At 33.4% G+C, this 57,671-nt stretch carries 45 protein-coding genes; 11 read left to right on the plus strand and 34 right to left on the minus strand.

Features of this window, described 5'->3' with window-relative positions; all coding sequences use genetic code 11:
* Positions 1 to 211: 211 nt before the first annotated feature.
* A complete protein-coding gene (locus L0669_RS04010) occupies positions 212 to 835 on the plus strand; it encodes an outer membrane beta-barrel protein (RefSeq protein WP_173970594.1) in 624 nt (207 codons plus the stop codon).
* A gap of 130 nt (positions 836 to 965) precedes the next feature.
* The gene (locus L0669_RS04015; protein WP_263761489.1) at positions 966 to 1,922 is read left to right on the plus strand and encodes a helix-turn-helix transcriptional regulator; all 957 of its coding nucleotides are present in this window, start codon (positions 966 to 968) and stop codon (positions 1,920 to 1,922) included.
* 48 nt (positions 1,923 to 1,970) lie between these two features.
* Here L0669_RS04015 and L0669_RS04020 read toward each other — a convergent pair whose 3' ends face one another.
* Together L0669_RS04020 and L0669_RS04025 are read right to left on the minus strand one after the other, a co-directional pair.
* On the minus strand, positions 1,971 to 2,471 hold the full coding sequence (locus L0669_RS04020) for a DinB family protein (RefSeq protein ID WP_263761491.1): 501 nt from the start codon (positions 2,469 to 2,471) through the stop codon (positions 1,971 to 1,973).
* A 57-nt stretch (positions 2,472 to 2,528) separates the two neighbouring features.
* Positions 2,529 to 3,014, minus strand: a complete 486-nt coding sequence (locus L0669_RS04025) for a DinB family protein (RefSeq protein ID WP_173970591.1) — start codon at positions 3,012 to 3,014, stop codon at positions 2,529 to 2,531.
* A 331-nt stretch (positions 3,015 to 3,345) separates the two neighbouring features.
* Here L0669_RS04025 and thiL point away from each other — a divergent pair, with 331 nt between their 5' ends.
* Positions 3,346 to 4,392: a thiamine-phosphate kinase gene (gene thiL / locus L0669_RS04030; protein ID WP_263761493.1), complete on the plus strand. Its 1,047-nt coding sequence runs from the start codon at positions 3,346 to 3,348 to the stop codon at positions 4,390 to 4,392.
* A 122-nt stretch (positions 4,393 to 4,514) separates the two neighbouring features.
* Here the strand turns inward: thiL and L0669_RS04035 are convergent, their stop codons facing one another.
* The 5 genes from L0669_RS04035 to L0669_RS04055 all read right to left on the minus strand — a co-directional run bounded on the left by L0669_RS04035 (position 4,515) and on the right by L0669_RS04055 (position 10,391).
* Positions 4,515 to 5,213 carry a response regulator gene (locus L0669_RS04035; protein ID WP_173970589.1) on the minus strand — a complete coding sequence of 233 codons (699 nt, stop codon included), beginning with the start codon at positions 5,211 to 5,213 and terminating at the stop codon, positions 4,515 to 4,517.
* Positions 5,210 to 7,261 carry a tetratricopeptide repeat-containing sensor histidine kinase gene (locus L0669_RS04040; RefSeq protein WP_263761495.1) on the minus strand — a complete coding sequence of 684 codons (2,052 nt, stop codon included), beginning with the start codon at positions 7,259 to 7,261 and terminating at the stop codon, positions 5,210 to 5,212. The genes L0669_RS04035 and L0669_RS04040 overlap by 4 nt, the downstream gene beginning before the upstream one ends.
* Before the next feature lie 98 nt (positions 7,262 to 7,359).
* On the minus strand, positions 7,360 to 7,599 hold the full coding sequence (locus tag L0669_RS04045; RefSeq protein ID WP_173970587.1) for a hypothetical protein: 240 nt from the start codon (positions 7,597 to 7,599) through the stop codon (positions 7,360 to 7,362).
* Between the two features lie 174 nt (positions 7,600 to 7,773).
* Positions 7,774 to 8,607, minus strand: coding sequence for a LytR/AlgR family response regulator transcription factor (locus L0669_RS04050; protein ID WP_263761497.1), 834 nt, complete (start codon positions 8,605 to 8,607; stop codon positions 7,774 to 7,776).
* Positions 8,608 to 8,852: 245 nt separating this feature from the next.
* Positions 8,853 to 10,391 (minus strand): glycine--tRNA ligase, encoded by a 1,539-nt coding sequence (locus L0669_RS04055; RefSeq protein WP_173970586.1) that lies wholly within the window; start codon positions 10,389 to 10,391, stop codon positions 8,853 to 8,855.
* A gap of 98 nt (positions 10,392 to 10,489) precedes the next feature.
* Here L0669_RS04055 and L0669_RS04060 point away from each other — a divergent pair, with 98 nt between their 5' ends.
* Positions 10,490 to 11,173, plus strand: a complete 684-nt coding sequence (locus L0669_RS04060; RefSeq protein ID WP_263761498.1) for a ComF family protein — start codon at positions 10,490 to 10,492, stop codon at positions 11,171 to 11,173.
* An 88-nt stretch (positions 11,174 to 11,261) separates the two neighbouring features.
* Here L0669_RS04060 and L0669_RS04065 read toward each other — a convergent pair whose 3' ends face one another.
* Complete coding sequence (locus L0669_RS04065) at positions 11,262 to 13,958, minus strand: zinc-dependent metalloprotease (protein WP_263761500.1); 2,697 nt, start codon at positions 13,956 to 13,958, stop codon at positions 11,262 to 11,264.
* Positions 13,959 to 14,154: 196 nt separating this feature from the next.
* On the opposite strand from L0669_RS04065, the gene L0669_RS04070 reads away from it, so the two are divergent.
* The 4 genes from L0669_RS04070 to L0669_RS04085 all read left to right on the plus strand — a co-directional run bounded on the left by L0669_RS04070 (position 14,155) and on the right by L0669_RS04085 (position 18,147).
* A complete protein-coding gene (locus L0669_RS04070) occupies positions 14,155 to 15,084 on the plus strand; it encodes a bifunctional riboflavin kinase/FAD synthetase (protein ID WP_263761502.1) in 930 nt (309 codons plus the stop codon).
* A gap of 401 nt (positions 15,085 to 15,485) precedes the next feature.
* Entirely contained in the window at positions 15,486 to 15,923 is a 438-nt protein-coding gene (locus L0669_RS04075; protein WP_173970582.1) for a hypothetical protein, read from the plus strand.
* Between the two features lie 172 nt (positions 15,924 to 16,095).
* Positions 16,096 to 17,184 (plus strand): biotin synthase BioB, encoded by a 1,089-nt coding sequence (gene bioB, locus L0669_RS04080; protein ID WP_173970581.1) that lies wholly within the window; start codon positions 16,096 to 16,098, stop codon positions 17,182 to 17,184.
* An 81-nt stretch (positions 17,185 to 17,265) separates the two neighbouring features.
* Entirely contained in the window at positions 17,266 to 18,147 is an 882-nt protein-coding gene (locus L0669_RS04085; RefSeq protein ID WP_263761504.1) for a cupin-like domain-containing protein, read from the plus strand.
* 44 nt (positions 18,148 to 18,191) lie between these two features.
* Here L0669_RS04085 and L0669_RS04090 read toward each other — a convergent pair whose 3' ends face one another.
* Complete coding sequence (locus L0669_RS04090) at positions 18,192 to 22,016, minus strand: T9SS sorting signal type C domain-containing protein (RefSeq protein WP_263761506.1); 3,825 nt, start codon at positions 22,014 to 22,016, stop codon at positions 18,192 to 18,194.
* 196 nt (positions 22,017 to 22,212) lie between these two features.
* Positions 22,213 to 26,715: a T9SS sorting signal type C domain-containing protein gene (locus L0669_RS04095; protein ID WP_263761508.1), complete on the minus strand. Its 4,503-nt coding sequence runs from the start codon at positions 26,713 to 26,715 to the stop codon at positions 22,213 to 22,215.
* Between the two features lie 297 nt (positions 26,716 to 27,012).
* On the opposite strand from L0669_RS04095, the gene L0669_RS04100 reads away from it, so the two are divergent.
* From L0669_RS04100 to L0669_RS04110, 3 genes are all read left to right on the plus strand, one after another.
* The gene (locus L0669_RS04100; RefSeq protein WP_263761510.1) at positions 27,013 to 27,486 is read left to right on the plus strand and encodes a regulatory protein RecX; all 474 of its coding nucleotides are present in this window, start codon (positions 27,013 to 27,015) and stop codon (positions 27,484 to 27,486) included.
* Between the two features lie 360 nt (positions 27,487 to 27,846).
* Positions 27,847 to 32,073 (plus strand): Ig-like domain-containing protein, encoded by a 4,227-nt coding sequence (locus L0669_RS04105; protein WP_263761512.1) that lies wholly within the window; start codon positions 27,847 to 27,849, stop codon positions 32,071 to 32,073.
* A 170-nt stretch (positions 32,074 to 32,243) separates the two neighbouring features.
* Positions 32,244 to 35,366 (plus strand): DUF7507 domain-containing protein, encoded by a 3,123-nt coding sequence (locus L0669_RS04110; protein ID WP_263761514.1) that lies wholly within the window; start codon positions 32,244 to 32,246, stop codon positions 35,364 to 35,366.
* Positions 35,367 to 35,448: 82 nt separating this feature from the next.
* Here L0669_RS04110 and L0669_RS04115 read toward each other — a convergent pair whose 3' ends face one another.
* The 24 genes from L0669_RS04115 to L0669_RS23660 all read right to left on the minus strand — a co-directional run bounded on the left by L0669_RS04115 (position 35,449) and on the right by L0669_RS23660 (position 57,114).
* Positions 35,449 to 36,618 carry a beta-ketoacyl synthase N-terminal-like domain-containing protein gene (locus L0669_RS04115; RefSeq protein ID WP_263761516.1) on the minus strand — a complete coding sequence of 390 codons (1,170 nt, stop codon included), beginning with the start codon at positions 36,616 to 36,618 and terminating at the stop codon, positions 35,449 to 35,451.
* A 128-nt stretch (positions 36,619 to 36,746) separates the two neighbouring features.
* On the minus strand, positions 36,747 to 38,018 hold the full coding sequence (gene bioA, locus L0669_RS04120) for an adenosylmethionine--8-amino-7-oxononanoate transaminase (protein ID WP_263761518.1): 1,272 nt from the start codon (positions 38,016 to 38,018) through the stop codon (positions 36,747 to 36,749).
* A 36-nt stretch (positions 38,019 to 38,054) separates the two neighbouring features.
* Positions 38,055 to 38,672 (minus strand): dethiobiotin synthase, encoded by a 618-nt coding sequence (gene bioD / locus L0669_RS04125; protein WP_263761520.1) that lies wholly within the window; start codon positions 38,670 to 38,672, stop codon positions 38,055 to 38,057.
* Positions 38,673 to 38,851: 179 nt separating this feature from the next.
* The gene (locus L0669_RS04130; RefSeq protein WP_263761522.1) at positions 38,852 to 39,466 is read right to left on the minus strand and encodes a hypothetical protein; all 615 of its coding nucleotides are present in this window, start codon (positions 39,464 to 39,466) and stop codon (positions 38,852 to 38,854) included.
* Positions 39,456 to 39,959 carry an RNA polymerase sigma factor gene (locus L0669_RS04135; protein ID WP_173969366.1) on the minus strand — a complete coding sequence of 168 codons (504 nt, stop codon included), beginning with the start codon at positions 39,957 to 39,959 and terminating at the stop codon, positions 39,456 to 39,458. Before L0669_RS04135 ends, L0669_RS04130 begins: the two co-directional genes overlap by 11 nt.
* A 7-nt stretch (positions 39,960 to 39,966) precedes the next feature.
* Positions 39,967 to 40,188 (minus strand): TraB/GumN family protein, encoded by a 222-nt coding sequence (locus tag L0669_RS04140; RefSeq protein WP_263761523.1) that lies wholly within the window; start codon positions 40,186 to 40,188, stop codon positions 39,967 to 39,969.
* A 56-nt stretch (positions 40,189 to 40,244) separates the two neighbouring features.
* Positions 40,245 to 40,442, minus strand: coding sequence for a hypothetical protein (locus L0669_RS04145; protein WP_263761525.1), 198 nt, complete (start codon positions 40,440 to 40,442; stop codon positions 40,245 to 40,247).
* 396 nt (positions 40,443 to 40,838) lie between these two features.
* Positions 40,839 to 41,240 carry a GxxExxY protein gene (locus tag L0669_RS04150; protein WP_263761527.1) on the minus strand — a complete coding sequence of 134 codons (402 nt, stop codon included), beginning with the start codon at positions 41,238 to 41,240 and terminating at the stop codon, positions 40,839 to 40,841.
* A 41-nt stretch (positions 41,241 to 41,281) separates the two neighbouring features.
* Complete coding sequence (locus L0669_RS04155; RefSeq protein WP_263761529.1) at positions 41,282 to 42,418, minus strand: aminotransferase class I/II-fold pyridoxal phosphate-dependent enzyme; 1,137 nt, start codon at positions 42,416 to 42,418, stop codon at positions 41,282 to 41,284.
* 78 nt (positions 42,419 to 42,496) lie between these two features.
* Complete coding sequence (locus tag L0669_RS04160; RefSeq protein ID WP_263761531.1) at positions 42,497 to 43,135, minus strand: NAD(P)-dependent oxidoreductase; 639 nt, start codon at positions 43,133 to 43,135, stop codon at positions 42,497 to 42,499.
* 240 nt (positions 43,136 to 43,375) lie between these two features.
* On the minus strand, positions 43,376 to 43,648 hold the full coding sequence (locus L0669_RS04165) for a hypothetical protein (RefSeq protein WP_263761533.1): 273 nt from the start codon (positions 43,646 to 43,648) through the stop codon (positions 43,376 to 43,378).
* A gap of 26 nt (positions 43,649 to 43,674) precedes the next feature.
* Positions 43,675 to 43,959, minus strand: coding sequence for a hypothetical protein (locus L0669_RS04170; protein ID WP_263761535.1), 285 nt, complete (start codon positions 43,957 to 43,959; stop codon positions 43,675 to 43,677).
* A 255-nt stretch (positions 43,960 to 44,214) separates the two neighbouring features.
* Positions 44,215 to 44,496, minus strand: a complete 282-nt coding sequence (locus L0669_RS04175) for a F0F1 ATP synthase subunit delta/epsilon (protein WP_263761536.1) — start codon at positions 44,494 to 44,496, stop codon at positions 44,215 to 44,217.
* Positions 44,497 to 44,566: 70 nt separating this feature from the next.
* Positions 44,567 to 46,078 carry a F0F1 ATP synthase subunit beta gene (gene atpD / locus L0669_RS04180; RefSeq protein ID WP_047777068.1) on the minus strand — a complete coding sequence of 504 codons (1,512 nt, stop codon included), beginning with the start codon at positions 46,076 to 46,078 and terminating at the stop codon, positions 44,567 to 44,569.
* A gap of 230 nt (positions 46,079 to 46,308) precedes the next feature.
* Entirely contained in the window at positions 46,309 to 47,874 is a 1,566-nt protein-coding gene (locus L0669_RS04185; protein ID WP_263761538.1) for a G-D-S-L family lipolytic protein, read from the minus strand.
* A gap of 88 nt (positions 47,875 to 47,962) precedes the next feature.
* Complete coding sequence (locus L0669_RS04190) at positions 47,963 to 50,779, minus strand: TonB-dependent receptor (protein ID WP_263761540.1); 2,817 nt, start codon at positions 50,777 to 50,779, stop codon at positions 47,963 to 47,965.
* Positions 50,780 to 51,081: 302 nt separating this feature from the next.
* The gene (locus tag L0669_RS04195) at positions 51,082 to 51,720 is read right to left on the minus strand and encodes a tail fiber protein (protein WP_263761542.1); all 639 of its coding nucleotides are present in this window, start codon (positions 51,718 to 51,720) and stop codon (positions 51,082 to 51,084) included.
* Between the two features lie 105 nt (positions 51,721 to 51,825).
* Positions 51,826 to 52,014 (minus strand): hypothetical protein, encoded by a 189-nt coding sequence (locus L0669_RS04200; protein WP_263761544.1) that lies wholly within the window; start codon positions 52,012 to 52,014, stop codon positions 51,826 to 51,828.
* Positions 52,014 to 53,054 carry a hypothetical protein gene (locus tag L0669_RS04205; RefSeq protein WP_263761546.1) on the minus strand — a complete coding sequence of 347 codons (1,041 nt, stop codon included), beginning with the start codon at positions 53,052 to 53,054 and terminating at the stop codon, positions 52,014 to 52,016. The genes L0669_RS04200 and L0669_RS04205 overlap by 1 nt, the downstream gene beginning before the upstream one ends.
* An 8-nt stretch (positions 53,055 to 53,062) precedes the next feature.
* Entirely contained in the window at positions 53,063 to 54,157 is a 1,095-nt protein-coding gene (locus L0669_RS04210) for a hypothetical protein (RefSeq protein ID WP_263761548.1), read from the minus strand.
* Positions 54,158 to 54,166: 9 nt separating this feature from the next.
* A complete protein-coding gene (locus L0669_RS04215) occupies positions 54,167 to 55,132 on the minus strand; it encodes a hypothetical protein (protein WP_263761550.1) in 966 nt (321 codons plus the stop codon).
* Between the two features lies 1 nt (position 55,133).
* A complete protein-coding gene (locus L0669_RS04220; RefSeq protein WP_263761552.1) occupies positions 55,134 to 56,057 on the minus strand; it encodes a hypothetical protein in 924 nt (307 codons plus the stop codon).
* Positions 56,058 to 56,060: 3 nt separating this feature from the next.
* The gene (locus L0669_RS04225) at positions 56,061 to 56,801 is read right to left on the minus strand and encodes a hypothetical protein (RefSeq protein WP_263761554.1); all 741 of its coding nucleotides are present in this window, start codon (positions 56,799 to 56,801) and stop codon (positions 56,061 to 56,063) included.
* Positions 56,802 to 56,985: 184 nt separating this feature from the next.
* Positions 56,986 to 57,114, minus strand: coding sequence for a hypothetical protein (locus L0669_RS23660; protein WP_302773894.1), 129 nt, complete (start codon positions 57,112 to 57,114; stop codon positions 56,986 to 56,988).
* Positions 57,115 to 57,671: the final 557 nt, after the last annotated feature.

The following is a 57,671-nucleotide window of genomic DNA, read 5'->3' on the forward strand; positions in this document are numbered from 1 at the left end:
TTTTTTGTTTTTTTAACAGTTCGAACCTCAACAAATCCATTGTTTTATACTTAAAAACTTAAATTTTCATCCTCAATTAAACAAGTAAATACTTATAAAAAAGTAGGATTATTAACTCAATAACTTCATTTTTAATGCTATTGATTGCAATTCTAAAAGTTTTAAAACGAAAAACATAATTTTAATCTTACAACTTTTAAAAGCAATTATTATGAAAACTAAATTTTTTGTTATTTTATCAATGTTAACTTTCTCATTTGCGAATGCGCAACAACAAGAGGTTGATAGTGAAATGAACTCGGCAAAAGGAGTAACTTTTGAAAAAGGCGATATGTTTCTGGAAGGTTCTATAAAAATTAGCACAGGTGGAACTACAGATTATTACGGATTTAGTCCAAAATTTGGGTATTTACTAAATGACAAATTTGCCGTGGGAGCAAAATTAAATTATTCCAGTGAAAAAGTAGAAACTACAATTCCTGAAACAAAAACCAATGTATTCGGAGTTGGTGCTTTTGCGAGATACTACTTTTTAGAATTAGACAAAAAACGTTTTAAGGCTTTTGCTGAAGCCGGTTTAGGGTTTGGACAAAATAAGACTAAAATTCAAGGAATCGAAGACGACACTGATAACAGTATTACAGCTGATATTACTGTTGGTTTAAACTATTTTGTTACTAAAAACATCGCGGTAACTTTTACATTAGCGAATGTGTTAGCGTATAATAGTGTTTCTCCTGAAAATGGTGCATCATCAGATACTTTTAATTTAAATATTAATTTATTTGAAAACATTTTCGATCAGCCACAATTTGGTCTTTTGTACAGATTCTAGGTTGATGCAAATTTTCTAGGTTGATGCAAATTCAATCTTTAAAAAAGCTGTTCCAAATTGGGACAGCTTTTTTGTTTCTCTAAACTTCGAACCTTTGTATCTTTGAACTTTGTATCTATAAAAGAAAAAAATGGACGAAGCCCCAAAACGATTTGACCGTATTATTGCTATTCTGATTCAGTTACAATCTAAAAAAATTGTAAAAGCGCAGGAATTAGCAGATCGTTTTGAAGTGAGTTTAAGAACCATATATCGCGATATTCGAACTCTCGAAGCATCAGGAGTTCCTATTTACAGCGAGGCTGGAGTTGGATATGCTTTGATGGAAGGTTATAGATTACCTCCCGTAATGTTTACTCGCGAAGAGGTAAGCAGTTTTATTGCTGCCGAAAAATTAATGCAGAAATTTACAGATCCTGCTTTGGGATCTCATTATGCATCGGCAATGTATAAATTGAAATCGGTTTTAAGAAGCACGGATAAGGACTGGCTTTCGAACATCGAATCACGAATTTTAATGCAAAATCAGGAAGCACTTTTTCATGATAATTCGCCTAATACTTTGGCTGTTTTGTTTGAAAGTATTTCAGAAAAAAAACAAATTCTTTTATTCTACAAAACTCTTGAAGCCGAAGAACCTACTACAAGAAATATCGAACCTGTTGGCGTTTTTCACGATCATAACAATTGGTACTTTCTGGGATATTGTCATTTGCGAAAAGATTACAGACAATTTAGAACAGACAGAATTCAGGGCATTCAAAAAACCGACTGCGATTTTACAATAGAACACGATTCATTAGAAACCTATTTAAATAAAAATGAAACAATCCCAACGATTAAGGTTCGAATTTTAGTCGATAAAAAAATCATGCGCTATTTAGATTTCGAAAAAAAATACCACGGTTATGTTTCAGAAAAAGAAATAGACGGACAAGTAGAAATGACCTTTATGTGTCGGGATATTCAAAGCGGTTTTGCACGTTGGTTTATGATGTTTGGAGATTATGCCACAATTCAGGAACCTGAAAGTCTTAAAACAAGAGTATTAGAATTAATTGAAGCCTATAAAGAACGATTATTATAAAAAAAACTCCCCAAGATAAATCATACGTTTGTCTTGGGGAGTTTTATTTTATTGTTGATTTTTTACAACATTATAAAAATTATAATCTGTGTTTGAAGCGTCGGTTATACCGATATTTCTTCCAATGGTTACAATTTGTCCTCGATGGTAAGTGCCATGATTGACAACTTGCAATAGATAATCAGAAATTGGTAACTCACATTGAAACCAGGGATTCTCGATTTTAACCGATTTATACAATTGTTCGTCTGATAATGATGAAATAAACTCCGCTAATTTTGCAGACGTATTTAACAAACCTTCAAATATTTCCTTTTTATCTAAATCAGTGGTTTCATTTCTTTCAGGCAAAGCGGTTTCGGTTATTATAGAAAACCAATATTGCTCTGTTTCCCAAATATGATTCAATGTTTTAATAATGCTCGAGTAACTCGAAGGAACATCTTTGTGCAACAATTCATCAGATTTTGTCGTTAGCCAATTTACAAATTGTTGATTTACCCATAAATTGTAGGCTGCATAATTTGCCATTATTTTCTTTAAACTCATGATGCTTGATTTAAATTATAATAGATGATTTGGTTCATTAAAAACGCCTAGATTATATTACTGTCTTTCCCAGAAAAATGGAGGTTCGATTCCTAAAGCTCTTAGATATACATATCCTTGTCCGCGGTGGTGCACTTCATTATCAATGAAATACAATATATTCTGAATCACCGGAAATTCGTACTGACCAAAAAGATTGAAGTTTTCATTAAAATCTTCGATAGATAATTTCTCCCAATACTTATTTATTTCTGCGGTTGCTTCATCCCATTTTTCAAGATATTGTGCTTTAAAGATCAATTTTTCTGATGCTTCTTCGCTAAATGCTTTCACTTCTTTAGTTACAATTCCTTTTAATCCCGGAACCGCAATAGCCAAAAGTTCGTCGGCCATTTTTGAAAAAGTTCTCATTCCTCCTATCGAAAATTCAAAGAAATCTTTTTCAGGAAATAATTCAATCACACGACGGGTAAGTGCGCGGTGACCTTGCCAGTGTTTCAACAAATCTTCAGGAGTAATTACTTGTGCAGCTAATGTTTTCATAATTTTAAAGTTTAATTATTTTTAATACTCCAAAATTATCGAGGGCCGGTGACAACAGTTTGTCAGCAGGAAAAAAAATATTTAAAATTATTTTTTTTCCTGCCGTAGAGGCGCACAGCAGTGCGTCTCGCATCCAGTCAATTTAATTCCAGATCAAAATTAATCGGGGATTTTAAAACTTGTCGGGTTTAACGTAATGCGAATAAAATGGGGTTACGTTGCGTGAGACGCACTGCTGTGCGCTTCTTCACATACATATCTACTATATAACATTAAGTTCGATAAAACCTTTGTACCTTTGCGCCTTAGAAACTTTGGAACTTAAAAAGAAATGATCGAAGATAAAAATCCGCAACGTACCAGTATAGCGCAATTAGGTGAATTTGGCTTAATTGAACATTTAACCAAAAATTTTGATGTTACTCAGGAATCTACTTTAAAAAGTATAGGCGATGATGCCGCGGTTCTTGATTTTAAAGATAAAAAAGTAGTCGTTTCTACTGATTTACTGATCGAAGGTGTGCATTTTGATTTGGCTTATATGCCTTTAAAACATTTAGGATATAAATCAGTTGTGGTAAATATTTCTGATATCTGTGCCATGAATGCGAGACCAACGCAAATAACGGTTTCTGTGGCCGTTTCTAATCGTTTCCCACTAGAAGCCTTAGAAGAATTATTTGAAGGGATTACACACGCTGCAAAAGAATATAAGGTTGATGTTATTGGTGGAGACACTACCTCATCGCAAAAAGGATTAATCATTAGCATTACTGCTATTGGTGAAGCAAATGAAGATGAAATTGTATACAGAAATGGTGCGCAAAAAACCGATTTACTTGTTGTAACAGGAGATGTTGGTGCTGCTTATATGGGATTACAGGTTTTAGAACGCGAAAAACAGGTTTTTCAGGTCAACCCAAACAGCCAGCCTGATCTTGATATGTACAGTTATTTAATCGAGCGTCAGTTAAAACCTGAAGCACGAAAAGATGTTCGTACTTTATTGCACGCTCTTGAAATCAAGCCAACTTCGATGATCGATATTTCTGACGGATTATCATCTGAAATTATTCATTTATGCAAACAATCAAAAGTGGGTTGTAATTTATACGAAGATAAACTTCCGTTAGATCCTCAGTTTATTTCGACTTGCGAAGAGTTTAATATCGACAGTACAACGGTTGCTATTAATGGTGGTGAGGATTATGAATTGCTTTTTACTATTGATATCAATGATTTTGATAAGATAAAAGGAAATCCGAATTTCTCTATTATTGGTCACATGGCAGACGAAAGCGAAGGAATAAATCTGGTGACACGCGCAAATACTCAAATCCCGCTAAAAGCACGCGGATGGGATGCTTTGAGCGAGTAAAATCAGTATTCAGTCGCGGTATTCAGTATTCAGTCTCAATTTATATCCTAACAGATTTTCAAATCTGTTAGGATTTTTTTATTTGTTTGAATCTAAAATCTACATTCTTAAATCTAAAATTTTTAAAAAAGCCCTTTGCTCTTGGCTTCTTTCAGTAAATCTTCATCTAAGCCCGATTTTACTTTAAGTAATTCCTTAAGACTCAATTTACGCTTTTCGATTGCATTAATCGAAATCGGAATGTATTGCGGCATATCTTCAACAAGGGTTCCTTTTGATAAATGAAATAAAATTTGTTTGTCGAACTCATCAATTTCAATAGAATTATGAGGCGACTGATTGATTATTTTCTGAACAGACTGACTGTAGTATTTATCATTTTTCATCACTTTATCGAATGCAAAAAGCAATTCATCAAAAGTAAGATCGTTTTTAATCACTAAACCATTGGGTTTAATGGTTCTGATAATGGTTTTAATTTTTAGCAACTCCGTATACATCGTTAATAAAATAACTTTGCAGTTTGGCATTTTCTTCAGAATTAGCTTTGCGAGATCTTCGCCAGAAAAAATATCTTTTTCTTCGTAAGCCGGCATACTAATATCTAAGAATGCTACATCAAAATGTGGTGTTTTTTCATCTTCGATTAAATCATATCCTGATTTGCAATCGTGGGCCTGCGAAATTAAAAATTCGTATTGGTTAGGATGGTAACGTGTTATCGCATTTTTATATCCTTCGATAATAAAAGGGTGGTCATCGACAATTAATATATTTTTTTTAATTAATTGAGGATCTGAGGCGTTTGAATCAGTTGTCATTTATTTTGTAGGTTAATTTTCTGATCGATAGGGATTTTAATTATAAGAAGAGTTCCTTCTCCTTTGGCAGATTTTAAAGTTACTATGCCTTTGCATTCTGCGGCTCTATATTGAATATTATGCAAACCTATACCATCTTTTGCTCTTTTGGCATTAAAACCAACTCCATCATCAGAGATAGACAAAACCATATGATTTATTTCACTCTTAAACGCTACTTTAATAGTGTTTGCATTTGCATATTTATTACAATTCTGGAGCGCCTCCTGAACAATTCTGTACAAATTAATTTTAACTGCATTACTGACCAATTCCCATTTGATATTAGAATCAAAAGAAGTGATTAATTCTGCATCATAAGTGTTTTGTTGATCTTCGAACAATTTGTTTAAAATCGCGATAAAATTATTAATTAATTCGGATTTCTCTCTATTTAGATCATGCGAAATTTCACGAATATCCTGTTCGATATTTTTAAGTTCTGATAGGTATTTTTTTCTTTTAGGAGCTGCCTCTGCTTCATCGACCTTATCTAAGCTATCCAGACTTATCCTGACCCCAAACATTCGGCCCAGTACTCCATCATGCAAATCCTGGGCTACTTTTTTCTTCTCTTTAATACGTGTGAGTTCGATATCGTTTTGCTGCGAAATCATCAAATTATAAATATCTTCGTTTGCTATTTGTTGCTGTTGCTTAAAAAGTAATTCTCTGTTTCTGGCTTGTTGTGTTTTATAAACATAAAAAAACAAACCTATCAGAGTACAGATACTAAAAACGTAGATTAAGGTTTTATTTTTCTCCTGCAAGCTTGAATTCTGATCTTTTATTTCGTTGGTTTCATACTCGATACGAGAGAATTTTTCTCCCATTTTTCGTTCTGATTTTACCATCTTATCATTTAACTTAATATATTCTTCAGAATATACTGAAGCATTTTTAGGATCGACCAAAGCAATTTGTTTTAGTGCTTCTAGTGTATTGATGAATTTATTTGACTTGCGGGACAAAGTCAATGCCTGTCTTGAAAACTGAAATGCTTTGAAAGTATCTTTTTGGAACGCAAAATATTCTGAAAGGTGAATTTTACTCGAAACAACTCCCGAAGCAATATCAAGACTATCTCTAATTTTTAAAGATCTGTAAAACAAATCCGGTAATTGATCTTTTTCTTTTAATTTGAATTTCGAATAAGCCAGGTTATCTAAAAGAATTGCATACAAACTGGCTCTGTCTTCGAAAAGATTTTCTTGTGCCAATCCTTTTTCAAAAAAAAACTTTGCCTGTTTATAATTACCCATATTCATATAGATAAAGCCAATATTATTAAGCGAAGCTGCTTTGTACTGATAAAATAATTGTATTGATTTATCTTCTAAAATAGATAAAGCTTTATTTTGAAATTCTAATGCCTTGGTATACTCTTCTCGTTCGTTATAAAGTATCCCTAAAAGATTGTAGCTTTCATAATAGAGATCGTTTACTTTTTGCTGCTTTTTTAAACTGCGCAAGGCCTTAAAAACCCCTATTTCACTTTCAAAAAAATCACCCTCGTTATATTGAAGGCTTGCTTTATTTAAAAACGTTTTGGCTAAATTATATTGATCATTTATTTTTAGATAGAGTTTTTCGGCTTTAAAGTAATTCATAAAGGCACTATCAGAAATGGATTGTGATTCGTAATAATCACCCAAATACATATAAGCTCTGGCCATGTGTACTGAATCCTGGGATTTTTCGGACCTTTCCAGAATTAATTTAGTAGTTTGAAGGTAAGATTTCCAATCGCTCATATTATAGTAACGATTGGCAACTTTAAAAAGATTTGCTTTATTAATTGAATCATCTTTCTGGTTTAAGATGATAGCTAAAGCTTTCTGACAATAATTTTGTTTGATTTGTAAAGGCAAATTATTTTCGTTTGCTAACGAAAGATAGGTAGGAAGACTATCTGCGGAGGAAATTGCATTTTTATCTAACGATGTTTTCTTGGTACATGCCAATAAAACAAAGAATAAAATTAATATTACTTTACATTTCTTTTTCAATTTGCGTCTTTGAGTTTCGCCAAAAATACTAAAACTATAGACACAAAAAAAGGCTGTTAAAAATTAACAGCCTAATATAAATTTATTAAAATTGTAGCTTAATCTACTTTTTTATCTGTTCCGATAGATTGATTCACACTAGCAAAATTTAATTGTCTTGTAGTGTAAGATGCTTGCTGTTGATCACCTTTCTTTTGTTTACCTGTAGCACCTCCATCAATAGGTACAATCTTAATAGAGTCTGAAGCTGTTAAAAAATTTGTAGTTTCAGGTGTAGCGAATGATGTTGCTACCATTACTAAAGAAAATAATCCGAATGTTAAAGCTGCTTTTTTCATAATTTGAGGTATTAAATGTTGATTTTTTTTGTTTTGGAGAATCATCGCTTTGTGCGAATCATGGTGTAAAACTAATACCGGATTCAAAAAAAATTTATACAAAAAAACAGGTTTATGGTAGATCATACCCAATTGATAGTCAATGGGTACCAAATTTATGTAAACGCCTAATTTTTAGACTTCTAAGTAATTTCCTATAGAAAAATCAGCGATAATTAAATCGACATTGGATTTGTATGTTTTAGAAAAAGGGATCTTTTTAATCGAATTTTTGATGTAACAAACTGAGCTTCCGTTATGAATTCTCGCTATGTAATTTTTGTTAATGATATAACTATTATGAATTCGAATAAAAGGATGCGATAAAATAGCCTCAAAATGCTTTAAAGTTTTAAAAGCAGTAATCATTTCTCCAGATTTCAAATAAATATCTGTCGAGTTATTATCAGCCTGAAAATAACAAATATCTACGGCATCCAGATAACGATAATCACCATACGATTTAATGCACAAAATAAGTGGTTGCTCTATATTTTGTGTTTTTGGTGTTAATGGAAACATGGGAGTACTGTTTTCTCTTATAATCTCGACAGTATTTGTTTCCTGAATTGCCTTTTCGAGTTTTAAAATTGACTTTAATACATCGATTGGCTGAGTTGGTTTTAATATATAATCAAAAACCCCATATTGAATGGCCTCAAAAGCCAGTTCCTTTTTTGCCGTGGTAACAATTATCTTAGGTAAAAGAGATAAAAATCTGTAAAGCTCGTTTATAAAGCCAAGCGACAGATTACTGGATATTTCTACAGGATCAATTTCTAAGAAAATAATGGATGGCTTATGTTCGAGCACCAAATGCAAACCGTCCTGATAATTGGTAGCCGAAGCCAGAAAAGTTAATTCTGAAAAACCTTCGGCAATCGTTCTGGTTTTCAAAATACTTTCAGTATCATCGTCAATAATAATATACGAATACTTTTTCAATATCAGTTTTTGTTGATTTTTCATGAATCCCCGACAACTATCCTTCTAGTTTCATCAATACTTTCGAAAAATTTATTTTTAGTGTTTTATCCGCAATTAAAAATACGAATTTGAATTATTTTAGTATTTCATTGTTAATACATTACAAACAAATGTTAACACATAAGGATGAAATGCAAAAAAGTCCGATGAAATGCGTTTGTAAAATTAAAAAAATCCCAAATTCCGATATGGAATTTGGGATTTTTTATAGTGTCGTTTTAAGAAAATTACATTTTCATCAACCAGTTTTTCGTAGAAACTTCGTTCTCGATAATATCTTTCAATTCAGAAATTTTAACGCGATCTTGTTTCATTGTATCTCTATGACGAATTGTTACTGTTTCGTCTTCGATTGTTTGGTGGTCTACTGTAATACAAAACGGAGTTCCAAGAGCATCTTGTCTTCTGTAACGACGTCCTACAGCATCTTTTTCATCATAAGCTACTGTGAAATCCCATTTTAAATCTTCGATGATTTTTCTGGCGATATCTGGTAAACCGTCTTTTTTAACCAATGGTAAAATAGCTGCTTTTGTTGGCGCTAAAACCGAAGGTAATTTAAGAACTGTTCTTGTAGAACCATCTTCAAGAGTTTCTTCTTGTAATGATGTTGCAAAAACAGCCAGGAACATACGATCTAAACCAACTGAAGTTTCTACTACATATGGCACATAGTTTTCGTTCAGTTCAGGATCAAAATACTGTAATTTTCTACCTGAATATTGTTCATGTGCTTTTAAGTCGAAATCTGTTCTTGAATGAATACCTTCTAATTCTTTGAATCCAAAAGGAAAATTAAACTCAATATCAGCTGCAGCATTTGCATAGTGCGCTAATTTTTCGTGATCGTGAAAACGGTAATTCTCTTTTCCTAATCCTAAAGATAAGTGCCAGTTTAAACGTGTTTCTTTCCAATGGTGGTACCATTTCATTTCTTCACCCGGACGAACGAAAAATTGCATTTCCATTTGTTCAAATTCACGCATACGGAAAATGAATTGTCTTGCAACAATTTCATTTCTGAACGCTTTACCGGTTTGAGCAATTCCAAAAGGAACTTTCATACGACCTGATTTCTGAACATTCAGGAAGTTTACGAAAATACCCTGAGCTGTTTCCGGACGTAAATATAAATCCATTGCAGACTCTGCAGAAGCTCCAAGTTTAGTTCCGAACATTAAGTTGAATTGCTTTACATCTGTCCAGTTTTTTGAACCGGTTTCAGGATCAGCAATTTCTAGTTCTTCGATTAAAGCTTTTACATCCTGAAGATCATCCGTCATACCTTTTGCAAGCCTTGCCAGAATTTCTTTTCTCTTTGAAAGATATTCTACAACGCGTGCATTTGTTGTAACAAATTCTTCTTCATTAAAAGCATCACCAAAACGAGCTCTTGCTTTTTCAATTTCTTTTTGAGCTTTCTGATTGATTTTTTCAGCGTATTCTTCTACTAAAACATCAGCTCTATATCTTTTTTTCGAATCTTTATTGTCAATTAACGGATCATTGAAAGCATCCACGTGGCCTGAAGCTTTCCAGGTTGTTGGATGCATCAATATTGCAGCATCAAGGCCCACAATATTCTCATTCATCTGAACCATTGATTTCCACCAATATTCACGGATATTCTTTTTTAACTCGACACCATTTTGTGCATAATCATACACTGCACTCAATCCATCGTATACTTCGCTTGACGGAAAAATAAATCCGTACTCTTTTGCGTGCGAAACCACATTCTTAAATATATCTTCTTGTTTTGCCATAGTGATGCAAAAATATAAAAAGTACGTTTAAAAAAAAGAAAAATTATAAAGATTGAGACATTGATTTCGTTATTTTTGTAGCTAAATTCTTTCTATTTGTGTTTAATTATATTATTGACCTGTTTTTTCCTAAAGTTTGTGCAGGTTGTCACACGATTTTGATTACTAACGAAACTGTTTTATGCACCAATTGTCGTCATGAAATGCCTCTTACACAATATCATTTAGATCCAAAAAACGAAGCGGTCAAAAAATTCTACGGCAAGATTAATATCGAACATGCATCGGCACTTTTGTACTTTAATAAGAAAGGCATTGTTCAGGAACTTATTCATAACCTAAAATACAAAGGCCACGAAGAGATTGGAACTGTTTTAGGAAACTGGTATGTTGAAGATTTGAAAGAATTGAGTATTGAAACTCCTTTTGATGTTGTTATTCCTGTCCCGTTGCATCCTAAAAAATTCAGGGAACGTGGCTACAATCAGGTTACAACTTTTGGAAAAACTTTAGCCAAAGGATTAAATATTGCTTATAATGATACTGTTTTATACAGAAAGAAATATTCGAAAACACAATCAAAAAAGAATCTCCTGGGAAGATCTGATAATATCGAAAACATATTTGATGTGACTTTTACAGTAGAAAATCAAAACAAACATTTCTTAATTGTAGATGATGTTTTAACCACCGGTGCTACTCTCGAGGCCTGTTCTAAAGCTTTATTAAAAATTCCCGGAGCTAAAATTAGTATTGTTTGTATGGCAATGGCGAACTCTTAACAATTAAATCCCAAACCTTTATAGGAAATTCCAAAAAATAAATTCCAAATTCCAACAGCTTTCAAAGTTGGAATTTGGAATTTATCCCTTAATAAACAATCAATTTCTTCACTGTTCTGTCGTCTCCATTAATAGTAGTAACAAAATACATTCCTGCAGAAAGATTTGCTACATCAATGTTCTGATTAAAATGATACGTTTTATCAAAAGAATTATAATAGACTTTCTGACCAGAAATATCATGTATATAAACTTCAATTTGATGTAAAGAATCGCTTTCGAGTTGAATAGTCAGCTGTCCTCTGGTTGGATTTGGATATAATGCAAAATCTACTTTTTCCTGACTTGGTTCTCCCAGACTAAATGTTTGATTACAAATATTTACCGATGCTGAATTTATTTTACCAAACCTGCCTGTAACTGCATCTCGAACTTTTAAAGTCCAGATACCTTTAGGGTTTTGTCCATTAAACGCACTTAACAAATCTACCGGAATAACAATCTGGCTGGTTGTTTTAGAGCAATCTAAAGGAACTCCCGCATCATCAAATTGTAAAGCCAAAGTAGATTGTATTCCACCACAACTTTTATTATTGTATAAATTGACAATTGTTCCTTGGGGACTCACGATCTGAATTTCGACATCAGAAATTCTTTCGTGTGTAAAATTGACCATAACATTTACATCAGAAACTGTTCCTGTAGAAGCAGGCACATTTACGGTTCTAGTTGTAAAAGAGCTTGAAAACGGAATATCAAAAGCGTTGCCAAAACTATACGAATCGCATGTTGTAGTTGATGTATAACCTACTGCAAAGGATTTACTGTTTAGCGCATAATAAATATTGGCTGTTGGTTCAACCAAAACCCTGCAATTTGTCGAAGCTTCTACACTGGTTGGAATCTGAACAGATTGAGTACCATCGTTTGGTGTGTTTGAAGCCAGAATGATAGGATAAGTTAATCCGCCATCTGTAGATAACTTGATATTTACATTTGAAGAACCCGGCAAAGTATTGGTATTGTTTACACTCCAGGTTACGGTTTGAAATGATCCAATTTGCCAACTCACGTCATCAGTATTTTGTGAAGTTACTGCAAACGGGCCGGCATTACCCACCACATTTACGACCATTTCGTCACTATTCGTTTGTGCTAATCCCTGAGCTCCATTATCTCTTGCTGTTAAAGTAAAATGCAACGTTCTTGCAATAGACGAAACTGACTCCCAGGTTGTGGTTAATTTATTTCCCAAAACGGTACTTAAAGCCGGCATGTAACGAATCTGAGAACTACCGGGAATTAAAGATCTAAACAATGGCCCGTCAGGTTTTGTGGGATACGCAACACTATTACTATTGGCTGTTGATGATGATATTGCACTATCAAATTGCTCCCAGGTATACGTAACAGCATTACTATTATTAGAACTTAAACCACTTAAAATAAATGGTGTACTTACCGGAATTGTAAAATCTGCACCGGCATTAATAGCTGGTGGATTATTTGCTATAGCAGTACTTGTTGGGCAACTTTTTGTAGCAAGATTGCTCTGAATTTGCCAAATGCTGGTGTAGGCAAAATAATCATCTGAATTATCCTGAACATTATAATTTGTTATTCCTGCATAACCCATAATGGTAGATCCGCTTCCTGGTTCTACATTCATTCCTGTTCTTTCGGTTCCATCAAAAGAAAAAGTGTGGTTTGCCCCTAATTGATGTCCCATTTCATGAGCAACGAAATCAATATCAAAACTATCTCCCTGAGGTTTATTATTAGATGGTGATGTATATGCGCTTCCTTTACCAATAACATTTGATGCTGTTGGACTTTGACAAACACAACCTATACAAGCTGCATTACCTCCTCCTCCTGATGCACCAAACAAATGGCCTATATCATAATTTGCATCGCCAATAACACTTGTTAAAGTACTCTGAACTTCTTTGCTCCAATAATCATTTCCATCTGATTTATCTTCTGATGTTCCTTTGGCCGCATCAGAATATGGGTCTGTTGCCGCATTGGTATACACAACTGCATCATTATTAGCAATTAAAACCAATTGCACAGCAAGGTCTCTGTTAAAAACTCCATTAACTCTTGTCATTGTAGCATTTATTCCTGCTAACGCGCCTTCTTTTGTTCCGCCAAAATAAGCCGTATACTCTCCTGTACAAGAAACTGCTAATCGCAGGGTTTTAAAAACTTTATTATTTGCAGCTGACTTTGCTGTTTTTGACGAAGTATTTGTATTAGAAACTGCGTTAGTTGTTTTACACTCCAATCGCGCTGTAGATGATATGTCGTTTTTTGTAAACAAAACATATCCTGATTTATCTTCAGGATCTTGTTCGATATATTCAGAAGGTTTTTCAGAGCGAAATACCATTGTCTGAACTCCAATTGGCGCAACGCTAAAATGAATTTTTGCCAATTTATCGTCTACACCTACTCCTTCATACGATCTTATTTCCGGGTATTTTGCCTGAAGTTCCGGTTCAAAATTAGAAGATTCCCAAACTGTAAATCTTTCCAGAACACCATTCGAATTTGGAATTGTGATTTGAGTTGTAGTCTTTTTTGATAATTTTCCAGCTGTACCGGAAAGTTTCGATTTTAAAAAATCTGTATTAAGTCTATAGTAAAGTCGTTCTGAATCTGATGGATTAATCCTTTTACTCGCAGAAGCTGAGCTAACTTTTTGCCACAAATTATCACTTTGAGCGTAGATATTTGCACAACAAAAAATAAAAAATAAAAAAAGTAGCTTTTTTTTCATATCTCAAATGATAATTGACGAATCAAAATTAAGTGAATTAAATTAAACTCTTACATATCTGCGACAATTAATGCTTTTTAGTCGACAAGTTGTTATATTTTAGATAAAATAGGCAGATTCTCATTAAAAATCAATTGGCCTTAGTATAAAATTTAAAATAGATAGTATAAATTTGCACCATCTTAAATTATTTGTTTTGAAGCTCTTTCATTCTATAAACGATTTTCAGTCAACCAAGAAAACAATTTTAACTCTTGGCACCTTTGACGGCGTACATATTGGTCATAAAAAAATTCTTGAACGAATTACTCAAAATACTGAAAACGGAAAATACGAAAGTTTAGTGCTCACTTTTTTTCCGCATCCAAGAATGGTTTTGCAGGAAAAATCAGAAATAAAGTTACTAAATACTATTGCTGAAAAAACAAAGCTTCTGGAAGCAACCGGTATAGAAAATCTTGTTATTCATCCGTTTAACGAAAGTTTCTCAAGACTAACCGCTGAAGAGTTTGTGCATTCTATATTAGTAGATCAATTTCATATTCAAAAAATAATTATTGGTCATGATCACCGTTTTGGAAGAAACAGAACTGCCAATATTGATGATTTAATTGCTTTTGGAGCTGAATACGGTTTTGAAGTCGAACAAATTTCGGCTCAGGAAATTCAGGATGTTTCTGTAAGTTCTACAAAAATCAGAAAAGCTTTAAACGAAGGAAATATGGATTTGGCCAATGAATATTTGGGTTATTCTTATTTTTTAACGGGCGAAGTGGTTAAAGGAAAACAATTAGGAAGAACAATTGGTTTTCCCACGGCCAACATCAAAATAGAAGAAGAATATAAGTTAATTCCAAAAGTTGGTGTTTATGTCGTAAAAGCTTTAGTAGGTGATAAAGAAGTTTTCGGGATGATGAATATTGGTTATAATCCTACTGTAAATGGACAAAACCAAACTATCGAAGTAAACTTATTTGACTTTAATACTGACATTTATGGTGAAACAATCGAAGTTTCGTTATTGCAATATCTTCGTGAAGAACAAAAATTTGGATCTTTAGATTTACTTAAAGCGCAATTAAATCAGGATAAAAAAGAGGCTTTGGCATTTGTAAGTCAGCTTTAATTTTTTTACACTATTTCGCCATTTGCTCTTTTGCGTAAGCGTAATTTTATATTTTATGTGGAATGTGTAATGCCTACAGGACAAAATACTGTCCTTTCTACCAACATATAATCTCTACGAGATATCTTTTTTAGAAATCACATATAATAGAAAGAACTTACCAAAATATACTCCGTTAGGAGTTAAATGTTGGTAGAAAACCATATCCAGCCTAATCAAATGTCCCGTAGGAACTCAACTTCTGAGGTAATATTTTTTAATTTCTATCCTTTATTCTTTAATTAAAATTACTAAGTATACTTTTCTCCATTTTTAAATCATCGTAGTTATTTTTTTAGTAAATTTGATATACAACTCTGTTTATCAAATATTTACTATTAACTTCTTTAAAAATAACCACTATGAAATTACCTAAAGAAATTACCAATGGTTTCCTGATATTCCTTGGTATAGGAATTTATTTTTTATTGATGAACGTACTAGGTTTAGCTCATTTATTCTATTTACGTACGCTGAATGTGTTTTTTATATTTTATGGCGTAAACAGGACAATGAAAATGAATTTGCAGGAAGGTGAAACCAATTTTGTATCGAATGCTGTTTCTGCTATGGCAACTTCTGTGGTTGGTGTGGCGATGAGCGTTTTCGGATTATTGGTTTATAGTTATGCAAGAGGCGGTGATGCTTATGTAAAAACACTGTCTGAAGCTTTTATGTTTGGAGGAAATCCTTCAGTACCAACTTACTGTATCTGCTTATTATTTGAAGGAGTCGCTTCGTCGGTAATCGTGACTTTAATGATGATGTTGTATTGGAACAACAAGTATGTAGCCGATTAATATTTTCAAAATAAAATAATCATTTAAGCATTCTAAACTCATATTTTTTTATAATTATATGATTTTAGGATGCTTCTTTTTTGAAATTTACTGCAAAATATTCATTTAAAACAATCTGCATTATTGATTACAACAATTTAATTACATTTGAAGCTACAAAAACAATAAACCAATGAACGCCACAAAACATAACTGGACCAAAGACGAGATAATCGCTATATATAATAAGCCCATGATGGACTTGCTGTATGAAGCAGCAACAATTCACAGACAAAAACACGATCCTAACGTAGTTCAGGTATCGACTTTACTTTCTATCAAAACCGGAGGCTGTCCTGAAGATTGTGGTTACTGTCCGCAAGCGGCACGCTATAACACAGGTGTTGAAGGAAATGATTTAATGAGTGTAAGTCAGGTAAAAGCTCAGGCTTTGCGTGCAAAATCCAGCGGATCATCCCGAGTTTGTATGGGAGCTGCATGGAGAAACGTAAAAGACGGTGAAGAATTTGATCAGGTTCTAGAAATGGTTCGTACCATAAACAAACTAGACATGGAGGTTTGTTGTACTTTGGGTATGATTACCGAGAATCAGGCACAACGTTTGGCAGAAGCTGGTTTATATGCGTATAATCATAACTTAGATACTTCTGAAGAATATTATAAAGATGTTATTTCTACCCGTGGTTTCGAAGACCGTTTGCAAACAATCGAAAATGTTCGTAAAACGAATGTTACGGTTTGTAGCGGAGGAATTATTGGTATGGGAGAAAGCATAGAAGACAGAGCCGGAATGCTTGTTGCGCTTTCTACTTTAAATCCACAACCTGAATCTGTACCAATCAATGCTTTGGTTGCTGTTGAAGGAACTCCGATGGAAGAAGAGAAACCTGTTGAAATCTGGGAAATGATTCGTATGGTTGCTACAACAAGAATCGTAATGCCGGATACTCAAGTTCGTCTTTCTGCCGGAAGAACGAATATGACGCGCGAAGGACAAGCAATGTGCTTTTTTGCAGGTGCAAATTCTATTTTTGCCGGTGATAAATTATTAACAACACCAAATCCTGATGTACACGAAGACATGAAAATGTTTGACTTATTAGGATTGATTCCGCAAAAACCATTTGTTAAAGTTTCTCAACCTCAAACAGTAGAAGCCGCAGATTCTCAGTTCGCTCCATTAGGCGAAAAACCTAAATGGTCGAGACCAGGACATACTATCGAGAGAAACCTTGAAGCTTCGATCAAATCAAAAAATTAATTAAAAGAGTTAATAAATCTCAAGAAATATTTTTAAATTGCTTGTAGCAGAGAGCTATAAGCAATTTTTTTATTTAAAGAGATGAAGTTAAAACAAATCGAAAGGGTAAAAAAGATCTCAAAATCAGATTTTATTTCCCAATATGTAAAAAAGCAAATTCCCGTTGTTATTGAAGAGCTAACCGAAGATTGGCCAGCTTATCATAAATGGAAATTACACTATATCAAAGAAATCGCCGGCGATACTATCGTTCCCTTATACGATAACAGACCCGTAAATCATGAAGATGGCTTTAACGAAGCGCATACTAAAATGAAGATGAGCGATTATATCAATTTATTAGAATCAAAACCTACAAATTATCGCATCTTTCTTTATAATTTAATGAAAGAGGTTCCAACATTAAAGGATGACTTTTTATGGCCTGATATTGGTTTAAGATTAGTTAAACAAATGCCCATGTTGTTTTTTGGTGGAGAAAACTCGAAAGTGTTCATGCATTATGATATTGACTATTCGAATATTTTGCATTTTCATTTTCATGGAGAGAAACAATGTATGATTTTTGCGCCCGATCAGTCAAAATATATGTACAAAGTTCCGCATGCTTTGATTTCGAGAGAAGATATTGATTTTGATAATCCGGATTATGAAAAGTTTCCTGCTCTTCAAAACGCCGAAGGCTACATTACCAATCTAAAACATGGAGAAGTTTTGTACATGCCTGAAGGTTATTGGCATTACATGAAATATTTAACGCCAGGTTTTTCGATGAGTTTGCGTGCTTTTCCTAAAAACATTACCAATTTATCCAAAGCCGTTTACAATGTTTTTATCATGCGTCATTTTGATATTATGATGCGAAAATTTAAAGGTCAAAAATGGATTGATTATAAAAATGAGAAGGCGATTACGAATACTCATGAAAATTTAGAAAAGACTTTTTTAAGGAAAGTATCGTGATAAAGAAAAGCAGTTGTAATAAAGATTTACAACTGCTTTTGGGTTTAAAATATTATTTTTTTACTAATTATATTTTCATTTTCTAAAGTTACTTTCACTAGTAAAACCTGATTACCTGATTGCAAATTTGAAATTTTAAGTGCATTAGCATCTATTTTCTTTTTGTGGTAAACTACTTTTCCTAAAATATCAAAAACAACAACTTCTTGTATATTTTCTTTTGATGATAATACATCGATGATCTTGTTTTTTACTGAAACCAAAATATCCATTTCAGGATTTTCAAAATCTTTAATTTCTAATGTTTTATTAGTATAGCGCAATATAAAACGGTCTATAAAGGTTCCCGCTGAAGTTGTAAAAGTGTAATTACTTTTTGTTAAGTCATGAACAATACCTGTTATTTTATCTTCGAGATAAATATCCTGATTGCTTAAATCACCATCGGCATGATCGATGGATATGGTAAAATCGTCTGCAATTGTAGTTCGGTATGCCAATGGAATTGTATCTGTAATGGTAAATGGCAACGCGCGTCCCTGAATGACTAATTTTTTAGCATCATTTAGACTATAAAAATCTACATAAGCATTTCCATTAAAAGTTTCTGCATCAAAACTTTCATCATAAAAATTCGTTGCTCCTTGTATATATCCTAATAAAATTTGTTTAAAAGCACCTTCTTTATTTTCAAAATTTAGCCATATTCGATGTCTCTCAAAAGTGCTTTTATTAGTTTTTAAAGTATTATTCTCTGGTTTAAAAAAGATAGAATTTCTTCCAGCAATACGCATACTATTATTAAATTCTACAAAGCCTGAATTTTTATTTTTCACAAAGAATCCCTGTCCAGAGGCAACGGTTCCATCAGGTGTAGTTTCGTTTAATCCTAAAGCAGTAGCCCTTGTTCCTACACCACCCAACAGATTATATGCTGCATAGTCATTTACATTATATTTATGATTAGTAATGGGGGTATTGTGAGTCCAGAAATATAGTGCGCCTTTTATATTTGAAGTATTTTTACTTAAAAAAATATCTGCATTAATAGCTGATGGATAAGGATTGCCTATTAAATTAAAAGAGTTTTCCGAACCTAAATCTACACTAACTTTTCCATTATTTGGAATTCCTTTAAATATTGCTTCGAATTTTTCAGTTAATGCATTTGAAAAGTCATCAGGAGCCATAATAATATACCCTTTTCCTAAATCCATACTACTGCTTACCGGATTTTCCTGTTTCCAATTTTTAAACACAGCATCATAAGAAAAAAACTTATTTGCTATTGTATTTGGTGAGACATCAATCAATTTTTGATTTTCAACAGGAGACGACCAATATGTATAATCTGACTTTAAAATTGGTGAAGATTTTCTTTTAACATAAACAATTCCCGAGTTTATCATTTCATCATCATCCTGATATAAACTCGCTCTATCATTTAAAACTAAGGTGCCTAACCCTGAATAATCAAACGAGATTCCTAAAGTGTTTTCGCTTAAAAGTGTTACTGTTTTTCCTTCATCAATTTTACAACTACATACATTTGAGGTCGTTAAATCATAATAATCATCCTTAAAAACCAATTCCTTTCCACCAGATGGAAAGCCATTTGTCCAAGAATTACCATTCCATATTGTTGCTTCAAGGCAAAGTTTTAAGCGCGCAATTCTATGTTTTGAAATACCTGATATTGAGTTAAAATCGCCTCCAATAATTAGTTTATAATCGTTGGCAAAACTCATAGCATAAATTTTATTATTAAGCTGAGTCTCAAAAGATGAATCATAATCTCCGGATTTTACTAAACGAATTAATCGCAAGGCATTATTGGTTTTATATGTCCCTGAAAAGGTTCCTCCAACTAGAATACGATCATCAGGCTGAACCAAAAGACAACGAACTTCTCCCTTACTAAAACCTGTACCAGATTCAAAAGTAGTATCTAAACTACCATCAGAATTCAAACGAATAATTCGTTTTTGAGAAATTCCGTTATAGGTCAAAAAAGTTCCTCCTAAAATTATTTTATTGTCAGACTGTAAAGCTATTGCGTAAACATGCCCATCAAAACCAACTCCAATATTAAAATCAGAATCTATACTCCCGTTACTGTTCAATCTAATTAATCGTGATGATAAACGACCATCAAAACTATTAAATCTACCAGCAACCAAAATTTTACCATCTGGCTGAACTAATAATGCTTCAACAACAGCATCCGCCCCAATTCCAACATTAAAAGTGGCATCGAGCAAACCATTTTGTAATAACCTTACTATTCTTATAGCTGATGCACCATTATACTTTGTAAAACTTCCGCCAACAATTACCTTCCCATCTTCCTGAGTAACTATGGCGTATACCAGACCATTAAATCCTGCTCCTATATTAAATGTATTATCAATTTCCCCATCAGGTAAAATCCTTGAAATTCGATTAGAAGCTGTCTCATTATATTTTGTAAAATTTCCGCCAAAAATTATTTTCCCATCTGATTGTAATACTGCTGCTTTTATTAAATTGTTAGCTCCTGATTGTCCCTCGTTAAAAGCAGCATCATATAATCCATCATCTAAAACTCTTGTAATCCTAGAACTAAATGTTCCATTGAATCTGGTAAAATTTCCAAATACCATTGTTTTTTTATTTTCTAATGGCAGTACTTTAAGAACAGAACCATCAAAACCAATTCCGGCAGATAAGTAACTTGTATCATATTCTCCGTCTGAACTGATTTTCGCTAATCTCCCTTGATTCAAACCATCAAAAATTGAAAATGATCCACCAATATACCAAGATCCTTCAACATCATTTTCCAGAGTAAAAACTGATGCCGATTTGGGACCCGAGCCTATATCAAAATCAGTTTTTAAAGTCCCATCTGAATTTAAAAAACATACTCTATTAACAACTTGACCATTATAAGATCCTATAAAAGATCCTGCAACCATTATATTCCCCAAAGGATCTATTTTAACAACCTGAACAGCATCTCCATTAAAACCTGATCCTGACAAAAAATCGTGATCAATACTAGCATCCTGATTAATTCTGATAATTCTGTTTGCGATATTCCCGTTATAGTTTGTGAATTTACCTCCTAAGATTATTTTACCATCAGCCTGCACGGTCATTGCGTTTACATCAGCATCAAATCCTGTACCTGCATCAAAACTACGATCTACGCTACCATCAGGAAACAAGCAAACAATCTTATTTGCCGGAACACCGCTAAATTTTTCAAAATTACCAGCTAGTACAATCTTCCCATTAGGCAAAACTTTGACATTTGTAATATTTGAAGAGGAACCGGATCCAGTTACAAAAGAGGAATCTAGACTACCATCTGGAAGAATTCGGGCAATCCTGTTAACAGTCACATTATTGTATTTTGTAAAACTTCCAACAATAATAATTTTTCCATCGGTTTGCGGGCAAATTTCGTAAATGATACCTCCATTTGCAGCAACCGATGTATTGAATGTATTGTCATAAGAACCATCAGTATTTAATCTTATAAGTCTTCCTGATACAATCCCATTATAAGTAGTAAAATTACCCCCTACAATTATTTTACCATCAGACTGTATATAACTTGCATATATTTTACCATTAAAACTTGTACCTGTGTCAAAACTTTCGTCTATCATCCCATTTGAATGTAAACGGGTTAAATAGGAAGATGGAATCCCATTTAGACTTAAATATTCACCACCTACAATTAGTTTTTGATCGGGTTGTAATGATAACGTTCGAACTGTACTATCAAAGCCATCACCACTCTGCCCGTCATCAAGTGCATTAAAAGTAATATCTACCTTGCCTTGTTGTGCATAAAATTTTGCATTATAAAGACAACACATTATTGTAAATGAAAGAAATATTTTTTTAATCAAAATAACAATATAAAGTTAATATTTTTTTGTAAGAATTAACCCTAAAATTATACTTTGTATTAAAGTCTCGCAATACCCACTTTTAGTGATATTTAAATTATTTTTCACAAAAAAACCATTCCAATGTTGGAATGGTTTTTCTATTGAATTTATGTTTTGTATATTATTGAAATATGATTTTTCTTGTTACTGTTGCACCATTATCTAATGTTACCTTTACCAATAAAACCTGATTGCTGGATGGCAGGTTTTGAATTTGAAGTTCAATATTCGAAACTTTATTTTTATTGTAAAGCGTTTTTCCTGTAATATCAAAAATGGTAACGTTTTTAATGTTTTCTTTTGATGATAAAACGTTTACAGTTTTATTTTTTACTGAAATTAAAATACCATCTTCTATGTTTTCAAAATCTCCGCTTCCTAGTGTTTTGTTGGTATAACGTAATACGAAACGATCTGTAAAAGTTCCTGCTTGTGTCGTAAAACTATAATCACTGGTGCGTAAATCAGAAATAATACCAGTTGCTTTGTCTTCCAGATAAATTGCCTGTTGATTAAATAGTCCTTCTGTATGATCTATTGAAATTGTAAACTGTCCTACGACAGTTGATTTATAACCCAACGCAACCTGATCACTATTTTCAAATGGCAAAGCACGTCCCTGAATAGTCAGTTTTTTGGTTTCATTTACACTATAAAAATCAACATAAGGGCTAGCGCTATAAGTAGTGGCATCATAATTATTATCCCAGCTATTAGTAGCTCCATCGACATAAGCAACTAAAAGCTGTTTGAAAGCACCTTCGTTATTTTTGAAGTTGAGCCACAAGCGGTCTTTTTCATTAGAGCCAGTTGTTTTAAAAAACTGTGAATTATCAGCTCCTGCCAATCTCATTTTATTATTGAATTTAATTGCAGCGTTTGTCAATGCTCTTACAAAGAATCCTTGTCCTGAAGCGATATTTCCTGTTGGAATATTTTTGGTTTTATCGGGTTCAGATTCTGCTGCTTCTCGTGCTACTACAGTTCCCGATAAATTCAGAACGGCGTAATCATCGGTTGTATAAAAATATTTGTTAGGCTGGGCCGGATCAATAGCAGCAGGTGGGGTATTATGTGTCCAGAAATATACCGCTCCGGCAATTGTTTCATTGCCTGGTGGTGTATTGGCCTTAATGAATTCGACAGCGTCAAGGGCAGAAGGATATGGGTTTCCGATCAGGTTGAATTTCCCGCCTACCGGAATAACATTTACATCACCATTATTGGGTACTCCAATAAAAGTGGCATTATAAATTGTAGCTACTGTTAGTGAATGTGATTCAGGAGCACGAACAATATAACCTACTCCCTGAATCATAGGATCTGCTCCATAATTTATTGGTATCCATCCAGTGCTTGGATTCCACCTGTAATACTTGTCGAAATAAGTACCTGAGGATAAATCATGAAGGGTAAAATTACTAACCGGTGATGACCAGTAGGTATAGTCTTTTCTTCGTACAGCAGCAGTGTTGCGTTTAAAGAATATATTTCCACTATTGCTGTTCACTCTCGTGTTTTGATTCTGTATCAAACTGGCACTGTTATTAAAAGTCAAAGATCCTGTACCTAAAATAGTAAGTGCATTGGTAACATTTAAAGTAACTCCCGAAGGTACTGTCATGGTAACACCTGAATTGATGGTACATGAACAAGCATTCATATCAGCAATTATTGGGAAGGCACTTGCAAATGTTACATTTTTTGTAGCATCAGGAAGACCGTTTGACCATGTACCGTTATAAGTGGTTGAGGATTGATCTTTTATGATGATGTCATTTGTTAGTTGTGATGTACAAGTGGCATCAGTCACTGTAAATTTGTATGTTCCAATTGGTAAATTAGAAACTTTAAAAGTTGTCCCTGATCCAGGAATAGTAATAGTTCCAGTTGTGCTACTTTGTGTTATTGTCCAAGCTCCCAAAGGTAAGTCACTTAGCTCTATGCTACCTAAATTATTACATCCAACATTTATAATTGTTCCCACTGTTGGAACCGATGGCGATGGATTAGTTGTTATAGTTACTATATTACTTTCGTTATATCCACAATTTGTTTTAACATTATTAATGTTCGGCATACTAGTATCAAATGAAACTAATCTTTTAAAACGTCTTACGATATTAGCTGTGGTTGTATTTTGTATTGCGGAAGGGTCATAAGTTCTGCCTGTTGCTCCCGGAATATTACCGTAAGTTCCTCCATCTGTAGAAAGCTGCCATTGAAAATTAAGCTGAGGATTTTGCAAATTAACATCTGCCAAAGTATATTGTAGTGACCCTCCTATTATACCAGGATCTCCATTTGGACAAAAATTAACAATAGAAGGTGCCGTAATATTATTCGCATTTGCATCAAATGCGATCAATGTAAAGCCAACAACATTTCCACCTTCATTTTCGTAATAATCAAATACAAAATCGTCATCTCCATCTAAACGGACAAGAATATCATTATACGTAGTTGAACCTTGCTCTCCCCATCTGTCAAAGATTTTGGTATTATTCATAAATAAACGTATTCCATCATCACCGGTAACACGAATTATATAACAGCCTGATTTATTAGTTTTCATTTTATATCTAACAGCAAATCCTTCTGTGAAAATACTGGCCCTTTTTACTCCACCTGAATAAACTGCGAAACAATTTTCATTTCCTCCAAATCCCTCATTGATAGTTTCAGATCCAACATTATAATATCCTGCATAATTAGAAGAAAATGGCTCTGGTGATATACCTCCGGCATTATAAATATGACCTATCCATGTATTTAGGCCATATTCGTTTTGTGTTTCCAAAGTATTACCACCCCCAGTTAAGTCAAGTGTTAAAGTACCTCCTGTTGTACCAACATTTGCACAATTTGCACCAGCTGTTAAAAGTATTTTTACCTGTCCAGAAAAAGTTGGTATCCAATCGATAATCGATGTGCCATTAGTTCCATTGTTACTAGTAATAAGAGCATCATTAGAGGCATCATAAACTGATAAAAACTCATTAAATCCAGAGAATACATCACCAACTCTAAATGTGAATTTATAGCCCTTAACAACATTTAGTAATGCGTATTGTCCTGAATTAACATTTGCTGTTGTAATAGTATTACTATTGTCAATGCAAAAAGTATAGGTGTCCACAGGTGCACTACTTAAAGAATTAACTGTTACAGTTGGTGTATCAGTAAGTTGTAAAGGACATGATGAAGATGTTAATGTTGCCAAAACATTAAAAGTAGTAGTCGTTGATAAAGTTCCTGTTGGTAAATTTATGTTTCCTCCAGTACCATTTACAGCAGTTCCAATATTTGTTGTACCATTCCTTAATTGATAAGACACACCACTTTGCGAGGATGCAACTGTAATATTTGTTGCTGTTCCTATACAAATTGTTGAATTTACAGCAGAAACTGTCTTATTATCAGGTGACGCAACTATAGTTTGATTTGGGCTAACGAAAGCAATATTTCCGGGTCCTACACCACCATTATTGTCTTTAAACCATGAAATACCTTCAGAAACAACATCAAAAGTTATATTATTTGAACCTACAGCAAGCTTTGCTCCATAAGCACTAACTGTTCTTCTTGAAGCAGTAATATTAAAATAATAAGTTTTAGTTTCTCCCGGGGCCAAGTTTTGAGCATCTACCCTAACATGATAATCATTCCATATTGTAGGACTTTCTCCATTCCATTTGATACCAATATTAAAATCTTTACCACCACCATCTGCCCACGGAGCTGATCCAACATTTTTTATGACTACACTTACTGTTCTTGTCTCACCTGCGCACCAGGTACTAGAACCTAGATTAGCAGATATTATTTGACTTTTATAATAAGGCTTGGGTTTTAGTGCTACTAAGAGTCCACCACTTTTCTGTGCAGTAGAAAGTGTTACGGTACCGTTTCCAGTATTACCTGCTGTAGATTTAATTGCCCAAGCTGCTCCTACCGTAGCTCTACCTCCAGAATCACTTTTTTGATTGTCATACAATTCGACTAATCCACCAGGTGAATTCGTTGACCAATTATTATCCCATGTAGGAGAAGATTCTGCAGCTTGACCAAACATAATAACAGCTGCATTGTTAGTGACTGTATTGAGACTTGTTGCAATTACATCTCTCGTGTTAACATTTGGAGCATATATTTGTGGTGAATTAACATCAAATGGTGATGCTCCCGATACATCAACTCCAGAAAAAGCTACGATTGAACCTACAGCACCAATTACATTAGTAAGTTCAAAAGTGTAATTATCTGGCTCATTTGCTAGTGCAACCTTATACAGTACAGCTCCAACACGAGAGCTAGTTCCTAAATAAACAGCACTAATAGGAGTCCATCCTAATAAACCGGGAATGTATCCCTGTCCTGAAATTTCTTCTGCAATATTTACAATCATAACATCACCTTCAACAACTCCAGCTGGTTTGTTGATTTTCAAAGAAGTTGTTGCTGTTATTGCTGTTGTGCTCCCCCCTCGTTGGGCAATTTGTCCAAATCCAAAATTTGTCAGCAACAATAAGGCAAGACAAAACCATTTTGAAGTTACACTTCGTTCGTTTTTAAAAAAATCTATAAAAAATAAAAAATTTGAGAAAAGTAATTTTTTCATCATATAACTAGTGGTATTTATATTTTAAATTTGTTTTTTATAATTCTATAAAATGAAAAAGCATCTCTGTTTAAAGAATCGATATTTGTATTTATTAGTTTTAACAGTTATAATTTATTCTAACGTGTTGTATGTTAAGAGATAAAAAAATGTTAAATTTTAACAGCAAAAATATCATAATTCTACACATATACAACATTTTAGCCATAGACTTTTTGAGAAAAACAAAAAAAAGCTAAGTAATTTTAACAACTAATTGATTATTTTTAGCAATAACCGTTAAAAAGAAAGAAAAAACTCATGAATAATACTTTTACAGTAAAAGAAGCAATACAAAAATTAGAACATTTTTGCGCTTATCAGGAACGCTGTCACGCCGAAGTAGTTTCGAAATTATACAGCCTTAAAATGTCTCTCGATGAAATCGATTTTATTGTCGTTCAGCTAATTGAAAATAATTTTCTAAATGAAAGTCGATTTGCCTGTAGTTTTGCCAGAGGCAAACACCGAATTAAAAGTTGGGGAAAAATTAGAATTATAAATGAACTAAAAGCAAGGCATATTTCTTCAGCCAATATTACACTTGCGTTAAATGAAATTTCCCCTGAAGAATATGAAATTACTTTCGAAGAATTATCAGAAAGATGCTGGAGGTCCACGCAGGAAAAAAATGTACTTAAAAAAAGAAAAAAGTTCTGTGATTATATGTTAAGAAGAGGTTATGAAAGTAATTTGGTTTATGAAAAAGCAACACAATTAGAGAAAGATTTATAAAATTAAAAATAGAATTTAAGACGCTTAAAACATCGATATTTTCTTATAATCTCATAAGTTATAAAATATAACTTTTTTGCGAATTATGAGATCAAACGACGTTTTTTACAACTATACGTTTAAAAAGACATCAATTTTTATTAAAATTTTACTATTTTTCTTATATTTTAAAAGCTTGATTTATAAGAAATAACATAAAATGTTAATTTTTATAATGTAGTTTGTCGATTATTTTAACATTTCATCGATTATATAGGCTTTCTAAAAACCCTCTACTTTTCCAACACGTAGATGTATCTATATTTGTTCGGGCAAAATTTATCCTATGCCAACATAACAAATTGTATAGAAAACATTTATATGAAAAAAACTCTACTTTTATTTTTATTGTTACCGGTTTTAAGTTTTGCTCAGGTTGTTGATTTGGTAAAATGGGATGCCACGTTAAGTGCTAACAGAAATGCACCAACATATGTTAACACTTTATACCCAACACCTGTGGTAGCAGATGTTATCACTGCAGGTGCAGGAACTATAAGTTATAATACTGATAATGCTTCACAGCCATATTTCAGTATAGGTGGCTGGCCAAATCCTCAGCAAAATGAAGGAAGTTATGATGTGGGCAAGTATATTGAATTTAAAATTACCCCAAAAACAAGTAATAAGATTGATTTAAGTACTTTTAGCTTTAGTCACAGAAGTCAAGGAAACACTCAGAAATTTCAAATACAATATTCTACAGACGATACTTTTAAAAGCAATGTCAAAGTTTTGGTTCCCGAAACAGTTAGCACAACAGTGTGGGCAACTGCAACTTCTTCTTTTTCTCCAGAACTTAATCCCGTATTGCCTGGGCAAGTAGTATACATTCGAGTTTATGCTTATAGTTCAAATGATAATTTTCATTTTAAAATAATTGATACACCTGCGAAAATCACAGGAAGTGTTTCGGTTTTTGATTCGAGTAAAATTTTAGCAATAAATGACTATGTAGCTACAACAAAAGAAGTTGGAATAAACATTTCTCCATTAAGCAATGATGTTAAAAAAGAAAACGTTACTTCAATTACAATTTCTACACCGCCACTTGCATCGCAGGGAAGCGCAATTTTGAATCCTGATAAAACAATAACATTTAATCCTGCTAAAAATTTCACGGGAAAAGCTGCATTTAAATATACAATAAGTAATGCCGGAAATCCTTCTTCAGAAGGAACTGTAGAAGTAAATGTAACAAATTTGACACCTGAAAGTTTAGTGATCTGGAATGCAAAAAGTTCAGAAAGACCAAAACCTACAGTTAATTCTCCTTATGTTACTGCTGCTAATGTTACCAGTAATGGCGGGGTATCTGACGTAGGAAATGGATACAACAATAACGAAGATTCTAATAATCCATTTTATTCAACTTCCGGCTGGCCTAATACACAATACAATGGAGGAACTTTAGATCCAACAAGATATTTAGAGTTTAAAATGACCGCAGATGCAAATCACAAAGTAGACTTAAGTACTTTTGGATTTATTTATAGAACCACAGGCGGGACTACTCAAAGAATTAAAATTAGTTATTCAAAAAGTAGTACACCCAATACAAATGATAAGGTTTTGCTTGCAGATTCTGTAACTCCAACTACCTGGACAACTATTAACTCTGCTTTTTCATCTGATCTAAATACGTTATCCGCTGGTGATACTGTTTATATTCGTGTTTATGTTTATAATACTTATGATCCGTTTCAATTTAGAACAAAAACAGCTATCAATGGATCTATAAAAGACACTAATACTTTATTAGCCAATAACGATGACATTAGCACTCCTGTTAATCAATCTGTTACCGTGCCAATTTTAGTAAATGATGTTATTGGCAGTTCTCCTGTACAAGAAATAACTGTAACTCAACCCACAAACGGGGCAGTAATAGTTAACAGTGATAATAGTCTGACGTTTACTCCTGCAAGTACTTTTACTGGAACAACTTCATTTACCTATACCTTACGAAATGCTAATTCGAATTATTCGTCAGCAACTGTGGGAGTATTAGGAACAGCTGCAGTGTGTGCTGCTACTCCAATCGGAGGGAATAATTATTGGAAAGGATATGTTTATACTTACACAGGAAACGTTCCTGCTGCTGCAACTTATGTTGGCTCTGTAGCTGAAAAAGCTATTTTTGATCGAAATGTAGGAGAGGGAGTAATTACCGGAGATGCAAGTGTTGAAGCTAATGTATTTTGCGGAACTGTACCAAGTGATAAGTTTTTTGTAAAATATTTAATGAAAGCCACAACAGCAATTGGAACTTACAACATTACATTTGGTGCTGATGATGGGGTCAGATTGTATATTGATGGAACCTTAGTACCAGTAACACCAACAAATTCATGGAGCGATCATAGTTATGTTACTTACTTTGCACAATATAAGTTTACTACTGCGGGTCCTCACGATTTTGTTTTAGAATATTATGAAAATGCAGGCTCATCCAGAGTATCTTTCTCATATGGTTTAGTAAAAGGAGATCCAACTGTGTATGGTACAAATGTTTGGAATGTTTACGGATATACAGCACCAAATTTTAACTTACCATCAGTAAATTATGCAGGTACTTATGTAGATTCAAAATTAGATATAAATACTACAAACTATTGGGCAAAAGAAAAATCACCCTCTTCTGCAGTAATATGGGAAGGTGCTCCAATGCCAATTGATAACTTTACAATATCATACAAAAGACAAGGTTTTCCTTGTGGGAACTACAATATTCAAGTTGTAAATTGTGATGATGATATGCAAATTTACATAGATGGAACACTTGTGTATACAGCTGGTGCCAATATTAATGCACCAGTGGTAATTAGCGGAGGCCCTTATAAGTTAAAATCTGATTCAAAAGTTGAAATACGTTTAAGAGAAGATGGCGGAGATGCTAAAATGGCAGTTACCTTTATTGATGTACCTGTAACTTATAATGGATCGGGAACTGTGCCTGCTAATACTTCTATTATTGTAAAAAACAATATAACCTTAAATTCAAGTATCGAAGTTTGTTCTTGTACAATTGATCCAGGAAAAATACTTACAATCCCCTTAGATAAAGTATTAACTGTAAAAGAAAATATTACCGTAGGAGCAGCTGGAAAACTGTTGGTTGAAAATGGAGGTTCATTAGTACAAACCAATAAAAATGCAATTTATACAGGAGCTACCAATTCATTCGAATTACAAAGAAATAGCCAGCCAGTACGCCGTCAAGATTATACATATTGGTCTTCACCAGTTACTGAGGCCTCAGGATTTACTTTGAAAAAATTATCTCCTAACACTGACCCTGGTAAATATTACAGATATGATCCAGCAACAGGTTGGGTATTGATTGCTAATGGTGCATTATCGATGAAAGAAGGTGTTGGTTACATTGTAAGAGCTCCTGAAACTAACTCATCAACAGTTGGATCTATCTATCCTGCTTCATTTATTGGAATTCCTAATAATGGAGATCTAAGTTTTACACCTACCGAAAATAAATTTAATTTAATAGGAAATCCTTATCCTTCATCTCTTGATGCAGTAGCATTTATCAAAAAAAATACAGGAAATATAACTGGAGCATTATATTTCTGGACTCATAATACGCTACCAGCAAATACAGATCCGGCTCAGGCAAACAAATATTTTTACACAACTAATGATTATGCAGTTTTTAATTTAACCGGAAGTGTTGCGGGAGGTAAAGCGGCTCCGAGTGACAAAAACTCATCTAATATTCCTAATGGTAAAGTGGGTTCAGGACAAGGTTTTTTTGTAAGAGGACTAACAAACGTTCCATTAATATTCACAAACGATATGAGGTTAGGTGAAAGTAACAGTCAGTATTTCAAAACTACAAGCTCTACTACAGAAAAAGGTCTAATATGGTTGAATTTTACTAATGAACAAGGTGCCTTTAAACAAACTTTGGTTGGTTATCTTGATGATGCCACTAATGATTTTGATAACGATTATGATGCTATAACTTTTAACGGAAATGCTTATGTTGATTTTTATAGTGTAAACGAGACTAAAAAACTGACTATTCAGGGACGTGCTTTACCATTTGATAATGTCGACAAAGTTCCGTTAGGATATAGAACAACAATTGCAGGTAATTTTACTATCTCAATAGATCATGTTGAAGGGTTATTAAATGAGCAACCTGTATTTTTAGAAGATAAATCGACAGGGGTAATTCACGACTTACGTTCAAGTGATTACACTTTCTCAACAGAAATAGGAACTTTTACAGAACGATTAATATTACGTTATAAAACAGATAAAACATTAGGTACAGACGATTTCGGAAATCTTGAAAACGGGATTCTACTTTCGGTAAAAAATAAGGTTATTAACCTTATGTCATCAAAAGAAGATATCAAAGAAGTTAGTGTTTTTGATATAACTGGAAAATTGCTTTATAATAAAAAGAAAGTTGGAAATAATGAACTTCAAATTCAAAATCTACAATCTGGCAATCAGGTTTTATTAGTAAAAATAACGTTAGAAAATAATTTTACTGTTACAAAAAAAATAATCTTTAATTGATAAAAACACCAGTTAAGCTCAAAAATCCGGCAGCAAAAGTTGTCGGATTTTTTCAGATAAAATGTAACCAGATGAAATGAAAAAATAAAATTAAGATGCTAACAGATTAATCAACTGTTAAAAATTAAATCATCACACTATTCCCCAAAAAACTAAACCAACCACCAAGTATGCCCCCAAAAATACTTTTACTTATTCGTTCTTTATTTTTAAAAAACTTAGGATTGCTTTTTTTTCTGATTTCTCTAAAAATGTGCAGTCAAACTACAAATACAATTACCGAAATTCATACTGATTGGAAAGGGTATTGGAAATCAAATGCTGCCACAATTGCAGGAAATCGTCCTGACGATGCTAATAATTTATTAGCCTTTAAATGGAACTCTGTTACTTATTCTACAGGGGTCAGTGATAATATTCTTAATGCAAAAGGATTGTCTTATAATCCTCAAAAATTTAGAGCTTTAAAAATACAAAGCCTCGGTTTAAATAAAGATACTTATATATTACAAGGTTCAATGATAGACGGGCAATCTAATGCCGCAATTTTAGATCCAAAATTAGCAGGAAGTGCTGCAACGGGAGCAGAACTTGCATCGAGACTTACAGATGGTAGTAATGGTTTAAGTTTGGGTACTGGTGTTGCAAACATAGCCCAAGGTTTTGCCGAATTTAAAATTGGTACTAATAATCTAAATCTTTCAGGTATTAACGACAAAATCCCGGATTTAATTGTTACTCAGGTAGCGGAACCTGGTAATATTAATCAATCAGATATTTTTAAATTTGTAGATGCAGCGGGAAAAACCGTAGGGAACGAAATATCAGTAGCTTTTACTTCAGTTCCTGCTATTGGAACTTATAGTTTAGATTTATTTAAAGCGGATGGAGGAGCTAATGGGTTTACTCCAGCATCAACAAGAGATATTAGAATGTTAGGGCTTGAAACCAGTTCCTTTGGTATAACTGATGCAAACGCTTCGCAGGTTGATCGATTTGTAGTTAGTTTTTCCGGTAGCTCTGATTGTGCTTTTATTGCTTTTAATACAAACTCATTAAAATTTGCAGAATTGAGTCTAATAAAAACTGCTTTAATGCCATCTTGTGGAAAAGTAGGAGATATAATAACATATACTTTTGATATTAAAAATAGTGGAGATGTACCTATAACTGATATTTATATAACAGACCCATTACCAACATTATCTATTGCAGGAAATCATATCAGTTCATTGGCAGCTAAAGGAACGGCAACAATTACCGGAACTTATAAAATTACTGCCGCAGATGTTGCAGCTGGCAAAATTGTCAACTCAGCAAAAGTTACAGGAACAGATCCTTCTTTAAATATTGTGGAAGACATCTCAGGAACAGCATATGATAATGATATTGCAACCACAACAATTTTATTGTCTTCGCCAACAATTGGCACCATAACTAACTTTTCCTGTAATTCTTTAGGAAAAGTAGTTTTAAATAATTTACCTGCATCTGATAGCTGGACTATCACACAAAGTGGAACATCAACAGCGACTAAATCAGGAAGCGGAACAACTTTTACTATGGGAAATCTTGCCGTAGGAAGTTATAATTTTAGTGTAAGAACTACTTCTGGCTGTAATTCGCCATTAAGTGAAGCTGTCATCATAAAAGATCAATCCTCAACCACTTATAACGGTACATGGTCAAACGGTCTTCCTGATGCTACAAAAAATGTAACATTTGCAAGTGCCTTCCCAATAATTGCTGATATGAATGCTTGTTCATGTACCATCAATTCAGGTGTTACCATGACAGTACCTTCGGGAGTTACTTTAAATGTTACCAATGCACTTACTATTTTAGGTACAGGATCTTTGACTTTTAATAACAGTGCCAGTTTGATACAGAATCAAAACACGAGAGTGAACAGCAATAGTGGAAATATATTCTTTAAACGCAACACTGCTGCTGTACGAAGAAAAGACTATACCTACTGGTCATCACCGGTTAGTAATTTTACCCTTCATGATTTATCCTCAGGTACTTATTTCGACAAGTATTACAGGTGGAATCCAAGCACTGGATGGATACCAATAAATTATGGAGCAGATCCTATGATTCAGGGAGTAGGTTATATTGTTCGTGCTCCTGAATCACATTCACTAACAGTAGCTACAATTTATAATGCCACTTTTATTGGAGTACCCAATAATGGTGATGTAAATGTTATTCCGGTAGGCGGGAAATTCAACCTGATCGGAAACCCATATCCTTCTGCCCTTGACGCTGTCGAATTCATTAAGGCCAATACACCACCAGGCAATGAAACAATTGCCGGAGCGGTATATTTCTGGACACATAATACCCCACCTGCTGCTATTGATCCGGCCCAGCCTAACAAATATTTTTATACAACCGATGATTACGCCGTTCTGAATTTATCGGGAACTGTAGTAGCACGCGAAGCAGCCCAATCTGAACCCGATAAAACCAAAAATATTCCAACAGGAAATATAGCTTCAGGACAAGGATTTTTTGTAAGAGCATTGACAAACACTGCAATTAAATTCAATAATAAAATGAGAGTGGCAGGAGCTGATAATTCACAGTTTTTTAAAACAACTGGCTCTAATGAAAAAGACCGCTTGTGGCTCAACTTCAAAAATAACGAAGGTGCTTTCAAACAGCTTTTAGTTGCTTATGTCGATGGAGCTACTAATAGCTGGGATAATAACTATGATGCCACTACTTATAGCGCTAGCCCTTATGTTGATTTTTATAGCGTAAATGAAACCAAAAAACTGACTATTCAGGGACGTGCTTTGCCATTTGAAAATAGTGATCAGGTTGCGTTGGGTTATAAATCAACTGTCGTAGGACAGTTTACAATTTCAATAGATCATACAGAAGGACTATTTAATCAACAGGCAATTTATCTGGAAGACAAAGCAACTGGTATTATTTCTGATTTACGCATTAGTGATTATAGTTTTGCGACACAAGCAGGCACTTTTGCAGATCGTTTCGTATTACGTTACACCGACAAAACACTAGGAAACGGAGATTTTGAGAACGTTGAAGATGGAATTTTAATTTCGGTAAAAAACAAAACTATAAACGTTTTATCGTCTAAAGAAAACATAAAAGACGTTACCATTTTTGATATTACAGGAAAAACGCTTTACAATAAAAAGAAAATTTCGAATACCGAACTTCAAATTCAAAATCTGCCATCAGGCAATCAGGTTTTATTGGTGAAAGTAGTTTTAGAAAATAATGCTACAGTAACCCAAAAAATTATATTTCAATAAAATACAAAAACATAAATTCAAAAAAATCCATTCCGCTGTACGGAATGGATTTTTTGTTTTATACAATGTTATTCTGAAAATACTAATTGGTTTTTTCGATTAAAATACTAACAGCATTTCCGCCAAAACCAACTGCATTTATTAAAATTCTATTAATCGATTTTATCTGATTTTGTTTTGTTCCAAAAGGTACTTCAACGAAAGTGTCATGCTGAAACATTAACAATGCCAATTCTAAACTTAAAATTCCAGATGCTCCAAACGTATGTCCAATTTTCCATTTATTAGTCGTTAATAAAGGCATTTCTGGTCCAAAAACTTTTTCGATGGCGCGTAGTTCTGTTAAATCTCCTTTTATGGTTCCCGGAGCATGCATCACTATCGCATCCACACTTTCTAAAGGAATATCTTTTAAAGCCATTTTCATCGATTTCTGAAAACAAGTTGCTTCTGCTGAAATCGAAATATTGTGTTCTAAAATCTCAGTGGCATATCCAACACCTATTACATATGCAATGGCATTTTCTTTATCCCCTGCCTCTAAACAACAAACCCCTGCACCTTCACCTAAAATCATAGTATTTTGAGTTTTCTCAAAATCAAAAGCTAAATTAGGCCAAGAATCTTCATCCTGATTAATTCTTGAATAGATTTTTAAAGCCCGCATTTGTGCAATCGTAAAATCAGTCAAAGGCGCTTCACTTCCTCCTACCAAAAACTTATCTGCCATTCCGGACTTTAGCCAAGCAACGCCATTTAATAACGCATGAAGTGCAGTAGAACAGGTTATAGAATGAGAAATTTCGGGTCCAACACTTTGTAAATCATGAGCAATCCATGAAGAAATATTTCCTAAAGTAGTCGTTGGCGAAGCTAAAGTTTGTGCTTTACCGGTATCAATATATTCTTTGTAATGTTTTTCGAATAAATCTGTTGCACCTCGAGAGGAACCAATATTGATTCCGAAAATATCATCTGAATTCCATCCTGCTTGTTCAACTGCTTTTCGTGAAGCTGCTATCGCAAACAAAACCGAATCGTCAAGAAATTTATATTTAATATCTGACTCTCTTAATTCCGCTATTATTTGTTTCGATTCAGGATCAAGAGAAGCCACCGAAGTTTCTTGCTGATCTAAAAACTGCTTCGAAAAACAATGCTGATTGTCAAGATATTTTTCCCAAACTCCTTCAGAAGTATTTCCTAAAGGCGAAATAGAAGAGAAAGCCGTTATAGATATTTTATTATTCAATGTTGTGGATTTTTAATAGCAAAGTTCGTAAAAAACTAGAATATGAATTAAACCATATAAGTTATATAAGTTAACATAAGCATACATTTATTAAATGAACTTATATAAATTATATGGTTTACAAAAACTTATACCATTTCTATCGCTTCTTCAATTGTTTGATATACTTTACTAAGTTGTTCGTTTGTCATAATATATGGAGGCAAGATGTACACTATATTTCCAACCGGACGCAAAACAACTCCTTTATCAATAAAGAAATTATAAAGCTTTGTTCGCATAGATCCGTAATAACTTTCCTCAGAATCTGATTTGATTTCGACCGCAAAAATAACGCCTAACGTTCTGGCAGTAATTACTTTTGAATGCTTTTCGATTTTCTTCTGAAAGTTTAAATGACTCGCATTGATTCTTTTAATATTATCCTGCATTTCATCGGTTTCTAATAGATCAATACTTGCAAGAGCTGCTGCACAACCTGTAGGGTTTGCCGTAAAAGTATGTCCGTGAAATAGTGCTTTATTGATATCGTCATCATAAAAAGCATCAAAAACTTCTTGTGTAAAAGTGGTAATCGCCATTGGGATTGTCCCTCCGGTTAAAGCTTTAGAAAGACAAATCATATCCGGTTGTTCCGAAACATAATCCATCGCAAAGGTTTTTCCTGTTTTACCAAAACCTGTCATAACTTCATCGGCAATAGTCAACACTTTATTTTTTGAGCAAATCTGGATGAGTTTTGCCAAAGCTTCAGGTTCATACATTACCATTCCAGCTGCACCTTGTACCAAAGGTTCAAAAATAAAACCAGCACAATTATTATTTTCAATTACATTTTTTAAGGCATCAAAACTTTCCTGCTCTTTTCCTTTTACCGGAACCGGAATGCGAACGACATCTATAAACATTCCCTGAAAAGCTTGCGTATAAAATGAGATTCCACTTGCGGCCATTGCAGCAAAAGTATCTCCGTGAAAGGCATTTTCGAAAGCAATTATAGTGGTTCGCTTTTCGTTTTTATTAAAGAAATATTGCAACGCCACTTTTATCGCTACTTCAACGGCAGTTGAACCATTATCAGAAAAGAAGATTTTCTGCTGACTTTTAGGTAAAATCTCAATCAGTTTTTCGGCTACTTTTATAGCGGGTTCGTGCGTAAAACCTCCAAACAAAACATGTTCTAAAGTGGTTAATTGTTTGTAAATCGCATCGGCAATAAATTTATTACTGTGCCCAAACGGATTCACCCACCAAGATGCAATTGCATCAATATATTCCTTTCCATTTTCGTCCCAAAGTAAGACACCTTCACCTCTTGAAATTGCAATTGGAGCCTGAGCCGTTTTGTGTTGCGTATAAGGATGCCAAAGGTATTGGCTGTCTTTTTCTGTTAATGTCATCTGAATTTTAGATTTTAGATTGCTAATTTTAGATTCCTATAAAGCCAACAGGTTCTCTTTAAATAGTTCCGCGTATTCTTTAATTACATTTTGGTCGAAATAAGGCTCTTCGTCGATTCTGCCAATGCATTTTATTCCGGTTTTATTTAGAATTATACTTTCGGTCGATTTATTTTCGCTTCCGCTAAAGATAATTCCCGCAACTTTAAAACCTCTGTTTTGTATTGCTTCAATGGTTAATAAAGTATGATTGATGCTTCCCAAATAATGTCTTGAAACAACAATTATTTTATAATCAGGCTGAATTAAATCGATGATAGTTGCACTTTCATTTAACGGAACAAAAATTCCTCCTGCACCTTCAATCACCAAATGATTATCGGTTTTTGGTTCTTCAATTTTACTTAAATCAATTTTGATTCCGTCAATTTCTGCTGCTAAATGCGGACTTGCCGGCGTATTTAGTTTATATGCATTTTCGAAGATTTTAGATTTTAGATTGGAGATTTTAGATCTGATTTTATGACTATCCGAATTATCTAAATCTCCGGCTTGAATAGGTTTCCAATAATCAGCTTCTAAAGATTCAACAATAATAGAAGAAGCAATCGTTTTTCCAACATCGGTTGAAATTCCTGTTACAAATATTTTCATAATAAATAGACCACAGATAACACTGATTGAACACGTTAAAGCGGATTTTTTTTAAATTAATTGCCAACAACCAAAAGTAAATAATGGGTTTAAATCTTTTACACCCGTTTTATCTGTGGGCAATGATACAAAAATACCATTAAAAACAAAACCCATCATTAAGATGGGTTTGATTGTTTTTATTCTTCTTTTAATTCGTCAATGACTTTTTTGATTTCTTTCGCATATTTTCCATAATAAAAACTCACCCACCACTCTGTCAAAACACCAATAAGCAACATTGTTATCATGAAAATCACCACTTTTAATACTAATTTTTCATTTTCAAAATTCCCATTTAAAATTTCGGTTGAGCCAGGAGTTCCAAAAATCAAATAACCAGCCAGATAAATCATAAAAAAAGGAGCTAGTGCAAACGTAAAAGTTTTATAAAGCTGCATATTAAGCCTAATATCATAATAGGTTTCATACAAACTGTCTTTCGTTGTTAATGCTGCTTTATCCAATCTCTTATAAAATAGAAAAAGCTTAGACAAATAGTAAATACTTATTGCCGCCACGATTCCGTATATAAAATAATAAGGACCTACAAATTTTGACGGAAATTCATGATATAGTGGCAAAAAACCTATAACAACCAAAGCGAGAATCTGTCCAAAAAGTTCTTTACGTAAATTTCTTCTAATTTTATCCAAGGGCATATTGGCCGATTGTATTTTTTCTAAATTATTCGGAACAACAACATTATCTGTCTTTTCGTTATTCCATGCGTTTTGTATATCGTTAAAATCCATATCCTTGATTTTTTATTATTTCTTTTAATTTTTCTTTTGCTCTGTTTAATTTTACTCTGGCATTTCCTTCAGATATTCCCAGATTTTCGCCTATTTCTTTATGAGAGAATCCTTCGAGCTGATAGAAAATAATGGCTTTGTCGATTTTCTCCAGTTTCTGAACAGCTTTATAAAAATGATCGATCTGACTTTCTTTTATATGTGAATCTCCTTCATCGTCTTTGATATTTTCTGAGGCGATTTCGTATCTATCCACCTTTCGTTTTTCTTTCTTTAAGAAAACAATAGCCGTATTTACTGCGACGCGATACATCCAGGTCGAAAACTGACTTTCGTTTCTAAAAGAATCATAAGATTTCCAGAGCTGACAAACAATCTCCTGAAACAAATCTTGCTGATCGTCGTGATTGTCCATGTACATTTTAGAAACTTTGTAAAGTATTCCTTTATGACTTTCGATCCTTTTTAAAAATTCTTGTTCTTTCTCTTTCAAAACGATTTTATTTCGTTACTGGTTTTACTTTATATCCCGCTTTTCTCAATAAATTAATTACACCACTTTCACCAGCCAAATGTCCTACGCCAACTGCCACAAACAAACTTTCCTTTTTCATCATACCGCCCATTGTCTCAACCCAATCTTTATTTCTATCATCAAGTATCCATTTTTTGGCATTTTTGCTCATCACCTTTTCGCTTGCAAGATCATTAAAAACATCCAATTGATGATTATTTGATTGACTCTTTTGATTTTGTTTGATTGATGATTGACTATTAATTATGATTTACTATATTTTTTTCTTTGCCATGAAGCTAATGAAGCAAAAAAGAGACAGATCATAATAAGCAGAAAGTCTTTGTTGGGATGATTTAGCATAAATTGATTCACTAATGCGTATCCAAGTCCTGCTGAAGCAAAAAAAACAAATACATAATTAAACATTTTTTCGATAACTGAAGTTGAAGCTGTTTTCATAATAATTTGATTTTTAAGATTGTTGTTTTTGATTGATTTGATGATTAAAACTCCTTTTAATATTTATTACTTTTATTTTTATCCCACCAAATTACCATTGCCACAATAATTGAGACGATTAAAATGATACTTAGGATTTTAATTAAAAAGTAACTTACTCAACCTAAAAAGAATCCTATTGAAGCTAAACGGATATTATTAAGAATATTTCCTGTTGAAGAATTTGATTTTGATTTCATAATTATTTTGGTTTATTTGATTACGACTCGTAAGTAATCAAACAATCAAAACGTTACAAAAAAATTAAAGTTTTTCAGGAAATGAGCAAACACAAGGCGTTACGAAGAATTTTTACAACCTAAAATTGCAAAATACGCCCACAGATGAAACAGATTATCACAGATTTTTTATATTATACTTTCTATTATTGGTATAAACTAATCTTTTAAAATCCGGAGTTTCGCCAAAATTTAACACTAAACCAACTTCGATTTGAGTTGCTTTTAAATAATTCATTAATTGAGCAACATGCGAATTTATAAGATGTTCGCATGCTTTTAGTTCAACAATTATGGTATCTTCAACTAGCAAATCAGCATAAAACTCTCCAACTAATTGATTTTTAAAATATACTTTTATTTGTTTCTGAGCTTCAACTTTATATCCTTGTGCTATTAATTCAAAATACATTGCATTTTGATATACTTTCTCAAGAAACCCATAACCCAGCTGATTGTAAACATCATAAAATACTTGAAGAATTGGTTTAGATATTTCTTTGTGTAACAAATCAGCCATAATAATCTGTGTAAACCCGTAAAATCGGTTTTATCCGTGGGCTAAAATACGAAATTTCCTAACAATTCTAAAATCTGATTAATTTCTTCTTCTGAGTTATAGCTATGAATGCAAAAACGAAGACGCTCCTGCCCTTCCGGAACGGTTGGAGAAAGTATTGCCTTTACATCAAAACCTTTATCTTGTAGTTGTTGCGCTAATCGTTTTACGTTTTCGTTACCCGGAACGATGGCAGATTGTATGGCAGATTTACTTCGCACAAACATTGGCTTTAAGCCCAATAAATTCTTCTGCTGATTGAACAACACAATATTCTGACGTAATTTTTCGATTGTTGCTTTTTCAATTTCTAATTGCTGATAAGCAACTAAAATTGTCGCAACTGAATGTGGAGATAATCCGGTTGTATAAATAAAACTTCGGGCAAAGTTTATTAGATATTCTTTAAGTTCTGTACTTCCTAAAATTACTGAACCGTGACAGCCCAAACCTTTTCCGAAAGTCATAATTCGGGCAAAAATTCTATTATGTAAATTAAGATACTGGATCAAACCTTCCCCTTTTTCACCAAAAACGCCTAAAGTATGCGCTTCATCAACTATTAAATAACATTTGTACTTTTCTGAAAGTTCAACCAATTCCTCTAAATTCGGACTATCGCCATCCATAGAGAAAACTGTTTCAGTAACAATATAGATATTGGTATCAGGAAATTTTTGAATTAATCGTTCTAAATCTTCAAAATCATTATGATTAAATTTATACGATTTAGCGTTCGACATTATAATTCCGTCGCGAATAGAAGCATGACTTAATTCATCATACAAAATAACATCATTTCGCTGCGGTACAGCGCTAAAAAAACCAACATTGGCATCGTAACCCGAATTGAAGATTAAAGCCGATTGAGCGTTATGAAATTGAGCAATAAACTTTTCTGTTATTTGATATAACGAATGATTACCAGAAATCAATCGGGATCCGGTTGCGCCGTTTTGAATCATTTCATTTTCGACTAAATAATGATGTGCTAATCTGAAAATAGTTTCAGATCTGGAAAATCCGATATAATCATTAGAAGAAAAATCGACACGATTATTAAAACCAGGCAATTGTCGCAAAGAATTATTTTGCTTACGATCGTCTAGCTTTTGAATCAGGTTTGCTGGTAATTTCATAAAAGCAAAGTTATGAAATTGAAGTTGATATTATATAACAGCGGGAGTTTGATCGCCCGCTGCTTTTAATCTAATTTTTTAAACTGCACTTACAAAAGGCGATTGTTGACTAAATTTTGATTCTGTCATTTCCCGAATCATAAATTGCGCAATATTTATTGCACTAATTTTATCTCCCAAACAATCTTCGACATTTACTACAATCTCAGAACTTAGATCTGCAAACTCTATAAACGGAACGCGAACCTGAGTCCAATTAAGATGACTTTCAACCAAAAAATCATAAGCCTTTTGGCGGTCTTCCTGAATTATCGGAAAATTAGCTTTCATCCAATCTGTTGCCGTTTGGGTTTTCTCGCTTTTTTTATCAAATGGAGTATCGATATTTAGTCCCGCCAATAACAAATAGCGTTCAATTCCGTAATTACTCATTACCTGCAAAATGTTTTGAGTAGCTACACTTGCAACCAAAGGTTCGTCTTTCCGTTGCCCAATTGTGCTTAGAACTGCATCGCAATCTTTTAGCAATGATTGTATAGATTCTAAATCAAGCGCATCGCCTTTGATTATTTTGATTTGATTATTTTGAATAGAAAAGCTTTCCGGATTTCTTAGCAAAAGTTTTATACTAAATCCTTCTTTTAATAACTGGTTTACAAGATAATTTCCAGTTCTTCCTCCACCGCCTAACACGGCAACTTTTTTTATATTTTTCATATATTCTTTATAAAATTTGACATAAATAAATACGTCTTATCAGGTTGATAAAACGAAATAATAAAAGCTTACTGAGCCTTTATAAATGATCAATATTTTATAAAGAGATTCTAATAGTCCAAATATAACACAAAAAAAGCCATTCGGTTGAGTGAATGACTTTTTCATTTATTTCGCAATTATTATACTGTTCTTATGTAATAGAACAAAAACACTATTTATTGCAAATTTCTATTTGCACTAGAAAATTGTATAAGTAACAGTAGTGGTTGTGGTACTTTTAATTATAAAATTGGTACTAGTTGGCAGACCTCGCGCCACAATATCACGCTCGATAGTAAAAATAGGCGACTCACAACAACTATTCCACGGAATGGTATACGTAGGGCCAGCTATTTTAACTTCTTTTTGGTTATTTTTTAAAGGCTTAATAACATCATTAGAAACTGAAGTCAATGACATTGTACCGAAACTTAATGCTACTAAAAGCATTACTGAAAAGATTTTTTTCATAATATATTTTTTTATTTTTTAACAGATTAATTGATTTTATAAGTTACAGTAGTACTGGTAGTACTTAAAACAGTGTAATTAGTTGGCGGAAGTCCACGCTTAATAAGATCTCGTTCGACCGCACTAAGAGGCGACTCGCAACAAATTCCTAACCACGGCGCCGTGTAAGTTGCACCAAATACAACATTTGCAACTGCAACTTTTTGTTGATTTTTTATTGAAGAATTAGCAACATCATTAAAACTTGTACTTAATGACATTGTTCCAAAACCTAATGCTATTACTAGCATTCCTAAAAAAGCTTTTTTCATAATAAAATGTTTAAGTGTTAATATACTTACAAATATATCAGGTATATGAAAAAATCCTTACACATTTTTCGCTCTGTTTTTGTGTATTTTGTTAATTTTCTGACATTTAAATTGCATTGACTTCGAAATCATTAAAGAATAACAAAAAATTAACTTAAACAAAAGCGCTTTCGCAAACCTATTCTTGCTGCAAAAAGCGCATAAAAAAAGCCAGACATCACTGTCTGGCTTTTTTTCAATTATTTTGAAATTGTCTTAGTCAACTAAAACAATTACTTTATTGTCTTTCATCTCGATTGTTCCTGATTCAATCTCTAATGTATAAGTCTGGTCGTTTACTTTCGTAAATTTACCTGCTACTTCTTTAGAAAAATTAAAACTTGGTGCTGCAATCTTTACAGTTCCTTTTTCAAGAATAGAAACAATAGGAGCGTGATTATTCAATATTTGAAAGCTTCCATCAACTCCAGGTAATGTAACAGATGTTACTTCTCCTGAAAATAATTTTGCTTCTGGTGATACTATTTCTAAAATCATCTTTTTTTAGTTTACAGTCTCAGCTAACAGTCTCAGTACTGAATACTGCGACAGAATACTGAAAACTAGATTATGCTTCAGCCAACATTTTTTCTCCAGCTTCGATAGCGTCCTGGATAGAACCTTTCAAGTTGAAAGCTGCTTCTGGAAGATGATCTAACTCACCGTCGATAATCATGTTAAATCCTTTGATAGTATCTTTAATATCTACCAATACTCCAGGAATACCAGTAAATTGTTCTGCTACGTGGAAAGGCTGAGATAAGAAACGTTGAACACGACGTGCTCTTGATACTGATAATTTATCTTCTTCAGATAATTCTTCCATACCTAAGATCGCAATAATATCTTGCAATTGTTTGTATTTTTGAAGAATTTCTTTTACTCTTTGTGCACAGTCGTAGTGCTCATTTCCTAAGATTTGAGGAGTTAAAATTCTTGAAGTAGAATCTAACGGGTCAACCGCTGGATAAATACCTAACTCAGCAATTTTACGAGACAATACAGTTGTTGCATCTAAGTGAGCAAATGTTGTTGCTGGCGCCGGGTCAGTTAAGTCATCCGCAGGAACGTAAACCGCTTGTACAGATGTAATAGATCCTTTGTTTGTAGATGTAATACGCTCTTGCATAGCTCCCATCTCTGTTGCTAGAGTTGGTTGGTATCCTACTGCAGAAGGCATACGTCCTAAAAGTGCTGATACCTCAGAACCTGCTTGTGTAAAACGGAAGATGTTATCAACGAAAAACAATACGTCTTTACCTTGATCAGTTCCAGCTCCATCACGGAAATACTCAGCGATAGATAATCCTGAAAGTGCTACACGAGCACGAGCTCCAGGAGGCTCATTCATTTGTCCGAAAACGAAAGTAGCTTTAGACTCTCTCATTCCTGGCATATCTACTTTAGATAAATCCCATCCTCCATTTTCCATAGAGTGCATGAAATCATCACCGTATTTAATAATCCCTGACTCTAACATCTCACGAAGTAAGTCATTTCCTTCACGTGTTCTTTCACCTACTCCTGCGAATACTGAAAGTCCACCGTGACCTTTTGCGATATTGTTGATCAACTCCTGAATCAATACTGTTTTACCAACACCTGCACCACCAAACAATCCAATTTTACCCCCTTTTGCGTAAGGCTCAATCAAATCGATTACTTTGATACCTGTGAATAAAACTTCAGATGAAGTTGACAGATCTTCAAATTTAGGAGCTTGTCTGTGAATAGACAAACCGTTTTCTCCTGTTTTTGGCAAGTTTCCTAAACCATCAATTGCATCTCCAATTACATTGAATAATCTTCCATATACGTCTGGACCGATTGGCATTTGGATTGGATTTCCAGTTCCAACTACCTCATATCCTCTTGACAAACCATCTGTAGAGTCCATAGAAATGGTACGCACAGTGTTTTCACCGATGTGAGATTGTACTTCTAGAACTAACAATGTTCCGTCTTTTTTAGTGATTTCTAGTGAATCATAAATTTTTGGAAGTTCAACATCCTTACCGTTGAAAACTACGTCAACTACTGGTCCAATGATTTGAGCAACTTTTCCTATTACTTTTGACATTACTTATGTATTTATTAAATAGCTATTTAGGTTTATCGAAAATACCCTCTTTTTCAAAGCGCAAAGATAATTTTTTAAAATATAAAATCAATATTTTTTTTATAAAAAATACCATGATTTTGTTTGATTCATAAATCTAAGGCTTCAAATATCTAAAAAAGCATTTTTTAACAAAATAAAAAAAGCCACTACATCTTGACAATGAGTGGCTTTTTAGTTAAAATTTAATCTTATTGAATCGTTAACGGATATTGAATTGGATATGTTCCTAAATCTACATGACGCAACGTCGAACCATATTTTGCATTAATGGCATCTATAAAAATATTAGCAATCAAACCATAACCTCTTGGACTAGGGTGTACACCATCCAGAGAAAAGGCTCCTCCAACTGCATACGAAGAAGTCATTGTAAAGTTCCCGAAGCGAATTCCTCCACTAGACAACTTAGTCATTACACCCCTTGTATCTACCAATGCCAATCCTTTTGCATCTGCAGCAGCAGCAATTATTGTATTATAAGCATCTGTAGCCACTCTAATTTCAGCAATTTCACTCGGAATTAATACATGTTTGTCTTGTAATGGATATGATACTCCAAATGCATTTAATGGATAAGGCGGAGCAATTCCAACACCAGAATCAGCAGCAGTTGGCGCCGCACCAATAGCAGCTCTTGTTGTTAACAATACCAAATCTGTAACTTTAGCTTGTCTTGCCTGCCCGAATATCGCTCCATAAAAAGCTGCAGTTTGCGCTCCTAATGTTGGCGTAAATGCGGTTGTCAGCTGAGCAGCCAGATTAGGCAATGTTTCATCTTTGATCAATACCGGACTTGTAGAAGTTTCAGACAACAAATTAATTCTATCACCTGCACTAAAAACCGTTAAAGCTGCTTTTAGCGGACCATATAACTGTGCATTAAGCAATTTAATTGTTGCCAATCCAACAGCTTCATTATCTTTCCCTATTGATTTTGCCGTAAGCGGATTATAAGGTACTGTTGTAAAGTGTGGCAACGTTGTAATGTACGGTAAATTAGCCACTACTCCTTTTGCACCATTAGAAGTCAAAGTATTAACGAGTGTATTGTAGGCAAAGCTAAAAGTTGCAGTTGGCGTAATATCATCTCCTAAAACCGGATCCTGAGAAGTAGGCACACCACCATTTGTAGCATACCCCAAAACATCATTACCTCCTATAAACAAAGAGAAGAATGTTGGAGCCTGAGCCATGGCATCAGCCAGAATACTTGTGGTAGGCGAAGAAGAAAAACGCGCAAAATAAGGATTTGCTGTAGCAGGAGTTGCAAAAACACCTGCAAGATTTCCGTATCCAGGCGCTAACAAATGAAAACTTTTTGCTCCAGGAACACCCATATTACTAAAAGCACCTGTTAAACGTGCCGTTATAGCCGTTCCCGAAACTCCAGGAACATTTACAGGAGTTCTTGTAACAGGCTCAAAAATAAACCTTGTTGGAAATTTAGGAATTTGCACACCACCAGAAGAAAATCCACCAGTATTGTCTAACATAAAAGGAGTTGTAAAAGCACCACCACCAGCGGCCGCAAATTGTTGCGACAATATATTGGTATAAGCATTACTCTGCCCTTTTGCAAACAACGCTCCATCACTGTAACCTGCCGCAAAAGAATCCCCAAGTGCTACATATTTCGTAAAAACTGCTGTTCCCGGAACAACAGGTACTTCTGCCGGCTCATCATTACTATCATCATTATTACACGCTACAACGATTAAAGAAACCAGTAGTAGCCATTTTATATTTTTTTTCATGTTGTTAACTTTTAAAATTATTAGCTCTTTCTTAATTTGTAAGTCATAAAAAGAAAGAAAAACATTTCGACCGAATCATCATTTTCATTTACGGATTAATCACCCATGAAGCAAACCACATTTGACCAATCATACCTGCACCCACTACCTGAAGATAATCTTTTCCAAAAAGATTCGTTGCTCCAACCTTGATAACAGATTTCAATTTTGGAATACCATAATTAATCTGAGCATCAAGAACTGTATTTTCCGGAATCATACCATCTCCAAAAGAAGATTGCCATAAGTATTCCGTGTTCCATCTTACATTAACATTAAAACCTAAATTTTTAGCGACTTTAGCATTACCAAAAGATCCTTTAATTCTATGTTTTGGCGTATTAAATCCAGCAACAAAACTTGGATCTTCTTTCTGATCAAAATTAAATTGAGCATAATTATAATTAACTCCTAATTCAAAATCTTTATATACTTTTTTAGACAAACCAATTCCAGCACCAAATGATGTGATCTGAGCAGTAGTATTAGTATAAATTTGATAAACTCTTCTGTCTCCAAAAGCAAGGGCAGCATATCCTAACTGAACATTAGGATCTGCAGAATTAGTTCCCACTACCCCATAGTAAGGTGTAATAACTCTTGAAGTATTCATAAAGTCATTATAAATATTGTAGTATGCATTGATATCAATCGACAAATCATTTTGCACTACTGTACGATATCCTACCTCAAAAGCATGCACTTGTTCCGGTTTTACCAAACTAGGATTGGCAACTTTAAGATCAGCAGGATTTGCAGAAGCAGCAAATGCCTGAACAGAAGTTAATGTATATGAATTTTCATAAGCACTACGTCCTGACAAATTAACCGTTGGCCCTACGTTAGCGCCCGGTATAGCCTGCCCGGCAAGACTCACAGGTTGTGTTTCCTGAAAACGATCTAAGTTATCCGGTGCAGACCCAACTAATGCAAAAGGCCCTAAATCTAAACCAATATATTGATCCTGAGTTGTTGGATTACGAAAACCTGTTTGATAAGATGCTCTGAAATTATGTCTTTTTGATTCACCTGCAGCATATACAAAAGATACTCTTGGCGAAACATTTCCATCAAAATTCTGACTTTTATCATAGCGAACAGATCCTGTAAATTTCAATCTGTCATCCAGCCATTTTTTTTGTAATTGAACATAAGCTCCATATTCTTTATATTCGATTGGACCATCATAATCTGTAAAGATAGTCCCTTCTGAATCCATGATATATTTTCTCCATGAACCTCCTACCTGAATTTCAGCAAATTTGACAACATCTCTCAAGTTGTAGTTTAAATCTGAATGATACAATTTTGAGTGATCAATAAATTTAGCCCCCTGAGTTAAATCAGGATTAGAAATAACAGTTGCAAGCGCATTATTGAATTGTGCAGAACCCGGCTCAAATCTAGCTGATCTTGGTGCGCTTGGATTTTGCGGATCAATATTTGGTACTAATGGTAAATTTGGAGAAACATTATAGTCGGCAAAATTTCTCGCATAGTTAGAAGCGTCAGTTGCATTAAGACCAAGTACTGCCGAAGACAATTGATAAGCAGTTCCGTAATCTGTAAACCAGTTTTTATCTGATTTTGCTAACCTGTTAACATTCCATCCGGCAAATCTCATATCATAAGAATTTCCAGCATCCTCACTTGTAAAATAAACCCTTCCAAAAAAGTTTTTCCCTTTTATTTCAATTTTCCCTTGTTGCATCAAAAAATCTTTCAAAGCATATCTGTTTGCTCCCTGATAAATTGTACTTCCTGTACCAATTTTATATTGTAGTATAATTTCAGTATCATCTGCCCAAGGTTTAATATGAGCACTAAAGTCAGCTTTCATACTCTTAACCTTATTATCAGTTAAATCCTGCTCACGATATCCAGTTCTACTCACCTGTCCAACATTTGGAATAAAGGTGGTAATCTCATCTCCATATATATTTAAACCGTCGTAATTAGGATTATTAGCATGTCCAACAGAACCACCAGTCATACTTCTTGTATCAGCCGCGATCCACTCAGAAGCTTCCATATAAGTGAAATTTGCCTTCATAGCAAAATGCTTGGTAAATGCTTTGGCTGCCCTGATTCCAAAATCATTGTAGTCATTAGTTCCGGCAGCATTTTGATTTGTTTGCCCGTATTTGTAGTAAACGCTTATTCCTTCATTAGTAAAAGGGCTTTTACTACTCATAAACATAATACCGTTAAAAGCATTCGCACCGTACAATGCAGAAGACGCTCCAGGCAAAAGCTCAACACTAGCCACATCAATATCAGAAATACCAATTAAGTTACCTAGCACAAAATTCAACGCTGGTGACGAATTATCCATCCCGTCAACTAACTGCATAAAACGCGTATTTGCCACCGTAGCAAATCCACGAGTATTTATCGATTTAAAAGAAATACTACTGGTATTAAAGTTAACTTCTTTTAAATTTTCTAAACCATCATAAAAAGTAGGTGCTGTTGTATTTTTAATTTCCTGAAGCCCCATTCTTTCAATAGTAACCGGAGATTCAATTACACGCTCAGGAGTTCTTGAAGCCGAAACCACAATTTCATCTAATTTTGTTTCTTCATCTTTTAAAACCACATTGATTTTTTGACTTAACGAAGTAACATTAATTGTTTTACTCTCGAATCCAACTGCCGAAACCTTAATGGTAAAAGGCAGCTTAGCGGAAGTATTTAATTTAAATGAGCCATCAAAATCGGTAGATGTTCCTGTAGAACTTCCTACTAAATTGATATTGGCACCAGGAATAGATTGTTTGTTACTATCAGTAACAGAACCAGTAATTGTATTCTGCGCAAAGGATATTCCGCTGAAAAACAACATAATTAGCAAATACACTCTCATTTGGATTTGTTTTTGGTTAGTTTATATAGCCAAAATACAAATATTTTTGATATTAATAAAAAAATGTTAAAAAAAATAAATATTCTATATAAATTTAGTTACAATTTTAACTATTTATCAATTACATTTCTTCAATTAAAATCAAAAAATAAACTCAATAAACGCAAAATACTATGCATACATATTATTTTTAATTAAAAAAATAAGGATTTAATAAAAATTAAGCATAAAGAAAAAACATATGGCAATAAAAAAAAGCGAGATATAAATCTCGCTTTTTTAACAAATCAACTTTCTTTAAATTATTTAGAAATAGCTTCTACTTTTTCTAATCGACTTTTTAAATCAATAATTTGCTTATTTTGTTCAATAATATACAATGCTATTCCCTCAATTTTCTGTAATAATTTAGCATTCATTTCCCCCAGATTAATACCATCCTTCAAAACTTCTGCTTCACTTGGAATATTTTCTAAATGACCTTTTTCTACGATATGTTTTTCGACCTCTTCAAGGGTTGGTAGATTGTATTCTTTTTTGAAAACAAAATCTGACCAACCTTCCATATCTACTTTTACTTCTTTTGAATGGATTGTTCCGTTTACGTCTAATTTATTTTTTGGTACTGTTGTCCCTATACCCACATTACCATTATAATTTATTCTCATTCTCTCGGTTTGGATCGCTCCACCAGTTGTAAAAATAGTGGAAGAATTATTAGCCGTATTCGGCCCGATTCTCAAATCTCCTCCATTAGCCCCCATAATATCATTAACATAAAAAAGAGATGTAACACGTGCTTTGCCATTAACATCCAGAGATACACTAGGAAAAGATGTTCCAATTCCAACATTTCCACTGATACTTTGATCTCCAATAAAATTATTTTTCCCTCTAGTTGCCAACTCAACCCATGCTATAACGGGTGAAGACAAATCCACTGCGACAATTTTTCTAAAAAATAACCTATCATTTATTGTAAAAGAGGAAGCGATCTGAAGTTGGAAGTTATTATTAGTTTCCGTATGACGGGCAACAAATAAATGCTACCACACATTACTTTGATCGGGTGCCATACCAGTTGTATTAGAATTTAAACCATTATAAATGCCTGATTTAATTGGCGCCGAAAAGTTCGGAATATTTGTTGGCGCATATCTCTCTCCTATTTGCTGCGCAGAAATCATGTAAGTTGTAAAAAAGAATAATGTGATTATAGAAAGTTTTAAATTCATTATTGTGTTTTTTTAGATAATAGTATAGTTTTTAAATTATTTATTTCCCTTGTTTGCTTTTCATTATCTTTTTTCATTTCAATCATATAAAGAGTTAACTCCTCAATTTTCTGCAACAACTTAGCATTCATTTCGCCCAAACTAATTCCGTTTTTCAAAACCTCTTCTTCACTTGGAACATTTTCTAAATGACCCTTTTCTAGAATATGTTTCTCTACTTCTTCAAGTGTTGGTAAATTATATTCTTTTTTAAAGACAAAATCTGACCAGCCTTGCATATCTACTTTTACTTCTTTCGAATGGATTGTTCCTTTCACATCAAGTTTATTTTTTGGATTTATCTCTCCTATACCAACATTACCATTTGATGAGATCCTCATTCTTTCTTGTAAATTTGCAATTGATGGATTATCAATATCTCCTTCCCAGCCTGAATAAAAAGCTAACGCTTTTCTACCATAATTTTGATCGTTAACCCCTCTAAAAGCCACTCCATTATTAGTTTGATATCCACCTGTTAAAAGTAAATATGGAGTACTAGTATTATTATTACCCGCAACTGCATGAATTCTCAGTCCTGCATCAGAGTTAGAGGCGTTTATCTGCAATGTTTTTTCTGGAGCATTTGTGCCAATTCCATTATTGCCAGTTCCGGTAATTCTCAAATTTCCTGAAGATTCAACATCACTTTTGGAGTCTAAAAGGTAACGCCAACTTTCCCACGTATCCTGACCATAAAAAGCACTTCTGTAAAGTATCCTTGCGCCGTTCCAGGTATTATCAAAATACAATTGTGAAACTAAATGTGACACTTTTCCACTTATCTCTAATAATGATCCATAATTAGTGGGCGCACCAACACCATTGTAATTATCCCATAATTTTACAGACATAGGATTAACACCAGCCCTTGGAGGACTTGCAAAATCTTTTTGATTCTCGCTCCAATTCAAACTATTATGTCCTAAATTACCATCAAAGGTTTGACAATAACAAATAGAATTAAGCATTATAATAAATAAGAACAATATTTTTTTCATAAAATTATTTATTTCAATTTTTCTTCAATTTTAGATAGCCTTTCAAAAACATTTTTAAAAGTTTTATTTTCTTTTTCTAATGCATCAATTCGTAAAGATTGTTTATTATTTTTCTTTTCCTGTTCAATTGTATAAAGAGTCAGCTCTTCATTCTCTTTCTTCATCTCAATCATATAAAGCGTCAACTCCTCAATTTTCTGCAACAACTTTACATTCATTTCTCCCAAGTTAATTCCATTCTTCAAAACTTCTGCTTCGCTTGGAATATTTTCTAAATGCCCTTTTTCTGCAATATGTTTTTCTACTTCATTAAGAGTTGGCAAATTATATTCTTTTTTAAAAACAAAATCTGACCAGCCATCCATATCTACTTTTACTTCTTTTGAGTGAATTGTGCCGTTTACATCCAGTTTATTTTTAGGGTCACTAATACCGATACCTACATTACCATTAGTTAAAATAGACATCTTCGAGTTATAATTAGTTATCAAATGTAAAGGATGATCACTTTCAGTCCCTAAAAAGCCACCACCGCCATACCACGAAGAATGCGAAAAAATTCCAACTTTATAATTAGAATTTAAAGACGTTGCTAAAATCTTAGAACTACTAACTCCGGCAACGTCTAATACTTTACCCCAATTCTGATCATTCGACGGATTAGCTACTCCGATTCCCAAATTACCAGTTATATAATTAGCCCCAGCTCCATTTATTTTTAATGTTCCTGAAGATTCAACATCACTTTTAGAATCTAAAAGATAACGCCAACTCTCCCAGGCATCCTGACCATAAAAAGCACTTCTATAAAGTATCCTCCCACCATTCCAGGTATTATCAAAATACAATTGCGAAACTAAATGTCCCACTTGCCCACTTATCTCTAATAATGAACCAAAGTTTGTAGGTGCCCCCGCTCCCATTCCATTGTAATTATCCCATAATTTTACAGACATAGGACTCACACCAACTCTGGGCGGACTTAAAAAATCTTTTTGATCTTGATTCCAATTCAAACTTTTAGACCCTAAATTACCATCAAAGGTCTGGCCATACGAAAACAAATTATATAATCCTATAAATAAAAATAATGTTTTTTTCATTAGAGCATTTTACTTTAATTTTTCTTCAATTTTAGACAACCTTTCAAAAACATTTTTAAAAATTTGATTTTCATTTTCTAAGGCTTCAATTCGTAAAGATTGTTTATTATTTTTCTTTTCTTGTTCAATTGCATAAATCGTCAACTCCTCAATTTTCTGCAATAACTTTGCGTTCATTTGCCCCAAATTAATTCCATTTTGTAAAACTTCTTTTTCACTTGGAATATTTTCTAAATGACCTTTTTCGGCAATATGTTTTTCGACTTCATCAAGAGTTGGCAGATTGTATTCTTTTTTAAAAACAAAGTCAGGCCAGCCATTCATATCTACTTTTACTTCTTTAGAATGGATTGTTCCGTTTACATCTAGTTTATTTGTTGGATTTGTAGTTCCAATTCCTACATTACCGCCTTCAGCTTGGATGATTAAATCACTCCATGCATTTAATTGAGAGTTATGCGCACCGAACCAAGATTTACCATTATATTCTCCCATTACAATAGCATTTAAATCCCCAGATGCAACAATTCTTCCTCGCCAAATACCCGTTGATAATCCAATTTCTTTCACTAATAATTTAGTTTGATAACTCGCTGTTTCTTCTGCTCCAATACTTACATTTCCTCCTTCATCAGCTATCAATATTTTTCTCCATCCACCCCATTGTCCATCTAATGGATAAGCATTTCTATAAAAAACACCACCATCGTTTAAATTAAGTTGATGATTTTTTCCTCCACTATTGTCTGTGTTTTCCCACGGGAAAAAAGTTAAATTAGTTGAATACATTCCAGAACCTGGAACTCCGATAACACCTCTTAATTTAAAATCAGCCTTGATGCTGAATTCAGAAAAATTTGGTAAATCATTTACATCTCTAGTATCACTTATAATTAAAGAAGATAGAGACTGTGAATAAACTTTACTATTAACTGTAAATATTAGAAACGAAATTATAAATATTGCTGTTTTCATATTATTCTCTTTGTTTTAATTTTACAATATCATTCTTCATATTTTCATTATCTTTTTTCATCTCAATCATATAAAGAGTCAACTCCTCAATTTTTTGCAGCAACTTAGCATTCATTTCTCCCAAATTAATTCCGTTTTGCAAAACTTCTTTCTCGCTTGGAATATTTTCTAAATGACCTTTTTCTGCAATATGTTTTTCAACTTCTTCAAGTGTTGGTAAATTGTATTCTTTTTTAAAAACAAAGTCTGACCAGCCCTCCATATCTACTTTTACTTCTTTTGAATGGATTATCCCGTTTACATCAAGTTTATTCTTGGGGTTTAGTTCTCCTATACCAACATTACCATTCGTCAATAAAGACATTTTTACATTATAATTAGTGATTAAATGTAAAGAGTGATTACTCTCTGTACCAACAAAACCACCACCCCCGTACCAATTTGTATTATGCGAAAAAATACCAACTTTATACAATGCATTTTCTGACGTTGCTAAAATTTTTGAATCATGTATTCCAGCAACATCCAATACTCTACTCCACCCTTGAATATTTGAAGGATCAGTTGTTCCGATTCCTAAATTACCTTCGATACTTTGATTCCCAATAAAATCATTCGCTCCTTTAGTTGCCAATTCAATCCAAGGATTCCAAAAATTTGCATCTCCATTTCTGGTTCTAAAAGAAATGCGATTACGCCAATAATCACTACTTATCTGCGTATCGTAATTATTAGTAAATCCACCATAACTAATAAGGGAACCATTCCACGGAGTTCCAGCAGATGCATAGGAAAAAACATAACCTCCTCTAAAATCATCAGCAGTTCCTGAAAGCCAGATATGAGAAGTTGGTTCTAATTTTTGTGCCTGTATAGTAACAACAAATGAAAATATAAAAAACATACTTAATTGAATCTTTTTCATAATTTATTTCAATTTTTCTTCAATTTTAGACAAACGTTCGAAAATATTTTTAAATGCCTCATTTTCTTTCATAAGTAATTCGATCTGCAAAGATTGTTTATTATTTTTCTTTTCTTGTTTAATCGTATATAGAGTCAGCTCCTCAATTTTCTGCAACAATTTAGCATTCATTTCTCCCAAGTTAATCCCATCTTTTAAGACTTCTTCTTCACTTGGAATATTTTCTAAATGACCTTTTTCTGCAATATGTTTTTCAACTTCTTCAAGTGTTGGTAAATTGTATTCTTTTTTAAAAACAAAATCAGACCAACCATTCATATCTACTTTTACTTCTTTGGAATGGATTGTACCATTAACGTCTAGCTTATTTGTTGGGTTTGTAGTTCCGATACCAACATTGCCCCCAAATGAAGCACCACTAAAAAAATTTGTTTGACTACCATCTCCTGGTACGTACAGTAAAGTACGTAAAGGACCATCATATCTTTTTGCTATAATTTCAAAGCCTTGATCATATCTCCAATCATCAGTTAAGTAAACCCTAAGGCGTGAATTACCATTATCAACATTTCCTATAGATTCAGTTCTAATAAAATGAGATTCACCCCAGCCATTAAATACTAATGAATTGCCAATATATCCTTGGGTACCTAAAGTCACGTTATCTGTGAGCGACAAATCATTTTGCGCTAGAACTAAGCCCGTGCCACATAAAAGAAAAAACATTGTAAAGATTATTTTCATACCTATTAATTTTAATTTTTTAATTTAAACTTCTTTTCTGGAAATTCTTTACCTTAATCCCTACCTAGCTCAAAAAGTTTACATCTTTAGACCAATTTCGGCTATATTTTTTATGTTATCTATATTTTTTTATTCCAAAATTTATCCCCGCTCCTGCACGAATCCTTTCTTGTGGTGCGCTTACTTAAATATCAAACATTATAAAAACTATAACATCATCAATAAGTCCTTTTTGATAAGAATAATCACTTGCACTGCTATAAAAATAATCTTCTGTCTGTACATCCTTCTTCAAAAGGATTGGTGTGAACATCGTTAATCTTTTGTTGAATAACTTTATTACTCCCGAGCTCTATTGATTTGTTATCATGTCTCCAAAATTGATAATATTTCACATTAGCCCATTTCTCTGGTTCATTCTTAAAATCCAGCAAAAATTCTCTCCAGCTTTCTTTTGAATTTTCCTGTATACTTTTTACAATTGACCTACTAGTAAATCTCTTTAAATCACATATTAACAATTGAGGATTTTGACTGTTTACACTCCAAAAAAAAGCACATGATTTGTCATAATGTAGGAGGCGTGAATTTCTAATCCTTTATTTTTCTGGCAAAACTCTAAATTTTCCAAAAACAAATCTTTATATTCATTTCTTGTAAATACATCTAACCAGCCTATAACCGCAAAGCTTATAAAATATAAACCTTCAGGATTATGAAATTTATAATTCTACTATTTTTTTTTAAGTACATTCATAATAACACCAAAAGCTAAACTTTAATTAGCATGAGACCATACGAAATGATTCGTGCGGGAAGGGGGAACACTTGAATCATCTCCAATCATCACTTTTTAACTGAACCACCAGA

The organism is Flavobacterium bizetiae, assembly GCF_024271895.1.
GTDB classification, from domain to species: Bacteria; Bacteroidota; Bacteroidia; order Flavobacteriales; family Flavobacteriaceae; genus Flavobacterium; species Flavobacterium bizetiae.

Bases quoted from the DNA above. Each gene is read 5' to 3' on its own strand.
- L0669_RS04130 (WP_263761522.1), bottom strand. From the start codon at position 39,466: ATGGATTTTAACGATATACAAAACGCATGGAATAACGAAAAGACAGAT.
- L0669_RS04185 (WP_263761538.1), bottom strand. From the start codon at position 47,874: ATGAAAAAAAATATAAAATGGCTACTACTGGTTTCTTTAATCGTTGTA.
- L0669_RS04020 (WP_263761491.1), bottom strand. From the start codon at position 2,471: ATGAGTTTAAAGAAAATAATGGCAAATTATGCAGCCTACAATTTATGG.
- L0669_RS04220 (WP_263761552.1), bottom strand. From the start codon at position 56,057: ATGAAAAAGATTCAATTAAGTATGTTTTTTATATTTTCATTTGTTGTT.
- L0669_RS04150 (WP_263761527.1), bottom strand. From the start codon at position 41,240: ATGGCTGATTTGTTACACAAAGAAATATCTAAACCAATTCTTCAAGTA.
- bioD (WP_263761520.1), bottom strand. From the start codon at position 38,672: ATGAAAATATTTGTAACAGGAATTTCAACCGATGTTGGAAAAACGATT.
- bioB (WP_173970581.1), top strand. From the start codon at position 16,096: ATGAACGCCACAAAACATAACTGGACCAAAGACGAGATAATCGCTATA.
- thiL (WP_263761493.1), top strand. From the start codon at position 3,346: ATGATCGAAGATAAAAATCCGCAACGTACCAGTATAGCGCAATTAGGT.
- L0669_RS04010 (WP_173970594.1), top strand. From the start codon at position 212: ATGAAAACTAAATTTTTTGTTATTTTATCAATGTTAACTTTCTCATTT.
- L0669_RS04200 (WP_263761544.1), bottom strand. From the start codon at position 52,014: ATGAATTTAAAACTTTCTATAATCACATTATTCTTTTTTACAACTTAC.
- L0669_RS04155 (WP_263761529.1), bottom strand. From the start codon at position 42,418: ATGAAATTACCAGCAAACCTGATTCAAAAGCTAGACGATCGTAAGCAA.
- L0669_RS04160 (WP_263761531.1), bottom strand. From the start codon at position 43,135: ATGAAAAATATAAAAAAAGTTGCCGTGTTAGGCGGTGGAGGAAGAACT.
- L0669_RS04050 (WP_263761497.1), bottom strand. From the start codon at position 8,607: ATGAAAAATCAACAAAAACTGATATTGAAAAAGTATTCGTATATTATT.
- L0669_RS04015 (WP_263761489.1), top strand. From the start codon at position 966: ATGGACGAAGCCCCAAAACGATTTGACCGTATTATTGCTATTCTGATT.
- L0669_RS04065 (WP_263761500.1), bottom strand. From the start codon at position 13,958: ATGAAAAAAAAGCTACTTTTTTTATTTTTTATTTTTTGTTGTGCAAAT.
- L0669_RS04175 (WP_263761536.1), bottom strand. From the start codon at position 44,496: ATGATTTTAGAAATAGTATCACCAGAAGCAAAATTATTTTCAGGAGAA.
- L0669_RS04045 (WP_173970587.1), bottom strand. From the start codon at position 7,599: ATGAAAAAAGCAGCTTTAACATTCGGATTATTTTCTTTAGTAATGGTA.
- L0669_RS04225 (WP_263761554.1), bottom strand. From the start codon at position 56,801: ATGAAAATAATCTTTACAATGTTTTTTCTTTTATGTGGCACGGGCTTA.
- L0669_RS04215 (WP_263761550.1), bottom strand. From the start codon at position 55,132: ATGAAAACAGCAATATTTATAATTTCGTTTCTAATATTTACAGTTAAT.
- L0669_RS04105 (WP_263761512.1), top strand. From the start codon at position 27,847: ATGAAAAAAACTCTACTTTTATTTTTATTGTTACCGGTTTTAAGTTTT.
- L0669_RS04025 (WP_173970591.1), bottom strand. From the start codon at position 3,014: ATGAAAACATTAGCTGCACAAGTAATTACTCCTGAAGATTTGTTGAAA.
- L0669_RS04190 (WP_263761540.1), bottom strand. From the start codon at position 50,779: ATGAGAGTGTATTTGCTAATTATGTTGTTTTTCAGCGGAATATCCTTT.
- L0669_RS04145 (WP_263761525.1), bottom strand. From the start codon at position 40,442: ATGAAAACAGCTTCAACTTCAGTTATCGAAAAAATGTTTAATTATGTA.
- atpD (WP_047777068.1), bottom strand. From the start codon at position 46,078: ATGTCAAAAGTAATAGGAAAAGTTGCTCAAATCATTGGACCAGTAGTT.
- L0669_RS04035 (WP_173970589.1), bottom strand. From the start codon at position 5,213: ATGACAACTGATTCAAACGCCTCAGATCCTCAATTAATTAAAAAAAAT.
- L0669_RS04165 (WP_263761533.1), bottom strand. From the start codon at position 43,648: ATGAAAAAAATCTTTTCAGTAATGCTTTTAGTAGCATTAAGTTTCGGT.
- L0669_RS04205 (WP_263761546.1), bottom strand. From the start codon at position 53,054: ATGAAAAAAATATTGTTCTTATTTATTATAATGCTTAATTCTATTTGT.
- L0669_RS04090 (WP_263761506.1), bottom strand. From the start codon at position 22,016: ATGTGTTGTCTTTATAATGCAAAATTTTATGCACAACAAGGCAAGGTA.
- bioA (WP_263761518.1), bottom strand. From the start codon at position 38,018: ATGACATTAACAGAAAAAGACAGCCAATACCTTTGGCATCCTTATACG.
- L0669_RS04075 (WP_173970582.1), top strand. From the start codon at position 15,486: ATGAAATTACCTAAAGAAATTACCAATGGTTTCCTGATATTCCTTGGT.
- L0669_RS04095 (WP_263761508.1), bottom strand. From the start codon at position 26,715: ATGATGAAAAAATTACTTTTCTCAAATTTTTTATTTTTTATAGATTTT.
- L0669_RS04100 (WP_263761510.1), top strand. From the start codon at position 27,013: ATGAATAATACTTTTACAGTAAAAGAAGCAATACAAAAATTAGAACAT.
- L0669_RS04110 (WP_263761514.1), top strand. From the start codon at position 32,244: ATGCCCCCAAAAATACTTTTACTTATTCGTTCTTTATTTTTAAAAAAC.
- L0669_RS04085 (WP_263761504.1), top strand. From the start codon at position 17,266: ATGAAGTTAAAACAAATCGAAAGGGTAAAAAAGATCTCAAAATCAGAT.
- L0669_RS04210 (WP_263761548.1), bottom strand. From the start codon at position 54,157: ATGAAAAAAACATTATTTTTATTTATAGGATTATATAATTTGTTTTCG.
- L0669_RS04170 (WP_263761535.1), bottom strand. From the start codon at position 43,959: ATGAAAAAAGCTTTTTTAGGAATGCTAGTAATAGCATTAGGTTTTGGA.
- L0669_RS04055 (WP_173970586.1), bottom strand. From the start codon at position 10,391: ATGGCAAAACAAGAAGATATATTTAAGAATGTGGTTTCGCACGCAAAA.
- L0669_RS23660 (WP_302773894.1), bottom strand. From the start codon at position 57,114: ATGTTCACACCAATCCTTTTGAAGAAGGATGTACAGACAGAAGATTAT.